The following is a 57671-nucleotide window of genomic DNA, read 5'->3' as shown; positions in this document are numbered from 1 at the left end:
CGGCAAAGTGCCGGGACATTATGTAACGCTGGAGGTACCAGCGCTCCGAGGTCAGGACACGGAGCTTCAGGACCGGGTAGCGACTCATTTTGCCAAGCATTTTGAATCCTTCCTAGCACGTATCGGTGTTGGGACTACAGCGAGCGTGCTTATTGTTGGATTAGGGAACTGGAATGTAACACCTGATGCCCTCGGTCCTCTTGTAGTTGAAAATGTTATGGTAACCCGGCATTTCTTCGAGCTGATGCCGGATCAGGTTGCGCCAGGCTATCGTGCGGTAAGCGCCGTTGCTCCCGGCGTACTCGGGATTACTGGCATCGAGTCCAGTGAAATTGTGCAAGGGATTGCAGAAAGAACGAAGCCGGATGTCATTATTGCCATTGACGCCCTAGCCTCCAAATCGCTGGAGCGAATCAATACGACGATCCAGATTGCAGATATCGGAATTCACCCGGGCTCAGGTATCGGCAACAAGCGCAAAGGGCTGACCAAAGAAATTCTCGGTATCCCGGTTATCGCAATTGGAGTGCCTACGGTCGTATATGCCTCAACCATCGTGAACAACACCATTGAGATGATGCGCAGTCATATGGATGCGAACAAGGCAGATAATGATAAAGTGTTCGGGTTAATGAACCAGATGCAAGAGGGAGAGCGGCTTCAGCTTGTGAAGGAAGTGCTTAATCCAGTTGGCCATGATCTGCTCGTAACGCCGAAAGAGGTAGATCAGTTTATTGAAGATATTGCGAACATCATCGCAAGCGGATTGAATGCCTCGCTTCATGAAGCCGTGGACACGAACAATGTAGCGGCCTATACGCACTAATCACGCACCTGTACCGCCGTATTCTATCGATACGGCGGTTTTTTTGCTGCCTATTGGAGGACACTCTCTCTTACTCTATTAATGCTAAGCTGCTCATTTTGCTATAAGCCAGTTCTATTAGGCCTGTTTGTCTCATAGATTAATAGCAGTCTTGGAAGCAGAGAAGCGGGAGGGCTAAGCCAACCATGAAAAGAACCATAATGATGTTAGATGTAGCCAAGCAGAGCAGACGAATTCGTCATTTTCTCGTAACGGGCAGAACGTTCACTATTTTGTCCTTTTGCTCGATGATTTTTTTTGTCGCGATTGGTATTGCGGGTATTGCACATCAACAGACGACTACGGCGCCCGTGTCCTCGATGAAAGGATTCGCCGCATCGGTTTCAAGTGGCTTTTTCGGGGATATGCTAGAGATGGAGATGCCTGCCTTCAAAAGCAGCAGTGAGACAGAGTCGTTATCTGGACAACAAATCAGTGGTTTCTTAATGCGCCTAATGACAGATATTAATCCGAGCGATCCGAAGAGCCTGCTTGCTGGTGAAATTCCAGGAATGAATGTGAATAAATCATTTTTGATACGCAAGGGAGTTGGAACAGATACAGAGGTTGGACCTGAGGACAATGAGCCTATTCCATCTGACCCTACCGACGATCATGGTGAGATTGATCCGAATGATCCTATAGAGAGCGCAGCACCAACACCTGAATCAACACCATTGCCAGAAGCAAGCCCTGGGGAGCACGGGACAACAGGAGAGGCAAAAATCGCATTCATCTATCATTCTCATAACCGCGAGTCTTGGTACCCTGAACTGAAGGAGACGGTTAAGGACCCCAATTCAAGCACAACTAATATTACGCTTGTCGGCAAGAGACTTGCATCTAAGCTTGAAGAGCTGGGAGTAGGGGCGCTTCATTCTGACACTGATTATCCGACAGCTATTAAGGATTATAAATGGGCATTGTCCTACAAATATTCGAAGAAAACAGTGATGGAAGCGCTGGCCAGCAGTAAAGATATCAAGTTTGTATTCGATATTCATCGCGATTCTCAGAAACGGAAATACACGACGACTGAGATTAATGGCAAGAGCTATGCTCAGGTCTATTTTATCATCGGTCACAAAAACCCGAACTGGAAGAAGAATGAAGCTTTTGCTACCAAAATTCATGAAATGCTGGAGAAGGAATACCCGGGCCTCTCAAGAGGCATCTGGGGGAAAACCGCGGCGACAGGCAACGGAGAGTATAATCAGTCGCTTGCTGAAGACAGTGTGCTTATGGAGGTAGGCGGGGTGGACAATACGCTTGAGGAATCCTACCGGACAGCAGACATTATCGCCAAGGTTGTAGCCGACATTTATTGGGATGCCGAGAAGGTGTCCGCACCTGGCAAGGAAAGCTAAGGAAAGCATGATTACAAAGAGTAACGGAAGGGGATCTGATCAGGATGAAAAGAAGCGCGCTGAAGTGGGCTGTGCTGGGAGGAGTGCTCGTATTCATCGTTCTATATGGCATGGAGATGTCTTCGACTGGCATAGAGCGTGTATATGGGCCGATTGAAGGGAGTGAAGCGGCTTCCGTGCAGACTGGGGATGAATCGGCTGCGGGAAGCCTGCCAGCCATATCCGATGCTTCAGATGCGCCTGTCGGCTTGTCCAGTGAGGCAGAGAAGCAATTAGAGCAGCTGCAAGAGGAGCTTGCGGAGGTGCGGGAAATCGCGGAGCGATCAGCGCATTATGAGCGGCTGTTAGGTATTCCGAAGGAATCTACGGAGCCCTCGGTTAATAAATTGGCGGATGGAGCCTCAGGTTTTTTACAGTCCTTTTCGAGCGGCGGCATTCGGTTTGTTGTTAATTTATTTGACTCGGTTACGAATTAAAAGCTTGCCCATCGACAATGCACATTGCTGGCGCCCCCTTAAGCTGATATAATAGATGGAATGATTAGCAATATTGGATTGTGTGGGGGTTAGGCATGACAGACGTTCGTGACCGACAGAAGAAAATTAGAAATTTTTCAATTATCGCTCATATTGACCACGGTAAATCAACACTTGCAGACCGTATATTGGAGTTTACTGGCGCGCTTTCCTCTCGTGAGATGCAGGAGCAGGTACTCGACCAAATGGATCTGGAGCGTGAGCGGGGCATTACCATAAAGCTTCAAGCTGTTCGCCTGACTTACAAAGCAGACGACGGTGAAGAATATTTGCTTAACTTAATCGATACGCCAGGGCATGTCGATTTCACGTATGAGGTATCGCGCAGTATGGCCGCTTGTGAAGGCGCTCTGCTCGTTGTTGACGCTGCTCAAGGTATTGAAGCACAGACACTTGCTAACGTATATCTTGCGCTGGAGAGCAATCTGGAGATTATTCCGGTGCTTAACAAAATCGATCTGCCAAGCGCGGACCCAGAGCGTGTCAAGCAGGAGATCGAGGATGTGATCGGGCTCGATACGAGTGAAACGGTTCATGCTTCAGCTAAAGCTGGTATCGGCATTAAGGAAATACTTGAGCAGGTTGTGTCCAAGGTGCCGGCACCTACTGGTGATCCTGACCAGCCGCTAAAAGCGCTTATTTTTGACTCGCATTATGATCCTTACAAAGGGGTTATCGTATATGTTCGGGTAATCGACGGAAGTATTAAGGCTGGCAAAAAGATCCGCTTCATGGCAACGGGAGCAGAATTCGAGGTTATCGAGGTAGGCGCATTCAAGCCGCGTATGTCTGTGGTAGACGAGCTTGCAGTTGGTGATGTTGGATTTGTTGTAGCAGGGATTAAGAATGTGAAGGATACACGAGTTGGGGATACAGTTACCGAAGCGAAGCGGCCAGCTCCTGAGGCGCTGCCTGGCTACCGCCGGATCAACCCTATGGTATTCTGCGGACTATATCCGATCGAGACACAGGATTACAATGATCTGCGCGAAGCGCTTGAGAAGCTTGAGCTGAATGATGCATCGCTTCGTTATGAGCCAGAGACCTCAACGGCACTAGGCTTCGGCTTCCGCTGTGGTTTCCTTGGCCTTCTCCACATGGAGATTATTCAGGAGAGAATTGAACGTGAGTTCAATATCCCGCTTATTACGACAGCGCCAAGTGTTATATACAGAGTTACATTAACCAACGGAACCACACACGAGATTGACAACCCTTCCAACTATCCGGAGGCAGGCAAGCTGGAGTTCGTAGAAGAGCCCTTTGTAAAAGCGGCCATTATCGTTCCGAATGATTATGTAGGTGCGATTATGGAGCTTTGTCAGAACAAACGCGGCGAATTCGTTGATATGCAGTATCTCGATACGAACCGTGTAACGATCACATACCAGCTTCCTCTTTCAGAAATCGTATATGATTTCTTCGACCAATTGAAATCGAGCACGAAAGGGTATGCCTCCTTCGATTATGAATTGTCGGGCTACCGAAGATCCAATCTGGTCAAGATGGATATTATGCTTAACAATGAGCAAGTCGATGCTCTGTCGGTTATTGTTCATAGAGATCGTGCTTACCACCGCGGCCGGATCATCTGTCAGAAGATGAAGGAGCTCATCCCGCGTCAAATGTTCGAGGTGCCTGTACAGGCTTCTATCGGAACAAAGGTTATTGCGCGTGAGACGGTCAAAGCGATGCGTAAAAACGTTCTTGCCAAGTGTTACGGAGGAGACATCAGCCGTAAGCGTAAGCTTCTGGATAAGCAGAAGGAAGGTAAGAAACGGATGAAGCAGGTCGGCAGCGTAGAGGTGCCGCAAGAGGCTTTCATGGCCGTACTGAAAATCGACGAGGATTAACAGAACTTCATCGACAGGACGAAGAAGAGTATACACTCTTCACCGTTCTGTCGATTTTCTTCTACTAGGGAAAGAGAGTTATGGATATGGAAGGGAGGAAGCACCTCATGATTCACTCAAATACAAATATAATAGCGCCTAGAGCGCTTTACATTCATATTCCTTTTTGTACGAATAAGTGCCATTATTGCGATTTCACTTCTTATGTGCTGAAAGGCCAGCCGGTGGATGACTACCTGGATGCCTTGGAGCGGGAAATGGTACAGACTATTGCTGAGCTTCCTACTGACCGAATTGATACCGTATTCGTCGGGGGAGGCACACCAACTGTACTCACCCCACCGCAGATGGAGCGTTTCCTTGCTTCCGTCAAGAAGCATTTCCCCATTGCAGATGATGCGGAATTTACGATGGAGGCTAACCCTGGCACGACTGACCCTGATAAGCTGGCAGCAATGTTCGCCGGCGGTGTGAATCGGATTAGCTTCGGGGTGCAATCGTTCAACAATGAGCTTCTGGAGCGCATTGGTCGTATTCATAACGTGGACGATGTGTATCGCAGCTTGGAGAATGCTCGTGCAGCTGGTTTCTCGAATCTATCGATTGATCTGATGTTCGGGCTGCCGGGGCAAACGCTTGAGGCCTTGGAGGATAGTGTGAATAAAGCGCTGGCACTTGATCTGCCGCATTATTCCTTATACAGCTTGAAGGTTGAGGAGAACACGCTGTTCCATAAGCTCTATCAGCGCGATGAGCTGCCGCTTCCTCCAGAAGATGAAGAGTATAATATGTTTATGCTGCTCATGGATCGCTTGAAGGCTGCTGGCTATGGGCATTACGAGATTAGTAACTTTGCTCGTCCCGGCTTCGAGAGCCGACATAACTCCACGTACTGGCGCAATGAGCCGTATTACGGCCTAGGTGCTGGTGCGCATGGTTATGCAGGCAGGCAGCGACACGTGAATGTGAAGGGTGTTCAGCCTTATATCGATTATACGACTACGAAGCTGCCAAGGCTTGAGACGAATGAAGTGCCGGAGCAAGAAGCGATGGAAGACTTCATGATGGTCGGCCTGCGGCTTCTCAAAGGCGTCAGAAGCTCGGATTTCGCTAAGCAATTCGGAGGCATGCAGCTGGAAGAGAAGTTCGGTACAGTGATTGAGAAGCTGCTTAGTGACGGACTGCTGGAGCATGTGAATGAGGCCGGTGAGAAGGGCTATAGATTAACGGATAAAGGCGTTCTGTTCGGCAATGATGTGTTCGGCTCCTTCATCGGACTTGAGGAACCTGCATTGTAAAATTTCAGCTAAATTCCCTCTTGAGAAAACATGCGCCATGTTGTATATTTATTCAGTAGAATGATTATGCGACCGGGTGGAGGAGAAGCAGCATGAAGGCAACGAGCAGTTTGCAGGCAGTGTGCAGAGTAGCGACACTGGATGATGTTGATACGTTATTTCATTTAATTAAAGGCTATGCGGAACAGGGGATCATGCTGCCCCGCACCCGGGAGATGGTCCGTCATCTGATCGACACGTTTATCGTTGCCGAGGTTGGCGACGAAGTGGTTGGCTGCGGCTCGTTATGCCAGCTTGGAGCTGATCTGGTAGAGATTCGTTCTCTTGGCATGTCCGATGGCTATAAGGGCCTTGGAATTGGATCTAAGCTGGTCGAGTTTTTAATGGAGCAGGCCAAAGAGCAGCAGATGAAAAAAGTAATGGCGTTGACCTATGCGGTGCCTTTTTTCCTGCGCAACGGCTTTTCGATTGTGGAGAAAGAGATTTTCCCAGAGAAGGTATGGAAAGATTGCGTTAACTGTCCGAAACAGCTTGCTTGTGATGAAATAGCTGTTCTTAGAATGGTAGATTAATGATACCCAGGAGCTCATTCGAACTCCTATTATGAATAGAATAAGCCACTATTTCATTAGGATAGGATTGGTACTAATGGAATAGTGGTTTTTTTGTTGGATAACTGCTGTATTAGATTTGAATAATACGGCGGATTAAGCCATAATGAGATACAGTTATCCTGCATGACTAATGGACAAAGAGGAGAAATATAAGATGACTACCAAAAAAGATATTATTGAAGTATCGGACAAGCTGGAGCATGTAACGACGGTTCTATTGAAAAAATGGGCGGGATTTAGCGGATTCTATGGCTTCAAGTCAATGGGATACAGCGAGTTGGTCGCTTTGCTCAATACAAACGACTACAAATTGGTTATTGATGATTCATCAAGTTCCATGAGAGTGATCGAGCTCTATAAGGAAGAACAACGTGTGAGAAGAGAGAAATTCGCTATTGATGAAGCGGGTAAAATACACAAAGTATAAATCCGTTCATACCTTGCTGTCATAGCTGCACATGATTCGCAAAACGTTCTTAAACAGAGCGTTCTCCATAAATAGGCGCAGTAAAAATGCTGAACTGACTTGACAACGCTCAAGTGGGTTTGGTATTTTTGTATTAATGATTAGCACTCGGCGCTAATGAGTGCTAACGATTATCGAGAATTAAGGAAATGCACAGCCAACATGTTGGCTAATGATAGGCAAAAATTTGGGAGGGATATGAATGTTGACTGAACGACAACGAATGATACTGACTGCCATTGTAGATGATTACATCCGCTCGGCTGAACCTGTCGGCTCACGAAGCATTTCGAAGCGCGGCGATGTCGGCTTCAGCCCTGCCACTATCCGTAATGAAATGTCTGATCTAGAGGAGCTTGGCTATCTCGAGCAGCCTCACACGTCAGCAGGCCGAATCCCTTCAACGAAAGGCTACCGGTATTATGTCGATAATCTTCTTAAGCCTAATGAATGGGATGAGAACGATCTGACGAAAGCCCGTTCCTTTTTCTCGGAGAAGGTGAATCAGATGGAGCAGGTTATCCAGCATGCGGCTATGGTGCTGTCTAATCTGACGAACTATACGTCGATCCTGCTTGGTCCTGAAATGTTCAGCAATTCTCTGAAGCATTTCAACCTGGTGCCGCTTGATCAGAATTCGGCAGTAGCGATTATCGTAACGAATACTGGGCATGTGGAGAATCGGACGATCACGATACCGCCAGGAGTCAGTATGGAGGATATGGAGAAGATTGTCCGGATACTCAATACGAAGCTGGTTGGCATTCCGCTTGTTCGTCTGAAATCTAAGCTGTATGCAGAGGTCGGTCAAGAAATGGAACGTTATGTGGATCATTGCGAAGAAGTGCTTGGTGTTCTAGACAAAGCGCTGCAGAGTGATGACGAGCATCGTATCTTTCTTAGCGGAACGACGAATATGCTGACACAGCCTGAATTTAAAGACGTGGACAAGGTTAAGACCATATTGGATATGCTGGATGAAGCTCCAGCCATCATGAGAATGTTTTCAGCGATGCCTTCAGGTATACAAGTTCGGATCGGAACAGAGAATGACAATGAGGCAATTTCGAATTGCAGTCTGATCACGGCTAACTATTCTGTTGATGGTCAATCACTCGGTACAATTGGCATACTCGGTCCGACAAGAATGGAATACGGCAAAGTCATCAGCTTGATTGATATTATTTCCAAAGATATGGCTCTAATGCTCGGTAGATGGTATAAATAATGCGCTGTAATCCTTAAGCTTATGCTCTCGAAGAAAGGATTGCGCTGCAATCCTTAAGTTTATGCTTACGAAGATAGGATTGCGTTGCAATCCTTAAGTTTATGCTTACGAAGATAGGATTGCGTTGCAATCCTTATAAGGAGGTGAATATGGTGAGTAATAAAGAACATAACGAATCAATCGTTGAAGAGGTTATTGCTGAAGAGCAGACTGAAGCAGCTCAGGAAGAGCAAGTCCAAGCTGATATCAACGTTGAGGAGCTCGTTAAGCAGGCAGATGAGAATCAACAACGATACTTACGCGCACAAGCGGATTTCGATAACTTCCGTCGTCGTACGATGAAAGAAAAAGAAGAATTAGCGCAATATGCTTCAATGAAGCTGATTGGACAGCTGCTGCCAGTTGTGGATAACTTTGAACGTGCGGTTGCTTCTGCTAGCGGGACACAGGACTTCGAAGCGCTTGCCAAAGGCGTGAACATGATCTTCCGTCAGCTCGAGCAGACGCTGGAGCAGGAAGGTCTGAAGCCTATGGAGGTTGTCGGTGAGCCGTTCAACCCAGAATTCCATCAAGCGATTATGACGGTTGAGTCCGAAGAGCATGAAGAGGGCATTATCGTGGAGGAAGTGCAAAAGGGCTACATCCTGAAGGATAAGGTTCTGCGTCCTGCAATGGTAAAAGTAAGCGGCTAATCCTTTCATTCACATATAAGCTTGACCAATAGCAACAGATTTTAAGGAGGAAACTGACGATGAGTAAAGTAATTGGTATTGACCTTGGAACAACAAACTCTTGCGTTGCGGTAATGGAGGGCGGCGAAGCCGTCGTAATACCTAACCCGGAAGGCAACCGCACTACACCATCTGTAGTCGGCTTTAAGAAGGATGGAGAGCGTATTGTAGGTGAATCTGCAAAACGTCAAGCCATCACTAACCCTGATCGCACAGTTAGCTCGATCAAACGTCATATCGGTACGAGCTACAAAGAAACAATTGACGGCAAAGACTACACTACACAAGAAATTTCTGCAATTATTCTGCAAAAGCTGAAATCCGATGCAGAAGCTTACCTCGGCCAAACAGTAACGCAAGCGGTTATTACCGTTCCTGCATACTTTAATGATAGCCAGCGTCAAGCAACGAAGGATGCAGGTAAAATTGCTGGTCTAGAAGTTCTTCGTATCGTCAATGAGCCGACTGCAGCTGCACTGGCTTATGGCCTTGAGAAAACAGAAGATCAAACCATCCTCGTCTATGACCTTGGCGGCGGTACATTCGACGTCTCGATTCTTGAACTGGGCGATGGCTTCTTCGAAGTTAAAGCAACTAGCGGCGACAACAAGCTCGGTGGTGACGATTTCGACCAAGTCATCATTGACTACCTCGTAGCTGAATTCAAGAAAGAGCAAAGTATTGACCTTTCCAAAGATAAAGCAGCTGTACAACGTTTGAAAGATGCAGCTGAAAAGGCGAAAAAAGAGCTTTCCGGCGTATTGACTTCAACGATCTCACTTCCATTTATTACAATGGTAGACGGCGTTCCTCAGCATTTGGAAACAAGCCTGACTCGTGCGAAATTCGAAGAGCTGTCCTCAGCACTCGTAGAGCGTACGCTTGGACCTGTTCGCCAAGCTTTGAGCGATTCCGGTCTGTCTGCTAACCAAATCGACAAAGTCGTTCTTGTTGGTGGTTCTACTCGTATTCCTGCCGTACAAGAAGCAGTTAAAAAGCTGATCGGTAAAGATCCGCACAAAGGCGTTAACCCAGATGAGGTTGTTGCTCTTGGCGCTGCTGTTCAAGCGGGCGTACTGACTGGTGAAGTAAAAGACGTTGTATTGCTTGATGTAACGCCATTGTCCCTTGGTATTGAAACGGCAGGCGGCGTATTCACGAAGATGATCGATCGCAATACGACGATCCCTACAAGCAAATCCCAAGTATACTCCACTTATGCTGACAATCAGCCTGGTGTTGAGATTCACGTTCTGCAAGGTGAGCGTTCGATGGCAGCTGGCAACAAAACGCTTGGCCGCTTTACTCTAAGCGATATTCCACTCGCTCCGCGCGGTGTTCCGCAAATCGAAGTTACTTTTGATATTGACGCTAACGGTATCGTAAACGTATCCGCTCTGGACAAAGGAACGGGCAAGAGCCAAAAAATTACAATCACTTCTTCAACTGGCCTAAGCGAGCAAGAAATCGAGCAAATGATGAAGGATGCTGAGCTTAACGCTGAAGAAGACCGCAAGCGTAAAGAGCTTGTTGAAGCGAAGAACAACGCTGACCAACTGATCTATTCCGTTGACAAAACAATTAAAGATCTAGGCGATAAAGTAGATGCTTCTGAGATCGACAAAGCTAATGCTGCCAAAGAAAAAGTAACTGCAGCACTTGCTACTGACGATCTTGAGCAGATCAACAAAGCAGCTGAAGAGCTGACTGAAATCGTACAGCAGCTGTCGGTTAAGCTGTATGAGCAAGCTGCTCAAGCACAGCAAGCTGAAGGCGCTGAAGCTGGCGAAGGCACAGCAAAAGGCAAAGACAATGTGGTTGATGCCGATTACGAAGTGGTAGACGAGAAGAAGGAATAAAGGTTTAATGGTATAAGGCGAGAGGTCAAGGACAGGGCTTCCTGTCTTTGACCTTCTTCGCGTAATGGGTTAGGATGATTGGCGGAGGTGAGATCAGTTGGCAGATAAACGCGATTATTACGAGGTTCTAGGCGTCGGTAAAAATGCCTCTTCAGATGATATTAAGAAGGCTTACCGTCAGCAAGCGCGTAAATTCCATCCGGATGTCAATAAGGAAGCGGATGCTGAAACGAAATTTAAAGAGGTTAAAGAAGCCTACGATGTGCTGAGCGATGACGGCAAACGTTCAACCTATGACCAATACGGTCATGTCGATCCGAATCAGGGCATGGGTGGCGGAAGCGGCGACTTCGGAGGCGGCTTTGGCGATATTTTCGACATGTTCTTCGGCGGTGGCGGCGGTGGACGGCGTGATCCGAATGCACCGCAGCGCGGCAACGATCTGCAGTACACGATGACAGTTGAGTTCAAGGAAGCGGTATTCGGCAAGGAAACGGAAATTACGATTCCGCGCACAGAGAGCTGTGACACTTGTACAGGTACAGGAGCGAAGCCAGGCACGAAGCCGGAGACTTGTTCGACATGTCGAGGCAGCGGTCAGCAAGAGGTGGTTCAGAATACACCGTTCGGCCGTATGGTTAATCGCCGTGCTTGTTCGAACTGTAGTGGAACGGGCTCCATTATCAAAGAAAAATGCGGAACTTGCCATGGCGCTGGAAAAGTTAAAAAACAGCGTAAAATTACCGTGCGCATCCCAGCTGGTGTGGATGATGGCGCTCAAATTCGTCTTTCTGGCGAAGGAGAAGGCGGACTGCGCGGTGGTCCAGCAGGCGATCTGTATATCGTTATCCGCGTGAAATCGCATGAGTTCTTCGAGCGTGAGAATGATGATATTTATTGTGAGGTTCCTCTTACCTTCGTTCAGGCGGCGCTTGGGGATGATATTGAAATTCCGACGCTTACAGAGAAGGTTAAGCTGAAGATTCCTGCTGGAACGCAGACAGGCACTTATTTCCGACTTAAAGGCAAAGGCGTTCCTAAGCTTCGCGGTTATGGTCAAGGTGACCAGCACGTGAAGGTAACGATCGTAACACCAACTAAGCTATCTGATGAACAGAAGGATTTGCTCCGTCAATTCGGCGGTGTGAATGGTGAGGTTTCAACAGAGAGCAGCAATAACGATCATCATGAGTCTATATTTGATCGGATGAAGAAAGCGTTCCGCGGCGAATAACGCGGAACGTTTTTTTTGTTTTCCACCTATTCAGGCTGCAGCCGGGTATTGTTCTCATTGCATAATTCATAGAAGCATAACAAAACCTATATGTGCAATTGGAATGGACAATACATCCGAAGAGGAGTGCTGAAATGGCTATGAATGAGAATAAGGATTCCGATATGGAGAAGGTAAACTTCGGAGATCTGCCTATTGGCAAGAATGAGGATGTAGAATTCTCTGAGGAATTAGCTGACGAAGCTGACAAGAAGGCTGCTCAGCGCGCCGCTGAGGCGGATTCCCGTGCAGAGTCGCATTAGAGGGCAGCTATGAATCAAGTGGAGATCCGCGCGAACTTTGAAGGCCCGGAGGAGGCGCAGGAAGCGTTCCTCAAGCTTCAAGCTTTGAGAGCCTTTGAAGTAAATGGACTACTGGAAAATGGGCTGCTAACAGCTACCGTAGATGTGAACACTGTAGACAGGGCGATGCATCTGATTAAGCAAATAGGCGGTAATCCTGAAACAAAAGGATAATGGAACGAGTAACACTTGGGTCGCTGGCGTATGAAAAAGCTGGCGGCCCTTTTGAGGTTTTGTGCATATATGCCGTTTAGTGTACAATAGATGGTAGTTTTCACACTGGAGGGTATTAAATATGAAATGGCATGAACTGACGATCTCGACGACAGAGCAAGCGATCGAGATGATCTCTAACTTTTTGCATGAATTGGATGCGGATGGTGTATCCATTGAAGAGTCAGGAACTTTGAATAAGCAGCGGGACACCTCACTAGGACAATGGTATGAGCACGCGATTAATGATATACCCGAAGGTCAAGCGGTAATCAAGGGATATTTTCCTGAGACAATGGACCCCGATTCTATGATCGAAGGGCTAATTCCTTCTATTGAGCAGCTGAGAGAATTCGGAATCGACCCGGGACAATTCGAAATTTCCTCCAAGCTGGTGGATGAAGAGGACTGGGCTAACGCTTGGAAGCAGTATTTCAAACCGATCAAGGTATCCGACAAGCTGACGATCAAGCCAACCTGGGAAGATTATGAAGCGGCCCCTGGGGAGAATATTATCGAGCTTGATCCAGGTATGGCGTTCGGTACGGGTACACACCCTACAACCTCGCTCTGCTTGCAGACGCTTGAATCCGTTATTAAGGGCGGAGAAGAAGTTATTGATGTTGGTACAGGCTCGGGTATATTGGCTATTGGAGCATGTAAGCTAGGCGCCAAACGCGTGCTCGCACTTGATCTTGATCCAGTCGCTGTATCCAGCGCTAAGGAGAACGTTCATTTGAATGGTCTTGATGATATCGTTGAGGTTATGGAGAGCGACTTGCTCGGTGTGTTGGGCGGCAAAAAGGTATTCGGTGCCAATGGTGAAGCGCAGCAGACTACAGTCACGCTTCCTGTTGATCTGGTTGTAGCTAATATATTGGCGGATATTATCTTGTTATTTGTTGATGATGTGTACGAGGCTTTGAGGCCTAATGGCATCTACATTGCATCGGGTATATTTAAGAATAAGGAAGAGCTCGTAGAAGAAGGTCTTATTCGCTCAGGCTTCGAGATTGTCGAGAAATGCCGCGACGAGGATTGGATCGCATTCGTAGCAAGAAAGCCGCAGGTGACCTAATTGAATTGGGACAGCCTATTCGTATATCCAATAGATGAGTTGCCCTTTGTTGCGCTGGTGCTCCTGATTTCTTTTACGGTTCATGAGTTCGCACATGCCTATAGTGCTTATAAGTTCGGTGACAACACTGCCTACGATGCTGGACGGGTGACGTTGAACCCGCGTGTACATATCGATTGGCTCGGCGCAATCCTCATTCTAATTGCAGGCTTTGGCTGGGCGAAGCCGGTACCAGTTAATCAGAGCAAGTTCAAGTATCCGCGAGCTATGGGCGTCGTCGTCTCTGCTGTCGGACCTCTTAGCAACCTGCTCTTAGGCATCATTGGGATTTTTCTATATTTCTTGTTAATGTCAACAGGGATTCTCGATTCCGCTTCTTCAGGTGTTTATGATGCTGTATTCCTATTTCTTGATAAATTAATATCACTTAATTTCTTATTGTTTGTATTCAACTTAATTCCGCTGCCACCACTTGACGGATATCGTATTATTCAAGATTTGGCACCACTTAAGATCAGATACAAGATGGAACAAAACGTCCAATGGGGCACATTCATATTTTTATTGATGGTCTTTATTCCACCGCTAAGAAGAGTAACGCTTGATCCGATTCTAGCTTGGATTTATCCATTAGTAGGATTTTTTGCTTCCATAATCCGAGGTATCTTCTGAGCCGCGAACAATAGATTTTTACCGATAAAACATGCTATTATGAAGGATGGTTAGACAGATACGATGCAGCGATATTTTGTAGCAGTGGAGCAATTCGAAGGCTCCAGCGTGCGATTAATTGGTGAGGATGCTTTTCATGCGGTGCGTGTTATGCGGATGAAGCCGGATGAGCAGTTTATCGTAAGCGATGGGCAATCTCGTGTTGCGCTCGCTTCTGTGCGTGAGGCCAGCTCATCGGAGGTTCTAGCAGACATCACCCAGGAGCTTCCAATGAACAGCGAGCCGGAGTGGTCTGTAACGATTGCTCAGAGCTTGCCTAAGGGCGATAAGATGGAGCTCGTTATTCAAAAAGGGACAGAGATTGGCGCCTATTCGTTCGCGCCGTTCCAATCCGAGAGAATAATTGTCCAGTATGACGGCAAAAAAGAAGCGAAGCGTCTGGAGCGCTGGGGGAAAATTGCTAAGGAGGCAGCGGAGCAATCGCATCGCTGTCGTATTCCTGCGATTGAATCCGTACGCAGCTGGCGTGAGCTTATTGAATCGATATCGCAATTTGACTTCGTATTGTTTTGTTATGAGCGGGAAGGCGATGCAGCAGCAGGCAAGGGAATTAGAACTGCTGTGCACGAGTGGAAGCAGAAGGCGAGCGGGATTGCTGCAGAGGCGCCCAAGGTTCTGCTCATCGTCGGCCCAGAAGGCGGCTTCACAGAACGTGAGGCAACCGAAGCTGAGTCTGCAGGAGCAGTCATTGTGGGGCTTGGCAAACGGATATTGCGGGCGGAAACCGCAGGCTTCGTCGGATTGACATGCTTGCTGTATGAAGCCGGAGAAATGGGAGGAGCGTAAGAAATTATGCCATCGGTAGCCTTTTACACCTTAGGTTGCAAAGTTAACTTTTATGACACAGAAGCCATTTGGCAGCTATTCAAAAACGAGGGCTATGAGCAGGTTGATTTTGAATCGACAGCTGATGTCTATTTAATTAATACATGTACCGTTACGAATACAGGAGACAAGAAGAGCCGTCAGATTATTCGCCGTGCAGTGCGAAGGAATCCGGATGCGGTTATCGCGGTTACTGGCTGTTATGCTCAGACGTCTCCTGCAGAGATTATGGCAATTCCAGGAGTTGATCTGGTTATAGGTACTCAGGACCGTGAGAAAATTATGTCCTTTGTAGGCCAGATTCAAGGTGACCGTCAACCGGTTAATGCGGTGCGCAACATTATGAAGACACGTGATTTCGAGGAGCTTGACGTGCCTGATTTCTCAGAGCGTACGCGGGCGTTCCTGAAGATTCAGGAGGGCTGCAACAACTTCTGCACCTTCTGCATTATTCCTTGGTCACGTGGATTGTCTCGCAGCCGGGACTCGCATAGTGTAATCGAACAGGCTAAGCAGCTAGTAGCCTCGGGTTACAAGGAGATTGTGCTTACTGGTATTCATACCGGCGGATATGGCGATGATATGGAAAATTACAGATTGACGGATCTATTATGGGATCTGGACAAAATCGATGGCTTAGAGCGTATCCGAATCAGCTCGATTGAAGCAAGCCAGATTGACGATGCCATGATTGATGTGCTTAACCGTTCGGATAAAATGTGCCGTCATCTCCATATTCCACTACAGGCGGGCGATGATTCCGTTCTGAAGCGGATGCGCCGCAAATATACGACTGAGGAATTCGGAGCGAAGATCAAGCGGATTCGCGAGGTCATGCCTGGCGTTGCAATCACGACAGACGTCATTGTCGGCTTCCCTGGCGAGACGGAGGAAATGTTCGAACGCGGCTTCCGCTTCATGGAGGAAATAGGCTTCTCCGAAATGCATGTGTTCCCTTATTCCAAGCGGACGGGTACACCTGCTGCAAGGATGGATGAGCAGGTGGATGAGGAAGTGAAGAATGAACGCGTTCATAAGCTCATTGATCTATCGGAGAAGATGCAGCTGAAATATGCGGATAAGCATGTTGGAGCGGTGTTGGATATTATTCCGGAGCGGGACTACAAGGGCGCTCCAGGTACAGGACTTATCATGGGTTATTCCGATAACTACATTCAAGTCGTGTTCGAGGGGTCACTCGATCTTGTCGGCAAGCTATGTCGCGTGAAAATCACACAATCTGGTGTTAATGAGTGCCGCGGCCAGCTCGTTCGAGTGATTGATGAGGAAGAGGTCCATTCCTTCGTGCTTGAGAAGCATCAGCAAGTGGACCATAACGTGCGTCCACAAGCCGTACAGGCGTAAAACGCAGGTAGGCACAGAGCACCGTTCGCGAGGGTTCCTAGCCGATTCCTAAGAGGAGGGATCGGACGAGGAAGCCTCGTTGTTGCATACAAATGTCAAGCAAGCAAGGGGGACGCGGGAATGAAGGAAATTTCAGCTGGGGGCGTCGTATATCGGCGTTCAGATGAAGGTGTGCTGCAAATCCAGCTTATTCAAGATCGTTACGGCAAAGTCTCACTTCCGAAGGGGAAGATGGAAGCTGGCGAGACAGTGGAACAGACGGCACTTCGTGAAATTGCTGAAGAAACTGGACTTACGGGCGTTATTGTAGCCCCTATCGACCAGATTAAATATAAATACCAGGACGATCGTAAAGGCGTAGTCGACAAAGAGGTTCACTATTATCTAGTTGAAGCAGTCAGCGGTGCCTTGCAGGCTCAGGTAGAAGAAATTCGCGGAGTAGATTGGTTCGAGCCCCGTGACGCCTGGAGACTTCAGAAGCAGTCCGGGTACGACAACAATAATCGTATCGTTGCCGGAGCCCTTCAATTGCTTGGCATACAGATTGATTAGGCTTGCAGCTTACGGAATACCGGCAAGTAACAAAGCGGCAGGGCAATTAATGAGCTTAATACATTGAAGATGGTCTGGGCATGCGCGATTTGGCTTGCCGAGGATTGAGACCAAGAGCCGGATATAGCGGCTAGTTCGCTTATAAAAGGCATGAACAATAGAGCTCCGCCGACATTGAGAACGACATGGGATAGCGCAACAAGCTGTCCGGATTTGGAGCTGCCAATCGAGGCGAGCAGTGCGGTTGCACAGGTTCCTACATTGGCACCAAGAACGATAGCTACACAGAGCTCCACAGGCATAGCGCCGATAGCAGCAAAGCCCATTATAATTCCGATGACGGCGGCACTGCTGTGGATTGCAGCGGTCAGTATTGCTCCGGCTAGAAGCCCCCACCATAGGCTGTCGCTAGCTTTATCCAGGAACCAGCTGAAGAAGGGGCTCTTCTGTACTTCAGTACCGATGCTCTGCATCATGGCCATGCCAGTAAGGAGCATGCTGAACCCAGTCAATGCGACGGATGAATAACGCATGGTCTGTACCCAGCCTGGCAGCCCTAGTGAGGGGAATAGCTGTATTTCGCTCAGCAGAACGGTTATAACGAATCCGGCTATGGAAGCAATAAAGAGCGGCTTCGCAAGACTGTCCAAGCTGAGCCCGATAATCTCTGTAGTTAGGCAGGTTCCGATATTCGTGCCGAGTATGATGCCTAGCGTTCTAGGAAACGTTAGCAATCTCGCATTCACTAGTCCAATCGCAATGACGGTGACCGCCGTGCTGCTCTGCAGGAAGGCTGTAGTTATTGTACCTACCGCAAGACCGTGGATAGGTGTGGCTGTGGAGCGGTACAGGATGCTGTTCAGATGCGGGCCGGCAAGGTGATGCAGGGCCAGCTCCATAAGCTTCATACCGCTTAGAAATAGGGTAAAGCCGATCATCATTGGAACAATAATCGATAAGAGCATGAAGAAAGATCTCCTTTTACATGCGATACGCATAGAATGCTTCGTACATATACATATGCGAATAGAAAGACAAGCATGACAAGCATAAGGGTCACAGGTTCGTAAGCAGCGGTGCAATAGCCGTTGCCAGATAGAGAGGAAGATATATAAGTGAGCAAAGCACAAATATGGCTGCAGCGTGGTCGAAAAAAACGTCTGGAAGCGGGTCATCCATGGATCTATGCGAATGAAATTGAACGTCTGGAGGGTGCAGCAGAGCCTGGTGATGTGGTTGATGTTGTGTCCCACAAAGGCCGTTACTTGGCAACCGGCTATTACAATGCCAAATCCATGATTACAGTCCGGGTCATGTCTTATAAGCCGATTGAGAGCTTGGACAAGTCCTTCTTCGTCGAAAAGTTCCAGCAATGCAAGGAGTATCGAGGCCGATTCGTAGCTGATGCTGATTGTCGTCTGGTCTACGGTGAAGGAGATTTTCTGCCTGGGCTAACCGTTGACCGGTTCAATAATGTTCTGGTCATTCAATTCCTGACGCTTGGAATGGATATTCGCCGTGAGGCGATTCTTGCTGCATTAATTGAAGTGTTTGAACCACAAGGCATTTATGAGCGCAGCGATGTCGGTGTGAGGCAGCTGGAAGGCTTAGAGCAGAAGACTGGTGTACTCTATGGGGAATGCCCTCCGATCATTGAGATCGAGGAGAATGGTCTGAAGCTGGAGGTTGATATTGTAGAAGGCCAGAAAACCGGCTATTTCTACGATCAACGTGAGAATAGAGCATCAATAGCACCACTAATGAAAGGCTGGGGATCGCGCAGCGGCATTCGTCTCGAGCGGAGAGCAGATGTGGATGCTCAGACAACAGACAGCACAGCAGACGAGCTTGTGCCAGTTAACGCGAATGGCAAGGTCGTTACCTTCCCTTATTGGGATGGGGCAACGGTGCTGGAATGCTTCGCACATACGGGAAGCTTCACGCTTCACGCGTGCAAATACGGAGCTAAGAAAGTAACCTGCCTTGATATTTCGGAGCATGCAATCGATACGGCTCGTCGGAATATGGAGCGCAACGGCTTTACCGATCGGGTAGAGTTTGTCGTGGCTGATGCGTTCGATTACTTGCGCAATCAGGTGAAAGGAATCGAGGAGCGGGCTGAGCGGAGCCAAGGCGGCACGGATACCTCTAAGCCGATTAGCGGCAACGGCCGGACATGGGATGTGGTCATTCTCGATCCGCCTGCGTTCGCCAAGACGAAATCCGCAGTTGCAGGGGCAGTACGCGGCTATAAGGATATTAATCTCCACGGGATGAAGCTGGTTAATGAAGGCGGATATCTCGTTACAGCAAGCTGCTCCTACCATATGCGGCCAGAGCTGTTCTTAGAGACGGTTCAAGATGCGGCGGCCGATGCAGGCAAGCTGCTGCGTCTAGTGGAATGGCGTACAGCAGGCAAGGATCATCCCCAGCTGTTAGGGGTCAATGAGGGGCATTATTTGAAATTTGCAGTGTTCGAGGTTAGAAGTAAATAGATGGGAATGTGGTAGAGGTTGCCGTGCAGTATCTGAGTATGATGCTGCTTGGCAGCCTTTTTTTGACGTAAACCAACCAAATTGATAAACCCGTGAGGGATTATATGAATTACTAAAAATATTTAATAATATCACAGGTCTGAAAAAGAAAGCAAGACTTTTCCGAAAATAATGATTGATTTTATTTGGTATATGGGTTATTCTTCTAAAAGAAAGATATGGAAACAAAAATACCCAATTCGAAAGGATGAGTGAGTAAGATGGAAATGATGAGCATGAAGATGATGATGACAATGTGTATGGAAGAAATGATGTGCAAGATGAGCAGCATGAAGATGATGATGGATCAAATGATGGAAATGCAGAAGATGGATATGATGAACATGGATATGGATATGATGATGTCCAAAATGCAAGAATGCGATGAAATGATGACGATGATGATGAGCATGATGCGTGAAATGAAACAAACCGCAATGTAAGATCGTCCTCTCAAGAGGTCAATCGAACAACTGCGGCTATCTAATGAGCTCTTATTTATTTATTGATGTACATATCAATCTGCAAATTGATACGTACCTGTGAAGCTCTAATGCGGAGCAGACCTCTGCACGCAGCTGTTAAGTAGGATCGAACAGAGCAGACTTCTGCATGTCTCAATGAAATGAATGGATTACCCGATATCCGGCAAAGCGGCAAACCGCATGCGGGATTTTTTTGTGTTGTATATCTATTTAATTACATCGTTGATTTAAATTGTTTGCATAGCTCAATCCGCTGCAGCTTAAGCTCCCACACTTCCTCTTTCAACGTATTAATCTCACTAACGTTGTCCGATTTCCTCAGTAGGCTATAAATCTCCAGCATTTTTGCATTAATGGAATCAAAATGACGCCAAAGCTCTTCGGTCTTGACCGTGAGCACTAATTCAGCTGTATGCGCCTTAGCATCGTTAAGCTTCTCCATCAGCTCATTCTGCCACTCTAGATCACCAATTTGCTTTGCATAGTTTAGTAAATCGAGGTGGTCATTCATCCACCGTTCTACAATCGCTTCAGTTGAAGTCATAACCCGCATCCCCAATCTCATGTATATACCAAGTATTATACTCGGAATATCAGGTATTGCAATAGGGAATCTTTAATATTTTAGAAAAAATTCCAGAACATACGTTTGTTTCTTGGGTGATAATTATAGCTTCTTATGGTACTATAGTAGATTAAGAGATTGTATCGGAAGGGAAGTATCGATAATGGGACTGCGATTCGTACTGGGTCGTTCGGGAACGGGAAAAACGTCATATTGCTTAGAGAGCATACGCTCGCAATTACATGATAAGCCAGACGGGCCGCCGCTTATTATGCTCGTGCCTGAGCAGGCTACCTTTCAGACGGAGTATGCGCTTCTAAAAGAAATGAATGGCGCGATTCGTGCCCAAGCGCTTAGCTTTCGCAGGCTGGCATTCCGTGTTATGCAGGAGACTGGCGGAACGGCGCTAGTTCCAATTAGTGATGACGGCAAGCATATGCTGCTATACAAAATTGTTCATCTGCTAGGCAACGAGCTGGAGTTGTTCCAGAGTGGAGCAGAGCAGCCAGGATTTATAGAGCGTCTCGGCGAGCTTTTGACGGAATGGAAAAGATATGGCATTGATGCTGCTTCATTAGCTAGCTCGACAGATTCCATGAATGGTTCATCTTTATTGAATCGGAAGCTTCATGATTTGCGACTAGTGTATGAACGCTTGGAAATAGAGCTCGGCGGCTTGTATATAGATTCCGAAGATTACTTAACTCGGCTGACTGCGGGCTTCGCAGATGCTGCTGCCATGCGCGGTGCGCAAATATGGATCGACGGATTTCATGGATTTACTCCGAAGGAGTATGAAGCATTACATGTACTGATCGCTTCGGCAGCGGATGTGACGATTGCACTGACACTTGATCGGACGTATGCGCCTGGTGAGAAGCCTCATGAACTGGAGCTGTTTCATCCAACGGCAGAGACGTATGGCAAGCTAATCGAGCTTGCCGCTGCTTGTGGTGTCGAGTTGGATGAGCCTATTCTGTTAGGCCATAGCATGGAATCACGGTTCAGCCAAAGTCCAATGCTCGCTCATCTGGAGCGTCATTATGGCGGTCGTACGCCAATGCTGCTGCCTAACACAAAAGATGCTGCGAACACCAATCACTTACAGGGCATCTCTCTGCATGCTGCGGCTAACCGCCGGGCTGAGGTGGAGGCTGTTGCGAGAGATATGGTGCGAAGAGCACGGGAGGATGGCTTGCGTTGGCGCGATATGGCAGTAATGGTTCGCAACTCGGCCGATTATAACGATTATATTCAGGCTGTATTCGATGATTACGAAATTCCCTATTTTCTAGATCAGAAGCATAATACGGTCTATCATCCATTAGTAGAATTCATTCGTTCTGCACTTGAGACTGTGCTGCATGGCTGGCATTATGAGGCTGTATTCCGTTGTGTGAAGACGGAGCTGCTATTCCCGATGGAGGGGAATTTGCCGAGAGAGCAATTCGATCTGCTCGAAAACTACGTATTGGCAGCAGGTGTGGATGGCTGGAAGTGGCTCGACAGCACGAGATGGAAGCCATTCGTTGTGCGGTCACTAGACGATGAAATAGATGAAACAGCAGAAATATCTGCTTATGCTAAACGGGAATTCGATGCTGTAATGGCAGCTCGTGATGCGATAGTACCGCCTCTAAGAAGATTCGGGCTTGCCCTGAAGAAGGCGCCGGATGTGAGGACGATGTGTGAGGCGCTGTATCGTCTGCTTGATCATGCGGATGCGGCGGACAGGCTGGAGAGGTGGAGCCGACAAGATGCTGCAGAGGGCAGGACACAGCGCTCACGGGCGCATAGACAGCTGTGGGATGGTGTCATGCAGCTTCTCGATCAGCTGGTAGAGCTGGTAGGGGATGAGGCTATGCCGCCAGAGATGTTCGCTGGGATGATTGAGACCGGTCTTGAGAGCCTGAAGCTGGCCGCGGTGCCACCAGCATTGGATCAAGCGTTAATCGGAAGTATGGATCGAACTCGCTCAGGCCAAGTCCACATTTGTTATGTGCTTGGGGCGAATGACGGGATTATGCCGATGCGCATTCAGGAGGATGGTGTCCTTACTGAACAGGAGCGGGAGCGCTTGGCGGAAGAGGGGCTCGTAATGGCTCCGAGCGTCAGGCGCAGATTACTTGACGAACGCTTTATTATCTATAATGCGCTTACTACGCCAAGCACTCATCTATGGATGAGCTGGGCACTTGCAGATGAAGAGGGCAAAAGCCTGCTTCCTTCAGAAGTCATACGCCAGATTAAGCAGCTCTTTCCTGGTATTGGTGTGCGTACAGCAGCAGCTGAGCCGACCCCTGGGATGGCGGAGTACGAGCAGCGCTCCTTCATTGAGCATCCACAGCGTACGATATCCTACCTGATTTCCGAGCTTAGAGCTTGGCAGCAGGGGGCAGAGATTGCTCCTTTTTGGTGGGATATCTATAACTGGTACGCGATTCGCCCACAGTGGCAGGACAAGCTGCAATTGCTTACGACTTCCTTGAGCTATGTGAATCAAGAGCAGGCACTTTCAGCCGATACAGCTCAGCAGCTATATGGGACAAGACTCAGAGCAAGTGTGTCACGAATGGAAAGGTTTGTATCGTGCCCATTCCAGCATTTTGCAATTCATGGATTGCGGCTGAGAGAACGGAAGCTGTACAGGCTGGATGCACCTGATGTGGGTCAGCTGTTCCATGCGGCGCTCAGCAAGCTGGCAGGGGGTCTTGGGCATCGCTGGGGCTCTATGTCGGAGTCGGAGATTCGCGCTGCTGCAGCTCAGACGGTAGACGAGCTTGCTCCGCGGCTTCAATCACAAATCCTGCTTAGCAGCGGGAGATTTCAATATATTGCTAGAAAGCTGAAAGAAATTATCGCCAAAGCGGCGGTTATGCTAAGCGAGCATGCAAGAAGAGCTGAGTTCAAGCCAGTAGGGCTTGAGGTGGATTTTGGCCCAGACGGCACATTGCCATCGCTCATCATTCCGCTTGCTAATGGCGGGACTATGGAGATTATAGGAAGAATTGACAGGGTTGACGCCGCTCAGACTGAGCAGGGACTTTTGCTGCGAGTGCTTGATTACAAATCCAGCTCAACCCAAATTAGATTGGAGGAGGTCGCCTTCGGGCTGTCCTTGCAGATGCTGACGTATTTGGATGTGCTCGTAACCCATGCGGAAGGCTGGCTCGGACAGTCTGCATCGCCTGCTGGCGTATTGTACTTCCATGTGCATAACCCGCTGCTTGCAGTATCCAATGGATTATCGAGCGCTGAGGTCAATAGCAGGATGCTTAAGAAGTTCAAAATGAAGGGCCTTATTACTGCAGAAGCAGATACCGTGCGACTAATGGATGACCAGTTGGAGAGCGGCTATTCCGAGCTGCTTCCAGTAGCGTTGAAGCGTGACGGGGCGTTCTACAGCAGCTCTTCAGTTGTTACTAATGATCAATGGGATGTTCTTCGAGGCTCTGTGCGCCGGACCATCGGCCAGATTGGTTCAGATATCAGCGGCGGTAAAGTGTCAATCGAGCCTTATCGTCTTGGAACGAAGTCGCCCTGCCAATATTGCGATTATAAGGCTGTCTGCCAATTCGATCCGCTGTTTGACGGCAATGAATATGTGAAGCTGCATAAGCCCTCTGAGGAGGAAATTTGGAGGCAGCTGGAAGGGAAGGAGAGCGGTAATGGAGACGATTAATCATACAGCTAAGCCAGCAGGCAGCAATTGGACGGATGATCAATGGCATGCCATCGTTACCGAGGGCTCTAACGTGCTCGTTGCTGCCGCCGCAGGCTCTGGCAAGACTGCAGTTCTAGTGGAGAGAATTATTAGGAAAATATCCTCCTCTGCTGATGTAGACCGTCTGCTCGTAGCGACGTTCACGAAGGCAGCAGCAGCAGAGATGAAGGATCGTATTCGCATTGCGCTTGAGAAGGAGCTGGAGCGACAGCCAGAATCTGAGCATTTACGCCGTCAGCTAGCGTTAATGAATAGAGCATCGATTACGACACTTCATTCCTTTTGTCTCGATGTTATTCGTCGCTATTATCCATTGATTGGTCTCGATCCCGGCTTCCGTATCGCGAATGAAACGGAGAGCGAGCTGATGCGTATAGATGTGCTGGATCAGCTTTTTGAGGAAAAGTATGAGAGTGCAGGCGATGATGGGGCTTTTCTGCGGTTAGCCGATCGTTATGGCGGTGAGCGTGGAGATGAACCGCTATACAGGCTTGTGCAGCAGCTGTTCGATTTCGCACAGAGCAATCCTTGGCCGGAGCATTGGCTGGAAGCGACGGCGGGCAGCTTCGCAGTGGCGAATGTGCAGCAGCTCGAAGGCAGTCCTTGGGTAGCCAGCATCAGAGAGGATGTCGAGCTTGCGCTATCCGGTGCGATTGCTCTGCTGCAGCAGGCGCTAGATCTCACGCGTGAGCCTGCTGGTCCTGCTCCTTACGCAGAAGCATTCGAGGATGATCTAGCTCTAGTAATAGGCCTGAAGGGCATGGTTGACCATCAGCCTTGGGAGGAATGGTTCGAGCCCTTCCAAGCCATATCGTTCGGCAAGCTGAAGGCGATGCGCGGCGACGAGTATGATAAATCACTTCAAGAGCAAGCGAAGGAGCTTCGCGATAATGCCAAAAAAATGATCAGTTCATTGTCTGATGAACTGTTCGGCCGTTCAGCAGAGGCATTCGTAGAGGAGCTTCAGGAGCTCACTCCGCTCATGGGGGCGCTCTCTGGACTTGTAGTAGAGTTTGGACAGCGTTATGAGGCTGCTAAACGGGCAAAGGGATTGCTGGACTTCGGAGATTTGGAGCATTATTGTCTGCGCATACTGCGTGCTCCAGAATCAACACCAGAGCTTACGCTTCCTTCTGCCGCAGCATTGGAGTACCAGCGGCAATTCGATGAAATTCTGCTGGATGAATATCAGGATACGAATATGGTGCAGGAAGCGATTGTGACTCTAATCGCCAACCCTGATCAGGGCAATCGGTTCATGGTTGGAGACGTCAAGCAGAGCATTTATCGGTTCAGACTGGCGGAGCCTAACCTATTCATGAACAAATACAAGAGCTATGGGGACAAAGGCGGCACCGGGCTTCGAATCGATCTAGCACGTAATTTCCGCAGTCGGAGCGAAGTCGTAGACGGTGTGAATGATGTGTTCCGCGCCATTATGCGAGAATCAGTAGCAGAGATGGATTATGATTCACGAGCTGAGCTCGTCTGCGGAGCTGTATATCCTGAAGCCGAACAGCCTGGTACATTTGCTGTTGAGCTTGCGGTGATTAACAAGGCTGGCGGGACTGAGCAAGAAGAGCTGTCAGGCTCTGATTCTGATGAAGACGGCGAACAAGCTGGTGGCAGCGCTGCGGAGTCTGTGGCTGACTTGCAGACCGCGCAGCTGGAGGCTCGCTGGATTGCGCTCCAAATTCAGCAGCTGATCGATCGTGGATTCCGCGTCTATGATGGCAAGAAGCAGGAGAATCGTCCACTCGAGTGGCGGGATATCGTGATTCTGCTAAGGGCAACGCAGCAATGGTCTCCCATTATGATTGAGGAGCTGCAAGCCAGCGGTATTCCTGCTTATGCGGAGCTAAGCAGTGGTTATTTCGATGCGACGGAAGTAGAGACAGTGCTTTCACTGCTGCGCGTCATCGACAATCCGTATCAGGATATCCCTCTAGCAGGAACTCTTCGCTCGCCGATATTCAGCTTGAATGCGGAGGAGCTGGCATCAATCCGAATACAGGCGATGAAGTCCAGCTATTATGATGCTGTATTGCAAGCAGCAGGCGATCTGCTTCAGCCGGAAGAGACGAGGCGCAAGCTATCCTTATTCCTAGAGCGGCTTGACCGCTGGCGGGATGAGGCGCGTCAAGGCTCGCTAGCTGACCTGATTTGGAGCATCTATCGGGAGACTGGCTATTATGATTTCACAGGAGGGCTTCCGGGTGGAATCCAGCGGCAAGCTAATCTGCGAGCACTGCATGACCGGGCGCGTCAATACGAATCGACTTCATTCCGAGGCTTATTTAGGTTTCTGCGGTTTGTGGAGCGGATGCGGGATAGCGGCGGTGATCTGGGTACTGCAAGAGCGCTTGGGGAGCAAGAGAATGTTGTGAGAATCATGTCTATCCACAAGAGCAAGGGACTTGAATTCCCGGTAGTATTCGCAGCTGGTCTAGGTAAAAATTTCAATCAGCAGGATCTACGCAGCGCTTTCTTGAAGCATAAGCAGCTCGGCTTCGGCCCGCGGTTCATTAATCCGGAGCAGCGAATTAGTTACCCTACCCTTCCGTATTTGGCAATTAGACGACGGATGCGGATGGAGATGCTCGCTGAGGAAATGCGTATCTTGTATGTCGCCCTTACCCGCCCGAAGGAGAAAATGTTCCTTGTCGGCACCGTTTCGGACGCCGATGCGAAGCTTCGCCGCTGGCAAGCCGCAGTGGGAGCGAACAGCCATATCCCAGACTTCAGACTCGCATCTGCTTCTACTTTCCTGGACTGGCTTGGCCCTCTAGCAATGACCACCTTCAATCGGCTTGAAGAGGTAGAGGATGGCCTTAGTGCCTTCCAATGGCAAGCGGGCATTGTTGATGCATCTATATTCGGCACAGAGGCTGCAGCAGGCTCTGAGGAGCTTCTGGATCATAATAGCGAACGTGAGGATCGCCTGCAGGGAGTAATGTCTCTAGTACAGCTTGAGCCTGTACAGCAGGATGAGGAGCTGCGTCAGCGGCTGGATTGGCAGTATGGTTACCTGGAGTCGACAACAATTGCGGCCAAAACCTCTGTAACGGAGATGAAGAGGCTCCATGCCGATGCTCTAGAGGAGTATGATTTCGGTGAGCCTCTTCATCCTGCCTCCGCTAAGGAGCAAGAGACAAGCCCAGGCGGCAGCTATACGTTCAGGCTAAGGCGTCCTAAGTTCATGGAAGAAGAAAAAATGACGGCCGCAGAAAAGGGTACGGTCAGTCATTTGCTCATGCAGCATATCCCTCTGACCAGTGAGGTTGATAAGGCAATGCTTGAACAGACACTAGCGGGCATGGTTGAGCACCAGCTGCTGACTCCGAAGCAAGCAGACACCATCGATTTGGCTTCCGTAGCCTCATTCTTCCAAAGTCCAATAGGGGAGAGGCTGCTGAGAGCTAACTGGGTGAAGCGGGAGGTTCCATTCAGCTGTATGTTCCCGGCTAGCCGGATTTATCCGGATTCATCAGAGGCATTGTCTAAGGAGCCGATTCTCATTCAAGGAGTTATCGATTGTCTGTTCGAGGATAGCGAGGGTGTCGTACTGCTTGATTACAAAACGGACCGGATCTACATGAAAGAATGGGCACGCACTGCAGAAAAGCATCGGTTTCAGCTTGAGCTGTATGCAGAGGCTATTGAATCGGTGCTGGGACAAGCAATCGCGGAATGCCATGTCTTTTTCTTCGATGGCGGTCAATCCGTGCAGCTATAATTATAGGAAAAGTATACGGAGGTAGATTGGTAACATGGATCACCAGGCATCCCCGAAAAAATCGCTAGTTCTGCCAATAACGCTAGTACTTCTTACATTCAGCTTAATTGGCAATGTGTTTTTCTACTCCCAATATTTGCAGAACGGTCAAGAGGACAAGTATCAGAAGGGCCAGCTAATCGTGGCATCAGCTGTATCAGCGGAATCGTTCTATAAGGCGCTTCAGCTTGAAATAGAGCTGCTGCACAGCGGAGACCTGAGTGAAAGAATGGATGCGAAGTTCCGTGCAGTCTCAGCCTTCCGCAGCTCTCAGGGGGTATTGGAGCTTATTAGGCAGGCTCATGAATTCAGTGGAACGGAGTTCCCTAGGGATGAATTGAGCAATTATGTGAGTGTGATCGAATATTCGATTCAGCAGTTAGGTAATCATGGGGGTCCGCTTACCGAGGTGGAGACCGCTTATCTCACTTCGTTACAAGAAGCGATCACGAAGCAGCATGCTATTATAAGCAAGTTCAACTTCGATGCTGCCAAGAGCAGAAGTGCTTCCATTCAGCTTGGCAACGGGCTAGGATGGATGGACATCGCGGATCAGCTTGAGCAGTCCATTAACGAGCATACCGATTATAAGCTAATCCTATAATAGCAATCCCTGTCTGTCGCAATTTGGCGATGACAGGGATTTTTCTTGTCTGCAGTAGCCGAATGCCCATTGCTGCATACGATAATTGCATAATAGCAGTTGGGAGGCTGAATGCGATGCAGAGAGGCAAAGGCAAAGGAACGATTAAGCAGGAGGCAGTGAAGCTGGATACGATTAAACCGCAAGCGGCTGGGGAAAATACAATGAAGGATTTGTGCGCCAGCCATATGCACCGGTACGTGCTTGCCAGAACGCATGATGGCTGGTGTGTTGATGGATTCGTGGAGCATGTTGACGATGAGAATGTGTACATGGCTATTCCTTACAGCAGCATGCAGGGCTGGGATGGCCGAGCGTTTTTTCCATATCCGCCCTTCGGTCCGAGATTGTATCCTTATCCGTATTTCCCGCGGCGCAGGTTCTACCGTCAGGTGTTCCCGCTCACAGCTTTGCTTGGTTTATCCCTTCTCTCCTTTTTCTGATTTTTATTCATGCATACTAAATAATGCCGGCCTGTGGACGGACATTCCTGGCCGGTATATACATGCATAAGAGATTGGACGAGCTATGGTATAATCGGTTATAATCGATATTAAAGTTGATGGGAAGGAGGGATAAAGTAATGGACTGCATTTTTTGCAAAATTATTGAAGGCTCTATCCCGTCAAACAAGGTTTATGAGACAGACACCGTGCTTGCATTCAAGGATATCCAGCCTGCGGCGCCTGTACATATTCTGATTATCCCCAAAAAGCATATTGCTACGATGAATGATGTAACAGCAGCAGACGATGAAGTGATCGCCGAGCTGTTTGCAGCAGCGCGTACAATAGCACAAGAACAAGGAATTGCCGAGTCTGGATACCGTCTAATCAACAACGTGAATAGCGACGGAGGCCAGGTAGTCTATCATCTTCACTTGCATTTATTAGGTGGAGAAAACCTTGGTCCGCTAGTTGTAAATAACGCTAGTTGACACTGCATTTTGTTTTATCATATAATGTAAGTTGATAAACCGTGTTTAATGCTCTGGACGGTCTGTTTCGGAGGGAGGGAAAACTGGTGTCTGAAACTAAAGTTCGCAAAAACGAAACTATTGATGCTGCGCTTCGCCGCTTTAAACGTTCCATCGCTAAAGATGGTGTTCTAGCTGAGGTGAAAAAACGCAAGCATTATGAAAAGCCAAGTGTGAAGCGCAAGAAGAAGTCCGAGGCTGCACGCAAGAGAAAGTTTTAGGAGGATCCTTCCATAATGAACCTGAGCGAACGATTGAACGATGATATGAAGCAAGCCATGAGAAATCAGGACAAGTTCAAGCTGACGACGATTCGTATGATTCGCGCGTCCATCAAGAACTTGGAGATTGATTTGAAACGTCCTTTGGACGATAACGAAGTGGTGGATATCTTGAGTCGTGAAATCAAACAACGTAAAGATTCCCTCCAAGAATTTAGTAAAGCCGGCCGTGATGATCTGGTTACAGATCTTGCTGCAGAAATTGAAATTATTAGTCAATACCTTCCCGTACAGCTGACCGAAGAAGAGATAAAAGCGATAGTAACGCAGACCATCCAGGAACTCGGTGCTTCTTCCAAAGCCGAGATGGGAAAAGTCATGGGCGCACTTTTGCCAAAAACGAAAGGGCGCGCTGATGGTAAACTAGTAAATCAGTTCGTACAACAATTTCTGCAATAACTATAAGTTCGGACGAAGACACCCTGTAACAGGGGTGTCTTTTGCATTTTTGAAACATTATGGTTATAGGCACGTATAAGGGGATAATAAACAAAAAGGAGGAGGAGCCTGACTTTGCTAACGAAACGATGGGACAGATTAGTTGCATTCGTTCCGGTGCTGATGCTCTCGATGCTGTTATTGGTTACGATCAGTGGATTCGCTGCTGCACCTACACCTGCTCACGCAGAGACAGATATTGGGCCAGCGGTAGTTGTCGTTCCAGTAAAGCAAACCGTAGAATCAGGATTGAAAGCGTTCTTGGAGCGTGCGTATAAGGAAGCATCCGAGGCGGGAGCACAGCGTGTTGTCCTAGTCATCAATACATTCGGTGGAGAAGTGACAAGTGCAGAAGAAATCGGTGAGCTTATCCGCAAGAGCAATATTCCAACTACTGCTTATGTAGAAAGCAAGGCGGTGTCTGCCGGAACGTACATTGCGCTGAATGCGCAGAACATTATCATGGAGCCAGGCAGCGCGATTGGAGCTGCATCTGTCGTTAATGGATCAGGGGATCTCATTGACAACCCCAAAGTGATATCTTATTGGGTGAAAGCGATGTCAGCAGCGGCATCCTTGAATGATCGGGATCCAGATGTGGCAGCGGCTATGGTGGACCCTTCGATCGTGCTTAATCTGCCAGAGATTGGTCAGCAGAAGGAGAAGGGACAGATTTTGTCTTTATCTGCGGATGAAGCGCTAAAGGTTGGATATTCTGAGCACACTGCGGCATCAGTTGATGAAGCGATCAAGTGGCTAGGGCTGGATCAGCGGCAAGTAATTGAGATTCAGCCTTCCCTTGCGGAGAATGTAGCTAGATGGCTCGTTAATCCAATTGTGATGACAGCCTTGCTTATCATGGGTATTGCTGGAGTGGCTATGGAATTATTTGTTCCAGGCTTTGGTGTTCCAGGTGTGCTTGGCATTATTGCGTTTGGATTGTTTTTCTTCGGGCATTACATTGCAGGGTTCGCCGGGGTTGAATCAGTCGTGCTGTTCGTAGTGGGGATAGGCATGCTGATCATTGAGGTATTCGTACCAAGCTTTGGCATACTTGGAGTGCTTGGCGGCATATCTCTTATTGCAGGTGTTGTAACGGCAGCAGCAGATCCGATGACAGCGTTTATTTCTCTGGTTGTTGCGTTTGTCGTGTCTATAATTGTCCTGTATGGTATGGTTAGAAAGTACAAGGACAGAGGAATCTGGAATAAATTCATTCTGCGTGAGAAGCTGACAACAGAGCAAGGTTACTTGTCTGCTGATGTTAAGGTACAATGGTTAGGGCAAGAGGGGATTACCGTTACACCTCTTAGACCAGCAGGTACTGTACAGATCGGTGATACTCGTATTGATGTTGTAACCGCAGGAGAGTTCATTGCTTCTGGTGCAGCCGTCAAAGTTGTAAAGGCTGAAGGAACTTGGGTAGTTGTAAAAGAAATTGTATAGAAGCATTAGAGAATATAGATATATGGAGGGTTAAAACAAATGGATCCAATAATCTCTTTATTAATTATTGTAGTTGTAGTTATTATCGTGTTGTCCGTGTTCCTAAGCTTCTTCCCGATCATGCTATGGATTTCCGCATTGGCATCGGGAGTGCGCGTAGGAATCATTACACTGGTAGCTATGCGTCTGAGACGCGTAGTACCAAGCCGTATTGTCAATCCATTGATCAAAGCTACAAAAGCAGGTCTAGGCTTAAATATTAATCAGCTTGAGAGCCATTTTCTAGCGGGTGGTAATGTTGACCGTGTTGTTAATGCGCTGATTGCAGCTCAACGCGCGAACATTCCTCTCGTATTCGAGCGTGCAGCAGCGATTGATCTGGCAGGACGTGACGTACTGCAGGCTGTACAAATGAGTGTTAATCCAAGAGTAATTGAGACGCCAACCGTTGCGGCAGTAGCGAAGGACGGTATTGAAGTGAAGGTTAAAGCTCGTGTTACTGTACGTGCGAACATTGAACGATTGGTCGGCGGCGCCGGCGAAGAAACGATTATTGCCCGTGTCGGCGAAGGTATCGTTACGACGGTTGGTTCCGCTAATTCTCATAAAGACGTACTCGAGAATCCGGATATGATCTCCCGTACCGTTCTTGGCAAAGGCTTGGATGCTGGTACGGCGTTCGAAATTCTATCCATCGATATCGCGGATGTGGATGTAGGTAAAAACATCGGTGCTCACCTGCAAACAGAGCAAGCTGAAGCTGACAAACGGATTGCTCAGGCAAAAGCCGAGGAGCGCCGGGCAATGGCGGTAGCACAGGAGCAGGAGATGAAAGCGAAGGTTGTTGAGATGCGAGCGAAGGTAGTCGAATCCGAATCGCAAGTGCCGCTTGCAATGGCTGATGCGCTTAAGAGTGGTAAAATCGGGGTCATGGATTACATGAATCTGAAAAATATCGAGGCGGATACTGAAATGCGCAGCTCTATTGGCAAGACAGATTCCTCACCGACAGACAAGGATCAAAACTAAAGAAGCTGACTATTAAGCCAGCTTCGCGGCCGGTCTTGTGGAGGTGAAGATGTGGAAAAGCTTATTTCATTGATTTTCGACAATATCTATTGGGTCGTTATTATTGGCGGAGTCCTGTTCTCCTTGTTCGGGCGTCAGAAGGGTGCGAGTAAATCGAATCCGAAGATGCCAGAATTCGGTGGGGGGGGTCCAAGAAATATATTCGGCCAACCGAATGCTAATGAGGAGCATGAGCCGCAGAATCATACGGATCTTACCTCAGATAGGCTGGAGCAGGCTGAGAAGCCTATAAAGGCTGTAAGAGCTGTTCAGAAGGATGAAGTGATAGGGAATGACGGAGCGACGTCAGGAGCCCTTGCAAGGGCTTTGAAGGCAGCTGCGGCACTTCCTGAGGCACAACGCAGCCAATCATCTGCTGCCGGCTCCAAGTCCCATTCTGGCGGCAGTCATTCGAAGCTCGTCCCTAATGATAAGGATGAGCTGCGCAGAGCAGTAATCTGGGCAGAAATATTAGGACCGCCTCGGGCGAAACGTCCGTTCGGCAAATAGCTGTCTCTAGACAGGAGCTGGCAAGCTCATTAATCAAATAATCGAAGCGGTGCAGGAGCGTAATCCTGCACCGCTTTTTGTTTTATCTCATAAATCAGAAGGACCTCGCATACTTTGGTACAGTACAATAATGTGCCCTGCGTTAATGGCAGGGCTGAGCTTCGGTGAAGCCGGTGGGGGGGACATGGAATCAGCTATGGGCCGTATAAATCGTAAATTACGCAAATGGACTGCAGATATATTGGATTTGCCCCAGGATGTCGTGTATGACCTTCCCAGATTGACGATGATTGGTGATCGCCAGTTATATATTGAGAATCATCGCGGAGTCATTCATTTCACCAGTGAGAAGCTGAAGCTGGCATTAAGCAAAGGCGAGCTGGAGGTGACGGGCACTTCACTCGTTATCCGCACGATATGGACAGAAGAGGTTTTTATAGAGGGTCAGATTACAAGTATAGAATTGCACGAGTAGGAGGGGTGCGAGATGGCTGTACAGTGGCTGCAATGGGTGCGAGGGGTCGTGACGGTACAGATAAGGGGTGGACAACCAGAGAAGCTGGTTAATCGTGCGCTGGAGGGTGGGCTGGAGCTTAGGTCCATCCAATGGACAAGCAAGGACAAGCTGCAGTTCGAGTTGACGGTGAGCGACTTTTTTCTGCTTCGTCCGTATTTAAAGGAGACAGGCTGTCGTGCACATGTAACTAGAAGACTTGGAATGCCTTTTTGGCTTGTCAAAATGGAAAAAAGAAAGATTTTCGCAGCAGGGATCGTCTTATTCTTCTTTAGTATTTATTTGTTGTCATCTATTATTTGGTCCGTTGATGTGAAAGGCAATGTGAAGCTCACGGAGGAACAGATTCGGACTGCTGCGAAGCAGGAAGGCTTGCACCCGCTGCAATGGTCATTTAAGCTGCAGGATGCGGATGTCCTGTCGAAGCGGCTTGTTAACAGGCTGCCTGGTGCAGCATGGATTGGCGTGGAGAAAAAAGGGACAAGGATCGTTATTCAAGTTGTAGAGACGACGGTTCCCGATCAAGCAGAGCTTCAAAATCCAAGGCATCTGATTGCATCCACAGACGCGGTTGTAACGGAGATATTGACTGAAAAGGGACGGGCAGTCGTTAAAAAAAACATGAAGGTGAAAAAAGGTCAAACGCTTATCTCCGGAACGATCGGCGGTGGAGAATATACGCAGACGGTTGTAGCGAAGGGGACGGTTCGCGGTATGGTATGGTACGAATATAACATAGCTGCCCCTTTGACTCAGCAGGTCAAGGTATATACCGGAGAGAAGAAGACGAAGTGGTATCTGATCATAGGCAGCAGAGCACTGCAGGTAAGCGGGTATGGCTCGAACCCATTCTCTACGTCAGAGACCGTTATTCATGAGGAGCAGGTGTCCTGGCGCGACTGGAAGCTGCCTTTCGGCCGATTGAAGAAAACGCAGATGGAGGTTCGCACGGATGAGCGGACACTGTCAGATGAGGAAGCGAAGATTAGCGGAATACAGCAATCGAAGGCAGATTTAATGCTGAAAGCTGGCGCTGATGCAGTGATCAGGGACGAAATTGTTTTGCATGAAAAGACGGACAATGGTAAAGTTTATATGAAAGTTCTTTTTGAAGTAGAGCAATCGATTGTGCAAGAGATGCCCTTAGTCCAGATGCAAGGAGAATGAGGTTGTTTGCAGACTGAAGCGAAAATAATCAAAATCCCGCTCCTTAATGCGGCGGAGGGATTAGCGGTACTGGGTCCCCAAGACAAGTTTCTAAGATTCGTACAGCAGCAGATGGTAGCTGACATTACTTCCCGTGATGCTGAGATCGTTATCTCTGGCCCCGCACAGGAGGTCGATTCTCTCGAGCAGCTGTTCAGTGTGTTGCTTCAGCTCGTACGAGGCGGCTATGCGCCAACCGAACGGGACATCGCTTATGCGCTTGATCTAGCCCGTAAGATGCAAGCTGAAGAATTGCTTGATTTGCTTAAAGAGGAAATTACGACGACGTTCCGGGGCAAGCCGATTCGGGTGAAGACGATTGGCCAGCGCCATTATGTGAAGACGATTCGTAAGCAGGATGTTGTATTCGGGATTGGACCAGCAGGTACAGGTAAAACGTATTTGGCCGTAGTGCTCGCTGTTGCTGCCTTGAAGCAAGGTGCCGTGAAGAAAATTCTATTAACGCGCCCAGCTGTCGAAGCAGGCGAGAATCTAGGTTTCCTGCCGGGAGATCTGCAAGAGAAGGTAGATCCGTACTTGCGCCCGCTGTACGATGCACTGCATGATGTTCTAGGTCCAGACCAAACAGCCAAAGCATTCGAGAGAGGTACGATTGAGATCGCTCCGCTTGCCTACATGCGGGGAAGAACGCTCGATGATTCATTTATTATTTTGGATGAAGCACAGAACACGACGCCTGAGCAGATGAAAATGTTTTTGACAAGGCTCGGATTTGGCTCCAAGATGGTTATTACTGGCGACGTCACGCAAATTGACCTTCCACGGGGCAAAAATTCCGGATTAATCGAGGCGCAGCGTATATTGCGAGACATAGAAGAGATTGGATTTATCTTTTTTACAGAGCAAGATGTTGTTCGTCATTCCTTAGTGCAAAAGATTATTGTGGCATACAACTGGGACGCTGAAAACAAAGCATAGAGAGGAATGTCCGCTCCATGAACCAGAACCAGAATCAGGCCGGTAAACAGGGGGACTTGCAGATATCCAAAACTGCAGGGTGGAAACAGAGCAAGACGGTTAGAATGCTGCTCTTGTTTTTGTTTGTGCTGCTGTTTTATTTCAGCTTGGCTCCGCAATTGGTTCCTGAAACTTACGATATCCAGGTGAATGTTGCCAGTGAGAAGGATATTGTTGCACCCCATCAAATACCTGACAACAAGGCTACCCTGCAAGCGCAGGAAGAGGCAGCGAACCGTGTGGACCCGATTTATTCCAACGTCGCGCTAAGAAATGAACAGCTGATCGATCGGATTTTTGAACGTATTGAGCAGTTGAACGTAGATGATCAAGTTACGGAGCAGAACAAGATTGACATCTATCGCAATGAAATTCCAGGCAGATATTCGGAGTTTGTCGATAGCTTCGTGAAGACGAATCAATCCTTGGGTACATACAATCCAACGCTTCTTGAAGAGATGGCCGCGGTTATTAAAGAACAGGAATATACCATTCCAGAAGAGACGTTCTATAAAATACCGCGACTCACTACAGAAGAGCTTACGGAGATGCGGAAGGTCAGCATAGAGATTGTCCGCAAGCTGATGGGTGAGCAGCTTCGTGAGGCAGAGACCGCCCGCACTCGGGTGGCGGAGCTTGTGAATGCCAGCTCGTTGTCCAATCGGACAAGCCGAGAGATCGTACAGGAGTTGGCACGCTTCACGATAATGCCGAACCGATTCCTCGATAATGAGGCGACGGATGAGGCCAAAATTCAAGCGAAGAAGAATACGGCACCTGTCGTAATCAACGAAGGCGATCTGATCGTCAAGCGCAATGAAGTCATTACGCCTGAAGTATACGAGCTTCTGAAGGATTCTTCACTGCTGCAGGATAAAAGAAACTATTGGCCTCAGCTTGGTCTGCTCTTATTGTCGATTGTGTTCATTCTCGGCATCTATGCCTATATGCATCAATATGGCGGTGTAGGCGGGCTTAAGCCCAAATATAGCAATTCCCAGCTATTGATGCTGTGGCTCATTTATTTGCTTAACATTCTTACCATGGAGGTTATCTCGCTGACGCAGACTGACGCTTCGCCTTATGTCGGTTATCTCGCTCCTGCAGCGCTGGGTACGATGCTGATCACCCTCTTGCTCGATATGCATCTGGCTGTCATCAGCTCGATTCTGTTCGCAATTATTGGCAGCGTAGTGCTCAATACTCAGCAGAGCCAAATCTTTGATTTTCAATATGGATTCGTCATTATTGTGGTATCGATGGCCGCTATATTCTCGATCCATCGGGCGAGTCAACGCTCTACGATATTGAAGGCAGGCATTATGGTGAGCTTGTTCGGTACACTGTCCGTGCTTGTGCTAATGCTGCTGAATGAGCAGCTCGACAGAGGTCCGCTTATTTATTCCTTGGCCTTTGCCTTCGCAAGCGGGCTGTTGACCGCTATTCTCGTTATCGGATTAATGCCGTTCTTCGAGATTACGTTCGGTATATTGTCTGCCCTTAAGCTCGTCGAGCTGTCGAATCCGAATCATCCGCTGCTGCGCAAGCTGCTTACGGAGACGCCAGGTACTTATCATCACAGCGTAATGGTGGGGAATTTGTCTGAGGCAGCAGCAGAGTCAATCGGTGCTGATGGGCTGTTATGCCGTGTAGGCTCTTATTACCATGACATTGGTAAGACGAAGCGCCCGAATTATTTTATAGAGAATCAGACCAATATCGAGAACCCGCATGATACGATTGATCCGAAGCTTAGCAAATCCATTATTGTCGCTCATGCGCGTGATGGCGTTGATATGCTGAAGTCACATAATATTCCGAAGCCGATTAGAGATATTGCGGAACAGCATCATGGCACAACCTCTCTGAAGTTCTTTTATTATAAGGCTCTGAAGCAGGCTGAAGAACAAGGAGCTCCGGTTAACTTCACGGAAGAGGATTATCGTTATCCAGGTCCTAAATCGCAGTCGAAGGAAGCCGCTATTGTCGGTCTAGCCGATTGTGTGGAGGCAGCTGTCAGAAGTCTGCGGAGCCCAACGGTAGAACAGGTTGAAGCGATGATTCAGAAGATTATAAAAAGCCGGGTGGATGACAATCAATATAATGAATGTGATTTGACGATGAAAGAGCTTGATATCATTGCACATTCGTTGAAGGAAAGTGTCATTGGCATATTCCATTCACGCATTGAATATCCGGAAGATGTGAAACCAAAGGAGAGTTAAGCATGAGCTTGCAGCTAGACTGGAGCAATGAACAGGACAAAATCGAAATTCCCGAGCAATGGATTACCCGGCTCGTTGAGCTGCTCAGATTGGCTGGAGAAGCAGAGGGGATGACGAGCGGCGAAGTGACGCTCACCTTCACCGATGATGAGCAGATTCATCAGCTAAACCGCGAATACCGTAATATTGATCGCCCGACGGATGTGCTGTCGTTCGCGATGCTCGATGACGGAACAGAAGAGCTCGACATTATATTTGAAGTGGAGAGCAAGGATGAGGTGGACCCAATCTCGGGAATGCTGGGCGACATTATCATCTCAGTGGAGACGGCTGTTGCACAAAGCGAGGAATACGGCCATTCGCTGGAGCGTGAGATAGGCTTCCTGTTCGTACATGGCTTCCTTCATCTGATCGGGTATGATCATGCGGATGACGCTGGCGAAGCAGAAATGACAGGCAAGCAAGAAGCAGTGCTGCAGCAAGCTGGCTTGTTCCGCTAATGGCTAAATTTATTCGCAGTGTAGGATACGCGCTCTCGGGGATCTGGTATGCTCTCCAGACTCAGCGGCATATGCGAATTCATGTAACCTTTGCAGTACTCGTGTGCGGAGTTGGCGCCATACTGCCAATCTCCCGCATCGAGTGGGCTGTATTACTGCTGACGATTGCTGTTGTTATATCAGCGGAAATGGTTAATACAGCAGTCGAGCAAGCCGTTGATATGGTAAGTCCTAATCTGCATCCACTTGCCAAAGCAGCCAAAGACGTTGCTGCGGGCGCTGTATTGATTGCTGCATTCATGGCTGTTATTATTGGGCTGCTCATTCTTGGGCCGCCCTTATGGCATTTGTTAGGCATATGAGTGGAATAATCAATAAAGAGGAGAATGCCTAATGACTTATGAAGGATTATCTGAAGCTTACAAAGAGCTGCTAGCAGCCGCAGGTGAAGCGATGTCTCGCGCGTATGTGCCTTATTCGAACTTTCAGGTAGGGGCAGCTCTGCTTGATGACAATAATCATATCCATTATGGCTGCAACGTTGAGAATGCCGCTTATGGTCCATGCAACTGTGCGGAACGGACTGCGCTCTTCCGTGCTGTAGCGGATGGGAAGCGTCCTGGACAGTTCCAGGCTATAGCGGTTATTGGTCGGACAGAAGGCCCGATCTCACCATGCGGTGTCTGTCGTCAAGTTATGGTAGAATTATGTTCACCGGATATGCCTGTCATTATGGGCAATCTGAATGGTGATTGGACGATCTCCACAGTATCAGAGTTACTGCCGGGCGCATTCACGCCGGCTTCATTAGAGAAAGGGGCAAGTTAAACCTATTATGAGTCAAACTACTTCGAACGGACGCGCTGGCGCCAAGTTCCGATCTGGCTTCGTTGCCATTGTCGGGAGACCGAATGTAGGCAAGTCTACCCTGATGAACCATCTCATCGGGCAAAAAATTGCCATCATGTCAGATAAACCGCAAACAACACGTAACAAAATTCACGGTGTGTATACGACTGACGATACACAAATCGTATTTCTAGATACGCCAGGTATTCACAAACCGCAATCCAAGCTTGGCGATTACATGATGAAGACAGCGGAGAGCGCGCTCAAAGAGGTTGAGGCAGCGCTGTTTCTCGTTGACGTAGTAGACGGCATTGGCGGTGGCGATCGATTTATCATTGAACAGCTTAAGAAGGTGAAGACACCTGTATTTCTTATCCTGAACAAAATTGACAAAATCGAGCCGGAGCAATTGCTGCCGATTATTTCCCAATACAAGGATCTGTATGATTTCGCTGAAGTCATTCCAATCTCGGCACTCAGAGGCAACAATATCGATACGCTGCTTGAGCAGATTACTAAGTATTTGCCTGAAGGGCCACAATATTACCCTGCGGATCAAGTGACGGATCATCCAGAGCAGTTCGTCTGTGCAGAGCTGATCAGGGAAAAAATTCTGCATAAAACGCGGGAGGAAATTCCGCATTCCATCGCTGTAGGCATTGAAGATATGCGTGTACAGGAGAATGGCGTCGTCTACATCGGTGCCATCATCTATGTGGAAAGAGATTCACAAAAAGGGATTATTATTGGTAAAAAAGGAGCTCTGCTCAAAGAAGTCGGTAAGCTGGCAAGACATGATATCGAGAATTTGCTGGGTTCGCGTACGTTCTTGGAGCTATGGGTTAAGGTGAAGAAGGATTGGCGGAACGAGGATCGCGTGCTGAAGGATCTGGGCTTCCGACATGATTAGCCTTTATTGACGTAATTTGTAAGGATAGCATTCGTACGATTATCGTATCCTATTACCGATTGGAGCTTCATTTCCGAGGTGGAAGGGATGAATACGAATGCGAAATTTTTCGTGGAAGTATTTTACGTTAACCGGTGATGTGGAGTCATTCATGCTCTACAAGGAAATGGATCAGCTTGGTCCAGAGAATCATCCTCAAGTTATACCGGGGGAGAACGAAGAGTTTGTTTCAGAAATAGAGGGGTCAGCCTCCTCTTAGAGCTAGGCAGAGCTTAGGCTCTGCAAGCAGGCTGTTCTTTGTTTCAAGCATGGGGGAGAAGTAATATGCTGTATCGTGTGGAGGGTATCGTTATCCGCAGCATGGATTATGGGGAAGGCAATAAGATCGTAACACTGCTGACGAAAACAAACGGCAAAGTAGGCGTACTGATACGCGGCGCGAAAAAAGTGAAGAGCAGGCATGCTTCACTCGCGCAGCCGTTTACATACGGAGAGTTTGTTTTTTTTCGGACCAGCGGGCTAGGAACGCTTAACAGTGGTGAGATTCTGGATTCGCATCATAAACTGCGTGAACAGCTCGATCTGGCTGCATATGCTTCTTACGTGGTTGAGCTTACAGACAAGGCGCTGCACGAGGATGAATCCGGAGCTTTTTTGTTCGAACAGCTTAAGGCTTGTCTGACAGGCTTGCAAGAAGGAAAAGATATGCAGATCATTTCTCATCTCTATGAGATGCGAATACTTGAGGCTTCAGGCTATGCGCCTGAGCTAGATCAATGTGTGAGCTGCGAGAGCGAGCAAGGGCCTTTCCGGTTAAGCGCACCAGCAGGTGGTGTTCTCTGTCCTCGCTGTGCGAGCAAGGACCCGCAGGCGACTAGTCTTGGAGAAGGAGCTTATAAGCTCCTTCGATTGTTCCGTAGAATGGATCTGAGGAGATTAGGAGCCATTCAGGTGAAGCCGGAGACGAAGCTGGAGCTGAAGAAGGCTATGCGCAGATTGATGGATGTGCACATTAACATTCCGCTCAAATCACGTAGCTTCCTCGATCAAATGGACAAATTTTCACTATAAAAAAACAATGATTCAGCGGAACAGCTTCTCAAGCGGAATGACAGATGTGTTCGGTGATGGAGCAGCTGCGGGAGCTCTGCCTGTGGGCAATGCCCAGCAGCTGCTCGACCCTGCATGAGAGCGAAGTGAGCCAGCTAGTTCGGAAAGCATAAGCAAAGTTTGACATTCACATTAAAAATGGTTAATATATGTGAATATGAATATCGGACTATGATGGAGAAAGTAGCGATTATGACTGGCAGCAAGCGATTCGGGGACAGTGAGAGCTCGAACAGGTCAGATTGTGAAACGGCACTCCGGAGTCGTGTTGAAGAAAGCGGGTTTTCTCCATTCAGCTATTGTTGGAGCTGATAGTTGAGAGAGCCAAGTAGGGTGGAACCGCGGGAGACAGCTCTCGTCCCTATGTCTGGCAGCAGGCGTAGAGACGAGAGCTTTTTTGCGTTCTCTTAGTCGCCGAGCAATTAAATGATGAAGGAGCGGGAACGGATGAATTTTCAAGGTATGATATTGACACTGCAGCAGTTCTGGGCAGAGCAAAACTGTATTCTCGTACAGCCTTATGATGTAGAGAAGGGTGCTGGAACGATGAATCCGATGACGTTTCTTCGTTCAATTGGACCAGAGCCATGGAACGTTGCTTATGTAGAGCCTTCACGTCGTCCAGCGGATGGCCGTTATGGCGAGAACCCGAACCGGCTGTATCAGCATCACCAGTTCCAAGTTATCCTTAAGCCATCGCCTGACAACATTCAAGAGCTGTATCTAGAGAGCTTGAAGCGTCTCGGCATTGATGCGAGGCATCATGATATTCGTTTTGTTGAGGATAACTGGGAATCGCCAACACTTGGAGCTTGGGGACTTGGTTGGGAAGTTTGGCTCGATGGTATGGAAATTACCCAATTCACGTACTTCCAGCAAGTAGGCGGCATTGACGTAAATCCCGTTGCTGTAGAAATTACATACGGCATGGAGCGTCTGGCTTCGTATATTCAAGATAAAGAGAATGTATTCGATCTGGAGTGGGTGGAAGGCATCACTTACGGTGATGTATTCCGTCAGCCGGAATTCGAGCATTCCAAGTATACGTTCGAAACTTCTGATTCAGCAATGTTGTTCTCTTTGTTCAACATGTATGAAGAGGAAGCAAAAAAAACGATGGAGCATAAGCTCGTATTCCCGGCTTATGATTACGTTCTGAAATGCTCTCACACATTCAATCTACTTGATGCTCGCGGGGCAATCAGTGTAACAGAACGTACGGGGTATATTATGCGCGTTCGTAATCTGGCCCGCCAATGCGCGGCAACTTATTTGGAGGAACGGGAACGTCTTGGATTCCCGCTGCTGAAGAAAGAGGTGGAGCATAATGGCTAAAGATCTATTGCTGGAGATCGGACTTGAAGAAGTCCCAGCGCGCTTTGTTCGGGGTGCAATGAATCAATTGAAGGAGAAAGCAGTGAAATGGCTGGCTGACTCCCGTATTAATCATGACACTGTTGAAGTGTACGCAACGCCTCGTCGCCTTGCACTGCTTGTTAGTGGTGTTGAGGAGAAGCAAGCGGATATCAATGAGCAAGTGAAGGGCCCTTCCCGCAAGATCGCTCTCGATGATCAAGGCAATTGGAGCAAGGCTGCTCTAGGGTTCGCACGCAGTCAAGGGGTAGAGCCTGAACAATTCTTCTTCCAAGAGCTGGCAGGCGTTGAGTATGTGTATGCGAATAAGAGCAGTGTAGGCATTGAGACAGCTGCTGTCCTTCCTGAAGGATTGACGAATCTGATTGTATCGATGTCCTTCCCGAAAAACATGCGTTGGGGCAGCTATGAATTGAAATTCGTGCGTCCGATCAAATGGCTCCTTGCACTGTATGGTCAAGAAGTAATTCCGATGGAAATTACAGGTGTTAATAGCAGCAATGTGACGCGTGGGCATCGCTTCCTCGGTGATGAAACCATCGTTGCACAGCCCTCTGAATACAAGGAACGTCTGCGTGAGCAGAATGTTATTGTAGATGTGATTGAGAGAGAGAAATTGATCGTATCTCAGATTGAGCAGCTGGCAGGTGAGCAGGGCTGGGAAATTGCGATTAAAGAGGATCTACTGGAGGAAGTCCTGTTCCTTGTTGAGTTCCCTAACGTGCTATACGGTAAGTTTGATCCAGCATTCCTGAATATTCCGCAAGAGGTGCTCATTACTTCTATGCGTGAACACCAGCGTTATTTTCCAGTGCTTAACAGCGAGGGACAGCTGCAGCCTTATTTCGTAACCGTCCGCAACGGCGATCGCACTTCGATTGAGCTTGTTGCCAAAGGGAATGAGAAGGTACTGCGTGCCCGACTATCCGATGCGAAATTTTTCTATGAAGAGGATCAGAAGCTGGAGATCAATACGGCACTTGCGAAGCTGGAAAATATCGTATATCACGAGGAGCTTGGATCAGTAGCTGATAAAGTTAGACGCATTCGTGCTACGGCTGATTTAATTGCAGCTAAGCTGGGTACAGATACGGAGACGACAGCAGCAGTCAGCCGTGCTGCTGATATTTGCAAATTCGATCTCGTGACACAAATGGTGTATGAATTCCCTGAGCTGCAAGGCATTATGGGAGAAGATTATGCTCGCAAAGCGGGAGAGAGCGAAGCGGTAGCAAAAGCGATTAATGAGCATTACCAGCCACGCTTCGCGGGTGACCGTGCCCCAGCTTCACTGACTGGCGCTATTATAAGCTTAGCTGATAAGATGGATACTATTGCAGGCTGCTTCTCCATCGGAATTATTCCGACAGGCTCGCAAGATCCATATGCTCTTCGTCGTCAAGCGGCAGGCATCGTGCAAATTATTCTCGCCCAAGGCCTAAGCTTGAAGCTGACAGATCTGTTCGATGCAGCACTAGCTATACATGCTGCGCGTGGCCTTAAGCGGACCGAGGAAGAGATTCGCAAGGATCTGAACGATTTCTTCGCACTGCGTGTGAAGAATGTATTGTCCGAACAAGCGAACCGTTATGACATTATTGATGCCGTTATGGCTTCTGGATTTGATGATCTTCGCCTAACTGTTGAGCGTGCGGCGGTAATTAGCTCGCTCGCTACAGGAGAAGAGCGCGGGGAGTTCAAGCTTACGCTTGATGCGTTCAATCGTGTCAGCAATCTTGCGTCCAAAGCTGAATCGAGAGTGGTTGATCCGTCTCTGTTCGAGGAAGCGGCAGAGGGTGTCTTGCACGAAGAATGGCAAAAGGCTCATCCTGCATTGCTGCAAGCTGTCGAGGCTGGTGATCTAGCAGCTGCTATTGCGCAGCTATCATCCCTGAAGCAAGCGATCACAAATTATTTTGACGGAGTCATGGTTATGTCCAAGGATGATGCAGTTCGTAACAACCGATTGTCAGCATTAGCCTTAATTGCAGATGATATTGCGCTTATTGCAGATTTCTCGAAGCTGGTCTGGTAGCTGCCAAGCAGCTTATGGACCCCTGATACATCTTCGTCAGTCTTCGCCATATAGAAGTAAGGGGATGATGGATAATGTCCAAGTCAGCTAATGTAATTATTTATGTTGTGTCCGATGCAGCGGGCGATACGGGTGAACTCGTCGTTCGCGCAGCGGTCGCGCAATTCCATCCGGTTCAGACAGATATTCGCAGGGCGCCATTCATCACGGATGTGCCCACCCTTGAGCGATTCGTACTGCAAGCTAAGCTTACAGGTGCCATTGTCTTATATACGCTTGTCATTCCTCATCTGAGGGATGGCATGCGCAGGCTGGCGGAGGAGCACGAGATTGTAGCGATTGATCTGTTAGGTCCATTGATTGAGAGCCTTGAGCAGCAGACAGGTCGTCAGTCTAGGCAGGAGCCTGGACTCAATCATGTGCTGGATGAAGATTATTTCCGCAAAGTAGATGCTGTCGAATTTGCTGTACGCTATGACGATGCGAAGGACCCTTCTGGCGTGTTGAAGGCTGATATTATCCTTATCGGTGTATCAAGAACGTCCAAAACGCCATTGTCTATGTACTTAGCTCATCAGAAGTTCAAGGTTGCCAATATTCCTTTAGTTCCAGAATTGAAGCCTCCGCAAGAGCTGTTCACTGTGCCTAAGCATAAGATTGTTGGGCTAACCATCGGTGTTCCATATCTGAACATTATTCGTAAAGAGCGGTTGAAGGCACTTGGACTTCCGAATAGTGCTTCCTATGCGGCAGCGGATAGAATCGAGAAAGAGCTGTTGTTCGCTGAATCCATCATGAGTCAGATCGGATGTGTAGTCATCGACGTCTCTCACCGTGCAGTAGAAGAGACGGCGAGCCTCATTATGGAGCATATTCGCAAGACTTAGAGCAGACATGCAGGATTTTTTAATTCTTTGCCGTATATACGTATATAATAAATACGGTAATTGAAATAGAGAAATGAGCGGTGATACGTTCTTGGTCACAACAAGTAGAACGATTGTAGTTGATGGTGACGCTTGTCCTGTCAAATCCGAAATAACGCAAGTGGCTTTAGATTATCACATACCCGTTCTGATGGTATCCTCTTATGCTCATCATCTAGTGGCTGGTGAAGGTGTGCAAGTGGTTCAGGTCGATAGCAGCGATCAGTCCGTCGATTTGTATATTGTGAATCACATTATCCGTGGAGATATCGTCATCACACAGGACTTTGGACTAGCTTGTATTGCAATAGGCAAAGGGGCTATCGTCCTATCTCCTCGCGGTGAGGAATACACGAATGACAATATCGATTACTTGATGGAGCGTCGTCATGAGCTAGCCAAACGTCGTCGTAATGGCGGCAGGACTAGAGGTCCTAAGGCGATGAGCGGAGAAGATCGGGAACGGTTTCAACAAAAGTTGACAAAAGTTTTAGCGAACGTGCAGGAGAAACATGAGATATAGCGAATATTATTTACGTGTTACTTAGGATGAAGGTGATGGACGATGACATACGGTAATAAAATACCGGATGAGGTCATTGAGGCGGTTCGCCGTCATCATGATATCGTAGAGACGGTTGGGAAATACGTTCATCTCACGAAGCACGGCAAATATATGAAGGGACTCTGTCCTTTTCACTCGGAGAAGACGCCGTCCTTTACCGTAACGCCAGAGCTGCAGATCTTTCATTGCTATGGCTGCGGCAAGACGGGCAACGTCATCCGTTTCGTGGAAGAGATTGAAGGCCACTCCTTTCCTGAAGCAGTCAGGGTGCTTGCAGAAGAAGCGGGCATGCCGATTACTTGGGGATCGGCCGAAGGCAGCAAATCAACGGCTGCTGATATGGACCGAGCCAAGATGATTGAAGCGCATGAGCTAACGGCCAAGCTGTACAACTATTTGCTGAACAATACTCAGCATGGCAAGGCAGCGAAGGATTACTTGCGTGAACGCGGCTTGGGAGACAAGCTTATCAATCATTACATGATTGGGTATGCGCCTGAACAATGGGATACGCTTAACCGTTTTTTGGCGGCAAGAAATTTTGATCCCGCAGTAATGGAGAAAGGCGGGCTATTATCCGCCAAGAATGATGGAAGCGGACATGTGGATCGGTTTCGAGGACGCATTATGTTTCCCATTTGGGATAGGGATGGCAAAGTAATAGCATTCGCGGGGCGGGTATTAGGTGACGGTCAGCCGAAGTATTTAAATTCCCCGGAAACGACGTTATTTACGAAAAGCCGGATTTTGTACAATTTGCATTACGCGCGGCCGGCCATCCGCAAGAGTAAGCAGGTCGTCTTATTTGAAGGGTATATGGACGTTATCAAAGCTTGGAGCGCTGGTGTTAAGAACGGGGTTGCAACAATGGGCACCGCATTAACGGAAGAACATTGTTCTATGCTCGCAAGGCAAGCAGAGGAAGTTATTATATGCTATGACGGCGATGATGCCGGACAAGCAGCCGCACTTAAATCTATTCCAATGCTTGAGCATGCAGGGCTCAGAGTGATGGTGTCGATTCTTCCGAAGGGCAAGGATCCAGATGAATATATAGCGGAATACGGGCCTGAAACATTTTTGCGGGAAGCCATTGACCAACCTGTATCAGCGACAAAATTTAAGCTTATATATTCAAGAAAAAACCATATACTGCTAAAAGAAGAAGGCCGAAAAAACTACTTGCTTGAAGCCGCCGGAATAGTGGCAGAGCTTGATTCAGCAATTGAACGCGAAATTTACTTACAGGAATTATCCCGTGAATTCGAGTTCCCTCTCGAGGTTTTGAAGCAGGACTGCCATAACAAGCATCAAGAGCTGCAAAAAAAGAAACCCAAAAGGGATAATAACGACAATCCGTGGAATAATGGTAGGAATGAAAATCGCCGTAAATCGGGCCCTCCTGCGTTGTTACCCGCATATACGTATGTGGAACGACGCTTGCTTCATGTCATGATGCGTGACAGAGAAGTGGCACAGTCGGTGCACGAGAAATTAGGCGAAGCGTTCAACATTGAGGATCATGCAGCGCTTGCTGCTTATTTATACGCTTTTTATGCGCAGGGCTACGATCCGGATGCCGGTCGTTTCATCGCAACGCTCCAAGACGAACGTCTGGAGAGAACGGCTGCTTCCATTCTTTTGATGGACGGAGATTTCCCCTTTGATGAAGAGATCATGGCGGCAGATATACAAGACATTGTTAAAGTGCCGCAATTCAGGGAAATTGAACGTAAGAAAGAAGCAATGGTTCAGTCTGAGCGTGCCGGAGATCACATCCTTGCCGCGCAAATGTTAACTGAGATTATAACCCTAGAGAGACAACTCAAAGAAAGACATGATGATCGGTTCTAGGGAGGAGGGAGTCGGAATATGGCGAATGATCAGCATACTGAACTGGAAGCTGAACAAAAGCTCGATCATGTAAAGGATCAGCTAATTGAACAAGGCAAGAAGAGAGCCTCCTTAACTTATAAAGAGATTATGGAGAAATTATCTCCGTTTGATCAGGATCCGGAACAGATTGATGAATTTTTTGAACAGCTTGACGATTTGGGAATTGAGGTATTGAACGAAAGGGATGAGGATCGCGATCATCCACTTCGTAGTCGTGGAGAAGATTCTGAGCGGGAGCAAGGCGAGGAATTCAACTTCGATGATGATCTAGCTTTGCCGCCGGGTATCAAGATCAATGATCCTGTACGGATGTATTTAAAAGAAATCGGCCGTGTCCCTCTTCTATCGGCGGATGATGAGATTGAACTGGCTCGGCGGATTGAGAACGGTGATGAAGAGGCCAAACGCAGACTTGCCGAAGCCAACCTCCGCCTTGTTGTCAGTATCGCTAAGCGCTATGTCGGACGGGGAATGCTGTTCCTGGATTTGATTCAGGAGGGCAATATGGGTCTGATTAAAGCCGTTGAGAAATTTGACCATCAGAAGGGCTTCAAATTCAGTACGTATGCAACATGGTGGATTCGCCAAGCGATTACTCGCGCGATTGCTGACCAAGCGCGTACGATTCGTATTCCTGTTCATATGGTGGAAACGATCAATAAGCTAATTAGAGTGTCTAGACAGCTCTTGCAAGAGCTGGGGCGCGAACCAACCCCAGAAGAAATAGCTGCAGAGATGGAGCTCAGCACGGATAAAGTTAGAGAAATCATGAAAATTGCTCAGGAGCCGGTGTCGCTGGAAACGCCAATTGGTGAAGAAGACGACTCGCACTTGGGAGATTTCATTGAGGATCAAGAGGCATTGGCACCTGCTGATGCAGCAGCGTATGAACTTCTGAAGGAGCAGCTGGAGGATGTGCTTGACACGTTGACCGAGCGTGAAGAGAATGTACTTCGTCTACGTTTCGGACTGGATGATGGTCGTACAAGAACGCTTGAGGAAGTAGGTAAAGTATTCGGTGTTACCCGCGAGCGGATCAGGCAGATCGAAGCCAAAGCGCTTCGGAAGCTTCGTCACCCAAGCCGTAGTAAACGACTTAAGGATTTCCTGGAATAGAGAAGCTTGTATAGATAATGATGACCTTTCTGCACGTGCAGTAAGGTCTTTTTTTCAACAATAACAAGTAACTCCGAAAGGAAAATATACGGTTATGAATGAAGAGCGTCGACAGACTATCTTGAGAGAAATTGAGCATTGGCGCAGAAGTAAATTGCTGCCGGATCAATATTGTGATTTCCTGCTTAATTTATATGCGGATTATGATCAAGAACAAGAAACGAAACGTGAATCCTCTTATGCAGTAGCCAAAGCCGTATTGGCTGTACAGCGAGCTTCAGGCAAGGTGTGGCTCCTTACATTTGGATTATTTACCTTAATTTCCTTTGTTGTGCTTTATTTTAACGCTTTTCATCCGCTATTGCAAATTGGCGTTTCTGTTGTTGGAGTAGGGTTAATGCTATGGTTAGGGCAGCGGCTGCGGAGGCGCAATGAGACTGCTGGATTGGCGCTTACGGGTACAGGAATGCTCCTTATGCTGGGCGTGGGGCTCTATATGCTGGAGCTGCATGAATTGACCCATTGGGGCTGGAAAACGTCTTTGCTTGGATTATGTGCAATACTATGGATTACATATGGAATTGCAGCCCGAATTCAAGTGCTGCATCTATCCGGCTGGATTGCTGCTATACTCGTCTATGCGTGGCTGTTGTCACGGTTTAATGAGGATTCTGCTTGGTATGAAGTTCAGCTGTATTGGCTGCCTTTGTCGGGGCTATTCGGCTGGAGCAGCTGGTTCGTTCATCGGTGGTCGAAGCAGGTCTCATTCGTCCTACTGGCGATGTGTGCCTTGGTCTGGTTCATGCCAGAAATTTATGCAATGTTATTTATGAATGATGTGGTCTATCTGCAGGTTCAGATTGAGCTGCTGCTCAAGATGGCTATCGGTGGTGGACTATTATTCTTCATGCGAAAAAAATGGATAGCGTGGGTTGCCTAATGTTAAAACTTTCGAAGCGTCTGCAAACCATTGCAGACTATGTTACACCGGGCTCGCGTGCCGCAGATATTGGTTCTGATCACGCGCTGCTCCCGGTTTATTTGATTCAATCTGAACGTGCTGCATCAGCTATTGCTGGAGAGCTGAATCAAGGTCCATATGAAGCTGCGCGCAAGCAGACTGCAGATGCAGGACTGCTAAGCAGAATTGAAGTGCGCAAGGGTGACGGATTAGCTGTCCTTCAACCAGGAGAAGCGGATACAATCACCATTGCTGGTATGGGCGGAAGCTTGATGAGCGATATATTGGAGGAAGGCTATCAGGCAGGTAAGCTGCAAGGCGTTAGAGAGCTTGTTCTTCAGCCTAACGTTGGTGAAGATCTGGTACGGAGCTGGCTTCTTAAGCGTGACTGGTGCCTGCAAGCCGAGACTATTCTAGAAGAAGACGGCAAGATCTATGAGGTTCTACACGCTCTGAGAGCAGAGACTAAGGAAGCAGCAGATGCTTTTAATAAGCAGCTCTATGATCCATCCTTCTTGCCGCTCAGCCTCGATCCTGCATCAGCCTATGCACAAATCATGCAAATGGGGCCATACTTGCTGAGGAAGCCAAGTGCGATTCTAATTCATAAATGGCAGCTTGAGATTGAAAAGCTTGATCGTGTATGCCAGCAGCTGTCCCTATCGGATCAACAGCAGGCTGAAGAGAAGAAGCAGATGTTTATGAAGGAAATGAATGCCATCAAGGAGGTGCTGCAGTGTTTGCAAATGGACAAACCGTCGTCCAACTAATGGAACAGCTTGCCCCTAAGCATTATGCTGTCGAGAACGATAAAATCGGCCTTCAGCTTGGTACTTTGAATAAAGAGATTCGGAAGGTTCTAGTTGCTCTTGACGTCACTGATGAAGTTGTGGATGAAGCGATCGCAGCTGGTGCAGAGCTTATCATCGCCCATCATGCGATTATTTATCGTCCTCTAGCGAAGCTGGATACCTCTACCCCTGCAGGCAAGCTGTATGAGAAGCTAATCAAGAATGATATCGCCGTCTATATTTCCCATACGAATCTGGATGTGGCGGATGGGGGTATTAACGATTGGATGGCTGATCTGGTAGGCATTAAAGCCGAAGGACGCCAATGTCTGGAAGAGGTCCATACGGATAAGCTGTATAAGCTAGTCGTATTCGTCCCAGAGGATCATCATGAGAAGGTTCTGAATGCCGTGTTCCAAGCAGGTGCAGGCGTAATTGGCGACTATAGCCATTGTAGCTTCAATATCGAAGGAATAGGCACATTCCTGCCGGGAGAAGGCACCACACCTTATATAGGTACGCCAGGCAAGCTGGAGAAGGCAGCAGAGATCCGGATTGAAACGGTTGTTCCTCATAGCGTTCACAGGCGGGTCGTGCAAGCGATGCTGAAGGCTCATCCTTACGAGGAGGTGGCCTATGACTTGTATGCAATGGATCTGAAGGGTCGATCCTTCGGATTGGGCAGAACAGGCAAGCTGGAGGCTGCCTTAACGCTGGGCGAGCTTGCAGAGAAGGTTAAGCAAGCATTCGATGTGCCTATGCTTAGAGTGGTTGGTGATCCAGATCGCCTGATCCGCAAAGCAGCTGTTCTGGGCGGCTCTGGCTCAAGATATGTTCGCCATGCCTTATTCGCAGGTGCAGATGTTCTCATTACAGGAGATGTCGATTATCATACCGCTCATGACGCTCTGGCTGCTGGGTTGTCCATTATAGACCCGGGGCATAATGTCGAGAAGATTATGAAGCAGCGTGTTGCAGACTGGCTAGCTCAGGAGCTGCAGGGTCGTAAATATGCAACAGAGACGGTGAACTCGGTATTAAATACGGAGCCATTCCGATTTGTATAGAATTAGAAGATCGTAAGGGTTGAGCTTTTGTTCAATTCCCTGTATACTTAGTCGTGCATCGGAAAGTTTGAAAGACAATCGCTGGCGGCCTTGTTGCCGCGAGAGGAAAGTCCGGGCTCCACAAGGCAGGATGCTGGATAACGTCCAGTCAGCGCGAGCTGAAGGATAGTGCCACAGAAATGGACCGCCGATGGCCGGCTCACGCCGGCACAGGCAAGGGTGGAACCGTGGTGTAAGAGACCACGAGGAGTGCAGGTGACTGCATTCCTGGTAAACCCCATCTGGAGCAAGACCGAGAGGACGCAGCAGCCACTAAGCTGCAGCCTTAGCCTGAGGCGCGTCCGGGTTGGTTGCTGGAGCCGTCCAGTAATGGCCGGCCTAGATAGATGATTGTCGCTTCATTAGTGGGAGGGTCGTTCCCGTTCGAACCACTAGAAGTACAGAACCCGGCTTAAGGATAACTTTCCGCACGACCAAATCAACTAGACCTCTTGGCAGCAGCCAAGGGTTTTTTTGTATTCTGTAACACAAATAAAACGAGCACCCTAAGGCATATATACTCAGCCAGAGGGTGCTTGTTCTTTACTTTGTTTTATATTTTTGAGTAATATGATTGAGCTTGTGCTTCACTTGACTTGGATAATTCTGAAGGGTTGGACTGTAGCCTGTTGCAGCCTTAAGCGCTTTGTCTACATCAATTAAGCCATAGCCGTAGTAATTATCTTTGCCAGCGTCACCGAGGTCAATAGCAGATTTCCGCATAATGTCCATCACTTCCACATTAGTAAGCTCTGGATTGACAGAACGTATCAGTCCTGCAAGCGCCGCTACATGTGGACTAGCCATAGACGTACCAGACAAAGCTGCGTATTGGCCGCCAGGATAAGTGCTCGCGATGCTGTCTCCAGGTGCCGCTACGTCGATATAATCGCCATAGTTAGAGAAGGACGCTTTATTGCTGCTAGCATCTGTAGCAGCAACTGCGAATACCTCTGGATAAGCAGCAGGATAGCCAGGCCGCTCTGTATTGTCATTACCGCTGGCTGCAATCAGCACAACATCACGATCATATGCGTACTTAATGGCATCATGAAGGAAATCGGCTTGAGCATAATTGCCTAAGCTCATATTAATAACCTTCGCTCCATGATCTGTAGCCCAGATTAGGCCTTGTGCTACGGAGTAAGTGGAGCCTGCGCCGCTGCTGTCGAGTACCTTGACGGGCATAATTTTGTTGTACCAAGACAATCCGGCAACGCCTTCCCCATTATTGACGGAAGCACCTATAATACCTGCAACATGGGTGCCGTGACCTACATCGTCATCAGGAGCGGCTTCGGTATCGACAATGTTATAGCCGTCCAGCAGCTTGCCTTGCAGGTCTGGGTGATTGGCTTGGACACCGGTATCGAGTACAGCGACAATGACCTGATCACTCCCTTTGGATACGCCCCAGCCTTTCTCTGTCTCAATGTTAGGCAAGTTCCATTGATACTCTGCGTAGAGTGCATCATTAGGAACAACGATATCCGCATCAGCTGTTTCATTGGTCATATATAGATAATGAGGCTCTACATATTCTGTTTTCCAAGAGTTCTGGAAATAAGAAACCATTTTCTCAGCGTCCATCTCTTTGGAACGGAACACATAAGTATCTCCAATACGTTGAACGGATGTTGCATGAATTGTCTGTTTGATCTGCTCTAATTGATTATCCGACAATTGGTCGGCGAAATGAACGACAACATCATGAACGTGATAATGGCTTGCATTGCCGTTATCCTCACCATTCCTCACAGTAATGTCCTGCGTTGAGTTCGGCTTGACCGATTCGATACGGTAATTGCCTTCGCTTGGATAGGGCACCAGCCTCAAATTACGCTTCTGGTGGCGCTCAACCTGTGTCACAATGTCTTGCTTCACGACACCGACCACACCAATTCCTAAGTGATTCGGATTAGGCACGCCAAGCACTATATAACGGCTTCCATTGGCAGCGACGAAAGCTTTGGATTCATATTTGTTCCCTTTTGTGACTTGCTCTTTGGCTTTAGCAACATATTGCTCAGCTTGATTATCGGAAGCCTTGGGAAGCTGACCGCGATTAACGCTTCTATCCCCGGATAGCCAGCTAATATATGACATATGCTTGTGCATACTCATCATATGGTCGATCTTACCGAACTTGTCCTTGTTATCCTCTGTTGACATCAATTTGTAAAATTCTTTGGAGCATTCAGAGGAGCATAGCAATGCGGTAGCTTCCATGTCGTTGTTCAAAATTTTAATTTTTCGAGCCTTTTCTTGATTAGCTGTCAGGCTTGCAGCATGTGGTGCCGCGGGCTCCCCCCGATCTGGAATCAATAATGGGGCGGCGGGAATAAGTAGAGTGGCTGCTGCTAAAACAGAAAAAACACCAATCCATTTCCTCTTCATAAGCATAAACCTCCAGTAGTGTACCACGTTGATGATCCATCTTCGGATAGGGTCGGGTTGTGGAGGTGAAAATATGCGGCGGATTGTCAGAAACGCCAGTACCATCTGCAAGCAATATGTGGTACTATGTTGGTGGCTGAGTTTTTTGTTTTGAGAAAGAAAGGGGAACTACCGATGCCACAATCTAATATTAAACCACTTAGCGAATCAACGAGAGCGAAATTAAAAGATGCCATTAGTCAGCTGGAGCCGTTTCTTAACAGCTATTCGCTGAGCCAACTGGCAGGCGAGGAAAACGGAGATGAAGCACAGACGTTCTACAAAGGCCTGCTGTCCGATTTGAGACATTTATTGGTCTTTTCTGAAGTCTCAGTTGAAAAACTGGGAGTATTGCTCAGACGGCCCAATTTCGATAACGATTTTGCAGAACGCTCTTTGTACGAAGTATACCACCAATGTGTCAACGCCTTCTTCTATCCCAAGAATGAAATTTACTCAGAAGATGGCCGTTACGCATACACAGGACAGGATGCGATTCGCTTCCGCTTCAAGCCAGTACGTGAAGCTCGTGACATCGTTCTAAGCGTGTCCAAAATTTATGAAGAGCTTCGCGATGAGCTAGCGTATTACGAGAATGACTATATGAGTCAACGTCGCATGCAAGGGCAAAAATAAGGCAGAATGAATCACCTCCGTTCAGGGAAACTTGATAGCGGAGGTGATTTTTTATGCCGAGAGGCGTATCCTGCAGCGTATCCAATTGTGCGTTCTGGAAGGAAGGGAACAATTGCAATGCAGACGAAATTTCCATCGATATTGACCAGCATGCCAGCTTCAATGAGGAATTTGCCGAAGATGAGCTAGGCTTGTTCCATCAAGATCAAGCAACGAAGTCATCTGCCACGTGCTGCCACACTTTTAAGCCAAAGGAGTGAGGGGTCATGGACCGAATCGAGGATGAACACGAGGAAAGAAGAAAACATGATGTGCCAACGTTTGATGTAGCTGCTCCAACTGGTCAGCCTGACATCAATAAGAATTTCAATGAGGAATCAGCAGCAGAATTTGGAGCGGTGGGCTCAGTCTCTTACGTTCCAAGGGAATCAAGCATTGCTAATCGCTCTGACCACTCGGTAGAGGAAGCAGGGGGGACGGCATTAGGTTGGGTTTCACTTGTATTTGCCATCGCTTCCTGGTTCTTATGGCCGGTGCTGATGGGGATCACCTCAGCCGTGCTCGGATTTATTGCGTATCGTCAAGGTGCCAAGGGGCTCGGAGCCTGGGCGATGGGAATTGGATTAATTGCTGTAGCGATTGCCTTAGTTATTGTTCCATTCTATTATGCGATCACTTAATAACAATAACCGGAAGAGCAGCTGCTCTTCCGGTTATTTGTACGCTGAGCTATTCAATTGCCACTGCACGATGCCGCAGCACCTCTTCGTTAAGGGCAAGCATGCGTTTGTCGAGCAAACCAATCATGTCGGCAGATTCTTTGAGCTGCTGTTGAATTTCAGGTGGAATGCCTTCATTATATTTGTAATATATTTTGTGCTCGAGACTGGCCCAGAAGTCCATCGCGCTCGTCCGGATCTGAATCTCAACGAGTACATTTTCTGTTCGGTTCGTTAGAAATACAGGGATTTCAACGATAAGGTGTACGCTTTTATACCCATTCGGTTTAGGATCATTAACGTAGTCCTTCACTTCAACGACCTTAACATCGGTCTGCTTGCCAATCATTTCTAATATTTGATAGATGTCCGTTGAGAAGGAGCAGATGACGCGGACGCCTGCAATATCTCGAATATGCTCCTTGGCGTTCTCTAGTGTAATATCCAGGTTCTTCCTGCGCAGCTTCTGCATGACACTCTCTGGTGTTTTGATTCTCGTCTTCACATGTTCGATTGGGTTGTAATCATGAATGAATTGGAATTCCTCGTTCAAAATATTAAGTTTGGTCTCGACTTCGTCTAATGCGAATTTATAAGTTAGAAAAAAATGCGCCCATTGCTTCAGTTGATTTGGCTTCAATTCTCGTTCACTCCTATGTCCATAATCATCTCCATTGTAACATGTTTAATAGAACAATGCTCTTTCACCGGATGGGGGGAGTTGAGCTTACATTATTTTGAATTGATCCTGACGCCCAACTTACCTATAATTTAAGGGTATGGGAGGGAAATTTAGATGATTATTGATATCAGGGATGCCTACTATGAACAGAATGACAAACACATACTAAAAGCTATTAATTGGCAAGTCAGGCAGGGGGAGCATTGGTGTCTGCTAGGACTTAATGGTTCAGGAAAAACCACTTTACTTAATATGATTAACGGCTATATATGGCCGACAACCGGACAGCTGTCTGTACTTGGCAAAGCCTTCGGAGAGGTGGATCTAAGAGAACTCCGTAAAAGCATAGGCTGGGTCAGTACTTCGCTGCAGCAGAAGCTATATGGTACAGAAACGGCTATGAAGATTGTGCTTAGCGGCAAATTGCAGCTAGAATAAAAAGTGGACACTCGTTAAGTGTATGAGGATAATGACAATAACGAGAAGGGGTGTCCTGTATGGAGAAACAACCACGTAATCAATATACAGAAGAGT

General features: G+C 48.0%; 56 protein-coding genes, 1 other RNA gene and 1 pseudogene (1 of these 58 running past the window's edge). 54 read left to right on the top strand and 4 right to left on the bottom strand.

Annotated features, from left to right (window positions below; translation table 11 throughout):
• The 18 genes from gpr to AC6ESP_RS25080 form a co-directional block, all read left to right on the top strand.
• Positions 1-826, top strand: the 3' portion of a protein-coding gene (gene gpr / locus AC6ESP_RS25165) for a GPR endopeptidase (RefSeq protein WP_497099496.1). It extends 119 nt beyond the left edge of the window; only the last 826 of its 945 coding nucleotides appear in the window; its start codon lies off the left edge, out of view; its stop codon occupies positions 824-826.
• Between the two features lie 185 nt (positions 827-1011).
• Entirely contained in the window at positions 1012-2232 is a 1221-nt protein-coding gene (gene spoIIP / locus AC6ESP_RS25160) for a stage II sporulation protein P (RefSeq protein WP_497099482.1), read from the top strand.
• Positions 2233-2276: 44 nt separating this feature from the next.
• Complete coding sequence (locus AC6ESP_RS25155; RefSeq protein ID WP_497099481.1) at positions 2277-2708, top strand: DUF3679 domain-containing protein; 432 nt, start codon at positions 2277-2279, stop codon at positions 2706-2708.
• Between the two features lie 95 nt (positions 2709-2803).
• Positions 2804-4621, top strand: coding sequence for a translation elongation factor 4 (lepA, locus tag AC6ESP_RS25150; protein WP_497099480.1), 1818 nt, complete (start codon positions 2804-2806; stop codon positions 4619-4621).
• Between the two features lie 107 nt (positions 4622-4728).
• Entirely contained in the window at positions 4729-5919 is a 1191-nt protein-coding gene (gene hemW / locus AC6ESP_RS25145; RefSeq protein ID WP_497099479.1) for a radical SAM family heme chaperone HemW, read from the top strand.
• Between the two features lie 92 nt (positions 5920-6011).
• On the top strand, positions 6012-6491 hold the full coding sequence (locus tag AC6ESP_RS25140; protein WP_497099478.1) for an N-acetyltransferase: 480 nt from the start codon (positions 6012-6014) through the stop codon (positions 6489-6491).
• Between the two features lie 196 nt (positions 6492-6687).
• Positions 6688-6960, top strand: coding sequence for a hypothetical protein (locus AC6ESP_RS25135; protein ID WP_497099477.1), 273 nt, complete (start codon positions 6688-6690; stop codon positions 6958-6960).
• Between the two features lie 241 nt (positions 6961-7201).
• Positions 7202-8227, top strand: coding sequence for a heat-inducible transcriptional repressor HrcA (gene hrcA / locus AC6ESP_RS25130; protein WP_497099476.1), 1026 nt, complete (start codon positions 7202-7204; stop codon positions 8225-8227).
• Positions 8228-8376: 149 nt separating this feature from the next.
• Complete coding sequence (gene grpE / locus AC6ESP_RS25125; RefSeq protein WP_497099475.1) at positions 8377-8919, top strand: nucleotide exchange factor GrpE; 543 nt, start codon at positions 8377-8379, stop codon at positions 8917-8919.
• 59 nt (positions 8920-8978) lie between these two features.
• Positions 8979-10817, top strand: coding sequence for a molecular chaperone DnaK (gene dnaK / locus AC6ESP_RS25120; RefSeq protein ID WP_497099474.1), 1839 nt, complete (start codon positions 8979-8981; stop codon positions 10815-10817).
• Positions 10818-10914: 97 nt separating this feature from the next.
• Positions 10915-12051, top strand: a complete 1137-nt coding sequence (dnaJ, locus tag AC6ESP_RS25115) for a molecular chaperone DnaJ (RefSeq protein WP_497099473.1) — start codon at positions 10915-10917, stop codon at positions 12049-12051.
• Positions 12052-12185: 134 nt separating this feature from the next.
• Entirely contained in the window at positions 12186-12353 is a 168-nt protein-coding gene (locus tag AC6ESP_RS25110) for a YfhD family protein (protein ID WP_497099472.1), read from the top strand.
• A gap of 9 nt (positions 12354-12362) precedes the next feature.
• Positions 12363-12566 carry a hypothetical protein gene (locus AC6ESP_RS25105; RefSeq protein WP_497099471.1) on the top strand — a complete coding sequence of 68 codons (204 nt, stop codon included), beginning with the start codon at positions 12363-12365 and terminating at the stop codon, positions 12564-12566.
• 121 nt (positions 12567-12687) lie between these two features.
• On the top strand, positions 12688-13683 hold the full coding sequence (prmA, locus tag AC6ESP_RS25100; protein ID WP_497099470.1) for a 50S ribosomal protein L11 methyltransferase: 996 nt from the start codon (positions 12688-12690) through the stop codon (positions 13681-13683).
• On the top strand, positions 13684-14355 hold the full coding sequence (locus tag AC6ESP_RS25095) for a site-2 protease family protein (RefSeq protein ID WP_497099469.1): 672 nt from the start codon (positions 13684-13686) through the stop codon (positions 14353-14355).
• A 63-nt stretch (positions 14356-14418) separates the two neighbouring features.
• Positions 14419-15201 (top strand): RsmE family RNA methyltransferase, encoded by a 783-nt coding sequence (locus AC6ESP_RS25090; protein WP_497099468.1) that lies wholly within the window; start codon positions 14419-14421, stop codon positions 15199-15201.
• Positions 15202-15207: 6 nt separating this feature from the next.
• A complete protein-coding gene (gene mtaB, locus AC6ESP_RS25085) occupies positions 15208-16605 on the top strand; it encodes a tRNA (N(6)-L-threonylcarbamoyladenosine(37)-C(2))-methylthiotransferase MtaB (protein WP_497099467.1) in 1398 nt (465 codons plus the stop codon).
• Between the two features lie 120 nt (positions 16606-16725).
• Positions 16726-17157 carry an NUDIX hydrolase gene (locus AC6ESP_RS25080; RefSeq protein WP_497099466.1) on the top strand — a complete coding sequence of 144 codons (432 nt, stop codon included), beginning with the start codon at positions 16726-16728 and terminating at the stop codon, positions 17155-17157.
• On the opposite strand, the gene AC6ESP_RS25075 is transcribed toward AC6ESP_RS25080, so the two are convergent.
• A complete protein-coding gene (locus AC6ESP_RS25075) occupies positions 17154-18122 on the bottom strand; it encodes a Na/Pi cotransporter family protein (RefSeq protein ID WP_497099465.1) in 969 nt (322 codons plus the stop codon). The genes AC6ESP_RS25080 and AC6ESP_RS25075 overlap by 4 nt on opposite strands.
• Positions 18123-18272: 150 nt before the next feature.
• Here AC6ESP_RS25075 and AC6ESP_RS25070 point away from each other — a divergent pair, with 150 nt between their 5' ends.
• Together AC6ESP_RS25070 and AC6ESP_RS25065 are read left to right on the top strand one after the other, a co-directional pair.
• Positions 18273-19652, top strand: coding sequence for a class I SAM-dependent rRNA methyltransferase (locus tag AC6ESP_RS25070; RefSeq protein ID WP_497099464.1), 1380 nt, complete (start codon positions 18273-18275; stop codon positions 19650-19652).
• Positions 19653-19912: 260 nt separating this feature from the next.
• Positions 19913-20134 (top strand): hypothetical protein, encoded by a 222-nt coding sequence (locus tag AC6ESP_RS25065; RefSeq protein ID WP_497099463.1) that lies wholly within the window; start codon positions 19913-19915, stop codon positions 20132-20134.
• A gap of 256 nt (positions 20135-20390) precedes the next feature.
• Here AC6ESP_RS25065 and AC6ESP_RS25060 read toward each other — a convergent pair whose 3' ends face one another.
• On the bottom strand, positions 20391-20720 hold the full coding sequence (locus AC6ESP_RS25060) for a hypothetical protein (RefSeq protein WP_497099462.1): 330 nt from the start codon (positions 20718-20720) through the stop codon (positions 20391-20393).
• Between the two features lie 184 nt (positions 20721-20904).
• On the opposite strand from AC6ESP_RS25060, the gene addB reads away from it, so the two are divergent.
• The 30 genes from addB to rnpB all read left to right on the top strand — a co-directional run bounded on the left by addB (position 20905) and on the right by rnpB (position 53095).
• Positions 20905-24423, top strand: coding sequence for a helicase-exonuclease AddAB subunit AddB (gene addB / locus AC6ESP_RS25055; protein ID WP_497099461.1), 3519 nt, complete (start codon positions 20905-20907; stop codon positions 24421-24423).
• A complete protein-coding gene (addA, locus tag AC6ESP_RS25050) occupies positions 24410-28201 on the top strand; it encodes a helicase-exonuclease AddAB subunit AddA (RefSeq protein ID WP_497099460.1) in 3792 nt (1263 codons plus the stop codon). Before addB ends, addA begins: the two co-directional genes overlap by 14 nt.
• A gap of 34 nt (positions 28202-28235) precedes the next feature.
• Positions 28236-28844, top strand: a complete 609-nt coding sequence (locus AC6ESP_RS25045) for a hypothetical protein (RefSeq protein ID WP_497099459.1) — start codon at positions 28236-28238, stop codon at positions 28842-28844.
• 116 nt (positions 28845-28960) lie between these two features.
• A complete protein-coding gene (locus AC6ESP_RS25040; RefSeq protein ID WP_497099458.1) occupies positions 28961-29326 on the top strand; it encodes a hypothetical protein in 366 nt (121 codons plus the stop codon).
• 140 nt (positions 29327-29466) lie between these two features.
• On the top strand, positions 29467-29820 hold the full coding sequence (locus AC6ESP_RS25035; RefSeq protein ID WP_497099457.1) for a histidine triad nucleotide-binding protein: 354 nt from the start codon (positions 29467-29469) through the stop codon (positions 29818-29820).
• 86 nt (positions 29821-29906) lie between these two features.
• Positions 29907-30080, top strand: a complete 174-nt coding sequence (rpsU, locus tag AC6ESP_RS25030; protein ID WP_005547957.1) for a 30S ribosomal protein S21 — start codon at positions 29907-29909, stop codon at positions 30078-30080.
• A 15-nt stretch (positions 30081-30095) separates the two neighbouring features.
• The gene (locus AC6ESP_RS25025) at positions 30096-30539 is read left to right on the top strand and encodes a GatB/YqeY domain-containing protein (RefSeq protein ID WP_497099456.1); all 444 of its coding nucleotides are present in this window, start codon (positions 30096-30098) and stop codon (positions 30537-30539) included.
• A 114-nt stretch (positions 30540-30653) separates the two neighbouring features.
• Positions 30654-32024, top strand: coding sequence for an NfeD family protein (locus AC6ESP_RS25020; protein ID WP_497099455.1), 1371 nt, complete (start codon positions 30654-30656; stop codon positions 32022-32024).
• A gap of 39 nt (positions 32025-32063) precedes the next feature.
• Positions 32064-33053, top strand: coding sequence for a flotillin-like protein FloA (gene floA / locus AC6ESP_RS25015; protein ID WP_497099454.1), 990 nt, complete (start codon positions 32064-32066; stop codon positions 33051-33053).
• Between the two features lie 51 nt (positions 33054-33104).
• A complete protein-coding gene (locus AC6ESP_RS25010; RefSeq protein WP_497099453.1) occupies positions 33105-33602 on the top strand; it encodes a YqfB family membrane protein in 498 nt (165 codons plus the stop codon).
• A gap of 196 nt (positions 33603-33798) precedes the next feature.
• Complete coding sequence (gene yqfC / locus AC6ESP_RS25005) at positions 33799-34077, top strand: sporulation protein YqfC (RefSeq protein WP_497099495.1); 279 nt, start codon at positions 33799-33801, stop codon at positions 34075-34077.
• Positions 34078-34089: 12 nt separating this feature from the next.
• Positions 34090-35283, top strand: coding sequence for a sporulation protein YqfD (yqfD, locus tag AC6ESP_RS25000; protein WP_497099452.1), 1194 nt, complete (start codon positions 34090-34092; stop codon positions 35281-35283).
• A 6-nt stretch (positions 35284-35289) separates the two neighbouring features.
• Positions 35290-36261 (top strand): PhoH family protein, encoded by a 972-nt coding sequence (locus AC6ESP_RS24995; RefSeq protein ID WP_497099451.1) that lies wholly within the window; start codon positions 35290-35292, stop codon positions 36259-36261.
• Positions 36262-36278: 17 nt separating this feature from the next.
• Positions 36279-38525 carry an HD family phosphohydrolase gene (locus tag AC6ESP_RS24990; RefSeq protein ID WP_497099450.1) on the top strand — a complete coding sequence of 749 codons (2247 nt, stop codon included), beginning with the start codon at positions 36279-36281 and terminating at the stop codon, positions 38523-38525.
• Between the two features lie 2 nt (positions 38526-38527).
• Complete coding sequence (gene ybeY / locus AC6ESP_RS24985) at positions 38528-39025, top strand: rRNA maturation RNase YbeY (protein WP_497099449.1); 498 nt, start codon at positions 38528-38530, stop codon at positions 39023-39025.
• Positions 39025-39387 carry a diacylglycerol kinase family protein gene (locus tag AC6ESP_RS24980; RefSeq protein ID WP_497099448.1) on the top strand — a complete coding sequence of 121 codons (363 nt, stop codon included), beginning with the start codon at positions 39025-39027 and terminating at the stop codon, positions 39385-39387. The genes ybeY and AC6ESP_RS24980 overlap by 1 nt, the downstream gene beginning before the upstream one ends.
• A 31-nt stretch (positions 39388-39418) precedes the next feature.
• A complete protein-coding gene (gene cdd / locus AC6ESP_RS24975; RefSeq protein WP_497099447.1) occupies positions 39419-39853 on the top strand; it encodes a cytidine deaminase in 435 nt (144 codons plus the stop codon).
• A 7-nt stretch (positions 39854-39860) separates the two neighbouring features.
• Positions 39861-40784 (top strand): GTPase Era, encoded by a 924-nt coding sequence (gene era / locus AC6ESP_RS24970; protein ID WP_497099446.1) that lies wholly within the window; start codon positions 39861-39863, stop codon positions 40782-40784.
• A 97-nt stretch (positions 40785-40881) separates the two neighbouring features.
• Complete coding sequence (locus AC6ESP_RS24965) at positions 40882-41043, top strand: YqzL family protein (RefSeq protein ID WP_497099445.1); 162 nt, start codon at positions 40882-40884, stop codon at positions 41041-41043.
• Positions 41044-41108: 65 nt separating this feature from the next.
• Complete coding sequence (gene recO / locus AC6ESP_RS24960) at positions 41109-41855, top strand: DNA repair protein RecO (protein WP_497099444.1); 747 nt, start codon at positions 41109-41111, stop codon at positions 41853-41855.
• 486 nt (positions 41856-42341) lie between these two features.
• Positions 42342-43229 carry a glycine--tRNA ligase subunit alpha gene (gene glyQ / locus AC6ESP_RS24955; protein WP_497099443.1) on the top strand — a complete coding sequence of 296 codons (888 nt, stop codon included), beginning with the start codon at positions 42342-42344 and terminating at the stop codon, positions 43227-43229.
• Positions 43222-45303, top strand: coding sequence for a glycine--tRNA ligase subunit beta (gene glyS / locus AC6ESP_RS24950; RefSeq protein WP_497099442.1), 2082 nt, complete (start codon positions 43222-43224; stop codon positions 45301-45303). The genes glyQ and glyS overlap by 8 nt, the downstream gene beginning before the upstream one ends.
• Positions 45304-45377: 74 nt before the next feature.
• A complete protein-coding gene (locus tag AC6ESP_RS24945) occupies positions 45378-46190 on the top strand; it encodes a pyruvate, water dikinase regulatory protein (protein ID WP_497099441.1) in 813 nt (270 codons plus the stop codon).
• Between the two features lie 91 nt (positions 46191-46281).
• Complete coding sequence (locus AC6ESP_RS24940; RefSeq protein WP_497099440.1) at positions 46282-46752, top strand: YaiI/YqxD family protein; 471 nt, start codon at positions 46282-46284, stop codon at positions 46750-46752.
• 42 nt (positions 46753-46794) lie between these two features.
• The gene (gene dnaG, locus AC6ESP_RS24935; RefSeq protein WP_497099439.1) at positions 46795-48648 is read left to right on the top strand and encodes a DNA primase; all 1854 of its coding nucleotides are present in this window, start codon (positions 46795-46797) and stop codon (positions 48646-48648) included.
• An 18-nt stretch (positions 48649-48666) separates the two neighbouring features.
• Positions 48667-49806 carry an RNA polymerase sigma factor RpoD gene (rpoD, locus tag AC6ESP_RS24930; RefSeq protein ID WP_497099438.1) on the top strand — a complete coding sequence of 380 codons (1140 nt, stop codon included), beginning with the start codon at positions 48667-48669 and terminating at the stop codon, positions 49804-49806.
• Between the two features lie 94 nt (positions 49807-49900).
• Complete coding sequence (locus AC6ESP_RS24925; protein ID WP_497099437.1) at positions 49901-50746, top strand: hypothetical protein; 846 nt, start codon at positions 49901-49903, stop codon at positions 50744-50746.
• Positions 50746-51537 carry a tRNA (adenine(22)-N(1))-methyltransferase gene (locus tag AC6ESP_RS24920; RefSeq protein ID WP_497099436.1) on the top strand — a complete coding sequence of 264 codons (792 nt, stop codon included), beginning with the start codon at positions 50746-50748 and terminating at the stop codon, positions 51535-51537. Before AC6ESP_RS24925 ends, AC6ESP_RS24920 begins: the two co-directional genes overlap by 1 nt.
• Positions 51504-52625: a Nif3-like dinuclear metal center hexameric protein gene (locus AC6ESP_RS24915; protein WP_497099435.1), complete on the top strand. Its 1122-nt coding sequence runs from the start codon at positions 51504-51506 to the stop codon at positions 52623-52625. The genes AC6ESP_RS24920 and AC6ESP_RS24915 overlap by 34 nt, the downstream gene beginning before the upstream one ends.
• A gap of 61 nt (positions 52626-52686) precedes the next feature.
• Positions 52687-53095, top strand: an RNA gene (gene rnpB, locus AC6ESP_RS24910) — RNase P RNA component class A.
• 112 nt (positions 53096-53207) lie between these two features.
• Here rnpB and AC6ESP_RS24905 read toward each other — a convergent pair.
• On the bottom strand, positions 53208-55061 hold the full coding sequence (locus AC6ESP_RS24905; protein WP_497099434.1) for a S8 family peptidase: 1854 nt from the start codon (positions 55059-55061) through the stop codon (positions 53208-53210).
• 174 nt (positions 55062-55235) lie between these two features.
• Between AC6ESP_RS24905 and AC6ESP_RS24900 the strand changes: the two genes are divergently transcribed.
• The 3 genes from AC6ESP_RS24900 to AC6ESP_RS24890 are packed head-to-tail and all read left to right on the top strand — an operon-like array spanning position 55236 to position 56416.
• Positions 55236-55736: a YpuI family protein gene (locus tag AC6ESP_RS24900; RefSeq protein ID WP_497099433.1), complete on the top strand. Its 501-nt coding sequence runs from the start codon at positions 55236-55238 to the stop codon at positions 55734-55736.
• Between the two features lie 53 nt (positions 55737-55789).
• Positions 55790-55996: a DUF1540 domain-containing protein gene (locus AC6ESP_RS24895; RefSeq protein ID WP_497099432.1), complete on the top strand. Its 207-nt coding sequence runs from the start codon at positions 55790-55792 to the stop codon at positions 55994-55996.
• 6 nt (positions 55997-56002) lie between these two features.
• Positions 56003-56416 (top strand): DUF4190 domain-containing protein, encoded by a 414-nt coding sequence (locus AC6ESP_RS24890; protein ID WP_497099431.1) that lies wholly within the window; start codon positions 56003-56005, stop codon positions 56414-56416.
• A gap of 49 nt (positions 56417-56465) precedes the next feature.
• Here AC6ESP_RS24890 and AC6ESP_RS24885 read toward each other — a convergent pair whose 3' ends face one another.
• Positions 56466-57095 carry a GTP pyrophosphokinase gene (locus AC6ESP_RS24885; RefSeq protein ID WP_497099430.1) on the bottom strand — a complete coding sequence of 210 codons (630 nt, stop codon included), beginning with the start codon at positions 57093-57095 and terminating at the stop codon, positions 56466-56468.
• A 156-nt stretch (positions 57096-57251) separates the two neighbouring features.
• Between AC6ESP_RS24885 and AC6ESP_RS24880 the strand changes: the two are divergent.
• A pseudogene (locus AC6ESP_RS24880) lies at positions 57252-57560 on the top strand (ATP-binding cassette domain-containing protein); the annotation flags it as partial.
• Positions 57561-57671 lie beyond the last annotated feature (111 nt).

Source organism: Paenibacillus xinjiangensis (genome assembly GCF_059686975.1).
Note: the sequence above shows the minus strand (reverse complement) of the source record. Positions and strands in the feature narration are given on the sequence as shown.

Bases quoted from the DNA above. Each gene is read 5' to 3' on its own strand.
- era (WP_497099446.1), top strand. From the start codon at position 39,861: ATGAGTCAAACTACTTCGAACGGACGCGCTGGCGCCAAGTTCCGATCT.
- AC6ESP_RS25025 (WP_497099456.1), top strand. From the start codon at position 30,096: ATGAACCTGAGCGAACGATTGAACGATGATATGAAGCAAGCCATGAGA.
- glyQ (WP_497099443.1), top strand. From the start codon at position 42,342: ATGAATTTTCAAGGTATGATATTGACACTGCAGCAGTTCTGGGCAGAG.
- AC6ESP_RS25040 (WP_497099458.1), top strand. From the start codon at position 28,961: ATGCAGAGAGGCAAAGGCAAAGGAACGATTAAGCAGGAGGCAGTGAAG.
- rpoD (WP_497099438.1), top strand. From the start codon at position 48,667: ATGGCGAATGATCAGCATACTGAACTGGAAGCTGAACAAAAGCTCGAT.
- yqfC (WP_497099495.1), top strand. From the start codon at position 33,799: ATGGGCCGTATAAATCGTAAATTACGCAAATGGACTGCAGATATATTG.
- AC6ESP_RS25110 (WP_497099472.1), top strand. From the start codon at position 12,186: ATGGCTATGAATGAGAATAAGGATTCCGATATGGAGAAGGTAAACTTC.
- prmA (WP_497099470.1), top strand. From the start codon at position 12,688: ATGAAATGGCATGAACTGACGATCTCGACGACAGAGCAAGCGATCGAG.
- mtaB (WP_497099467.1), top strand. From the start codon at position 15,208: ATGCCATCGGTAGCCTTTTACACCTTAGGTTGCAAAGTTAACTTTTAT.
- AC6ESP_RS25155 (WP_497099481.1), top strand. From the start codon at position 2,277: ATGAAAAGAAGCGCGCTGAAGTGGGCTGTGCTGGGAGGAGTGCTCGTA.
- AC6ESP_RS25060 (WP_497099462.1), bottom strand. From the start codon at position 20,720: ATGACTTCAACTGAAGCGATTGTAGAACGGTGGATGAATGACCACCTC.
- AC6ESP_RS24900 (WP_497099433.1), top strand. From the start codon at position 55,236: ATGCCACAATCTAATATTAAACCACTTAGCGAATCAACGAGAGCGAAA.
- glyS (WP_497099442.1), top strand. From the start codon at position 43,222: ATGGCTAAAGATCTATTGCTGGAGATCGGACTTGAAGAAGTCCCAGCG.
- ybeY (WP_497099449.1), top strand. From the start codon at position 38,528: ATGAGCTTGCAGCTAGACTGGAGCAATGAACAGGACAAAATCGAAATT.
- AC6ESP_RS24945 (WP_497099441.1), top strand. From the start codon at position 45,378: ATGTCCAAGTCAGCTAATGTAATTATTTATGTTGTGTCCGATGCAGCG.
- AC6ESP_RS24920 (WP_497099436.1), top strand. From the start codon at position 50,746: ATGTTAAAACTTTCGAAGCGTCTGCAAACCATTGCAGACTATGTTACA.
- grpE (WP_497099475.1), top strand. From the start codon at position 8,377: ATGGTGAGTAATAAAGAACATAACGAATCAATCGTTGAAGAGGTTATT.
- AC6ESP_RS24990 (WP_497099450.1), top strand. From the start codon at position 36,279: ATGAACCAGAACCAGAATCAGGCCGGTAAACAGGGGGACTTGCAGATA.
- yqfD (WP_497099452.1), top strand. From the start codon at position 34,090: ATGGCTGTACAGTGGCTGCAATGGGTGCGAGGGGTCGTGACGGTACAG.
- AC6ESP_RS25135 (WP_497099477.1), top strand. From the start codon at position 6,688: ATGACTACCAAAAAAGATATTATTGAAGTATCGGACAAGCTGGAGCAT.
- hrcA (WP_497099476.1), top strand. From the start codon at position 7,202: ATGTTGACTGAACGACAACGAATGATACTGACTGCCATTGTAGATGAT.
- AC6ESP_RS24980 (WP_497099448.1), top strand. From the start codon at position 39,025: ATGGCTAAATTTATTCGCAGTGTAGGATACGCGCTCTCGGGGATCTGG.
- AC6ESP_RS25075 (WP_497099465.1), bottom strand. From the start codon at position 18,122: ATGCTCTTATCGATTATTGTTCCAATGATGATCGGCTTTACCCTATTT.
- AC6ESP_RS25035 (WP_497099457.1), top strand. From the start codon at position 29,467: ATGGACTGCATTTTTTGCAAAATTATTGAAGGCTCTATCCCGTCAAAC.
- spoIIP (WP_497099482.1), top strand. From the start codon at position 1,012: ATGAAAAGAACCATAATGATGTTAGATGTAGCCAAGCAGAGCAGACGA.
- addA (WP_497099460.1), top strand. From the start codon at position 24,410: ATGGAGACGATTAATCATACAGCTAAGCCAGCAGGCAGCAATTGGACG.
- AC6ESP_RS25065 (WP_497099463.1), top strand. From the start codon at position 19,913: ATGGAAATGATGAGCATGAAGATGATGATGACAATGTGTATGGAAGAA.
- AC6ESP_RS24895 (WP_497099432.1), top strand. From the start codon at position 55,790: ATGCCGAGAGGCGTATCCTGCAGCGTATCCAATTGTGCGTTCTGGAAG.
- AC6ESP_RS25045 (WP_497099459.1), top strand. From the start codon at position 28,236: ATGGATCACCAGGCATCCCCGAAAAAATCGCTAGTTCTGCCAATAACG.
- AC6ESP_RS25090 (WP_497099468.1), top strand. From the start codon at position 14,419: ATGCAGCGATATTTTGTAGCAGTGGAGCAATTCGAAGGCTCCAGCGTG.
- dnaG (WP_497099439.1), top strand. From the start codon at position 46,795: ATGACATACGGTAATAAAATACCGGATGAGGTCATTGAGGCGGTTCGC.
- AC6ESP_RS25105 (WP_497099471.1), top strand. From the start codon at position 12,363: ATGAATCAAGTGGAGATCCGCGCGAACTTTGAAGGCCCGGAGGAGGCG.
- hemW (WP_497099479.1), top strand. From the start codon at position 4,729: ATGATTCACTCAAATACAAATATAATAGCGCCTAGAGCGCTTTACATT.
- AC6ESP_RS24905 (WP_497099434.1), bottom strand. From the start codon at position 55,061: ATGAAGAGGAAATGGATTGGTGTTTTTTCTGTTTTAGCAGCAGCCACT.
- recO (WP_497099444.1), top strand. From the start codon at position 41,109: ATGCTGTATCGTGTGGAGGGTATCGTTATCCGCAGCATGGATTATGGG.
- addB (WP_497099461.1), top strand. From the start codon at position 20,905: ATGGGACTGCGATTCGTACTGGGTCGTTCGGGAACGGGAAAAACGTCA.
- AC6ESP_RS24890 (WP_497099431.1), top strand. From the start codon at position 56,003: ATGGACCGAATCGAGGATGAACACGAGGAAAGAAGAAAACATGATGTG.
- floA (WP_497099454.1), top strand. From the start codon at position 32,064: ATGGATCCAATAATCTCTTTATTAATTATTGTAGTTGTAGTTATTATC.
- cdd (WP_497099447.1), top strand. From the start codon at position 39,419: ATGACTTATGAAGGATTATCTGAAGCTTACAAAGAGCTGCTAGCAGCC.
- AC6ESP_RS24965 (WP_497099445.1), top strand. From the start codon at position 40,882: ATGCGAAATTTTTCGTGGAAGTATTTTACGTTAACCGGTGATGTGGAG.
- AC6ESP_RS25080 (WP_497099466.1), top strand. From the start codon at position 16,726: ATGAAGGAAATTTCAGCTGGGGGCGTCGTATATCGGCGTTCAGATGAA.
- AC6ESP_RS24925 (WP_497099437.1), top strand. From the start codon at position 49,901: ATGAATGAAGAGCGTCGACAGACTATCTTGAGAGAAATTGAGCATTGG.
- dnaK (WP_497099474.1), top strand. From the start codon at position 8,979: ATGAGTAAAGTAATTGGTATTGACCTTGGAACAACAAACTCTTGCGTT.
- AC6ESP_RS25140 (WP_497099478.1), top strand. From the start codon at position 6,012: ATGAAGGCAACGAGCAGTTTGCAGGCAGTGTGCAGAGTAGCGACACTG.
- lepA (WP_497099480.1), top strand. From the start codon at position 2,804: ATGACAGACGTTCGTGACCGACAGAAGAAAATTAGAAATTTTTCAATT.